Origin of the sequence: Streptomyces sp. NPDC093111, from assembly GCF_040683955.1 — a bacterium.
GTDB lineage: Bacteria > Actinomycetota > Actinomycetes > Streptomycetales > Streptomycetaceae > Streptomyces.
On record NZ_JBFBNW010000015.1, the window covers coordinates 1 to 57671 of the forward strand.

40 protein-coding genes, 1 tRNA gene and 1 pseudogene are annotated in these 57671 nt (G+C 73.9%); 25 read left to right on the forward strand and 17 right to left on the reverse strand.

The window, feature by feature from the left end; translation table 11 throughout:
• Window positions 1-1388 (reverse strand): annotated as a pseudogene (locus AB0Q96_RS25865) (sugar-binding protein); the annotation flags it as partial.
• 624 nt (window positions 1389-2012) lie between these two features.
• Between AB0Q96_RS25865 and AB0Q96_RS25870 the strand changes: the two are divergent.
• Complete coding sequence (locus tag AB0Q96_RS25870) at window positions 2013-5174, forward strand: DNRLRE domain-containing protein (protein ID WP_365329411.1); 3162 nt, start codon at window positions 2013-2015, stop codon at window positions 5172-5174.
• Window positions 5175-5293: 119 nt separating this feature from the next.
• Here the strand turns inward: AB0Q96_RS25870 and AB0Q96_RS25875 are convergent, their stop codons facing one another.
• Complete coding sequence (locus tag AB0Q96_RS25875; RefSeq protein ID WP_365329412.1) at window positions 5294-5902, reverse strand: carboxymuconolactone decarboxylase family protein; 609 nt, start codon at window positions 5900-5902, stop codon at window positions 5294-5296.
• A gap of 113 nt (window positions 5903-6015) precedes the next feature.
• Here AB0Q96_RS25875 and AB0Q96_RS25880 point away from each other — a divergent pair, with 113 nt between their 5' ends.
• From AB0Q96_RS25880 to AB0Q96_RS25955, 16 genes are all read left to right on the forward strand, one after another.
• Window positions 6016-6708: an HAD-IA family hydrolase gene (locus tag AB0Q96_RS25880; protein ID WP_365329820.1), complete on the forward strand. Its 693-nt coding sequence runs from the start codon at window positions 6016-6018 to the stop codon at window positions 6706-6708.
• A 323-nt stretch (window positions 6709-7031) separates the two neighbouring features.
• Complete coding sequence (locus tag AB0Q96_RS25885) at window positions 7032-7835, forward strand: hypothetical protein (RefSeq protein ID WP_365329414.1); 804 nt, start codon at window positions 7032-7034, stop codon at window positions 7833-7835.
• A gap of 147 nt (window positions 7836-7982) precedes the next feature.
• Window positions 7983-9119, forward strand: coding sequence for a hypothetical protein (locus AB0Q96_RS25890; protein WP_365329415.1), 1137 nt, complete (start codon window positions 7983-7985; stop codon window positions 9117-9119).
• A 21-nt stretch (window positions 9120-9140) separates the two neighbouring features.
• Complete coding sequence (locus tag AB0Q96_RS25895; protein WP_329426072.1) at window positions 9141-9533, forward strand: hypothetical protein; 393 nt, start codon at window positions 9141-9143, stop codon at window positions 9531-9533.
• Between the two features lie 2 nt (window positions 9534-9535).
• Entirely contained in the window at window positions 9536-9811 is a 276-nt protein-coding gene (locus AB0Q96_RS25900; RefSeq protein ID WP_365329417.1) for a hypothetical protein, read from the forward strand.
• A gap of 3 nt (window positions 9812-9814) precedes the next feature.
• Window positions 9815-10315: a hypothetical protein gene (locus AB0Q96_RS25905; protein ID WP_365329419.1), complete on the forward strand. Its 501-nt coding sequence runs from the start codon at window positions 9815-9817 to the stop codon at window positions 10313-10315.
• 136 nt (window positions 10316-10451) lie between these two features.
• Window positions 10452-10802 carry a hypothetical protein gene (locus AB0Q96_RS25910; protein WP_365329421.1) on the forward strand — a complete coding sequence of 117 codons (351 nt, stop codon included), beginning with the start codon at window positions 10452-10454 and terminating at the stop codon, window positions 10800-10802.
• Entirely contained in the window at window positions 10799-12502 is a 1704-nt protein-coding gene (locus AB0Q96_RS25915) for a hypothetical protein (protein WP_365329423.1), read from the forward strand. Before AB0Q96_RS25910 ends, AB0Q96_RS25915 begins: the two co-directional genes overlap by 4 nt.
• Window positions 12502-12846 carry a hypothetical protein gene (locus AB0Q96_RS25920; protein ID WP_365329425.1) on the forward strand — a complete coding sequence of 115 codons (345 nt, stop codon included), beginning with the start codon at window positions 12502-12504 and terminating at the stop codon, window positions 12844-12846. The genes AB0Q96_RS25915 and AB0Q96_RS25920 overlap by 1 nt, the downstream gene beginning before the upstream one ends.
• 14 nt (window positions 12847-12860) lie before the next feature.
• Entirely contained in the window at window positions 12861-13259 is a 399-nt protein-coding gene (locus AB0Q96_RS25925) for a hypothetical protein (RefSeq protein ID WP_365329427.1), read from the forward strand.
• A 3-nt stretch (window positions 13260-13262) separates the two neighbouring features.
• Window positions 13263-14573, forward strand: coding sequence for a baseplate J/gp47 family protein (locus AB0Q96_RS25930; protein ID WP_365329429.1), 1311 nt, complete (start codon window positions 13263-13265; stop codon window positions 14571-14573).
• Entirely contained in the window at window positions 14570-16792 is a 2223-nt protein-coding gene (locus tag AB0Q96_RS25935; RefSeq protein ID WP_365329430.1) for a hypothetical protein, read from the forward strand. Before AB0Q96_RS25930 ends, AB0Q96_RS25935 begins: the two co-directional genes overlap by 4 nt.
• Entirely contained in the window at window positions 16789-17406 is a 618-nt protein-coding gene (locus AB0Q96_RS25940; RefSeq protein ID WP_365329432.1) for a hypothetical protein, read from the forward strand. The genes AB0Q96_RS25935 and AB0Q96_RS25940 overlap by 4 nt, the downstream gene beginning before the upstream one ends.
• A gap of 11 nt (window positions 17407-17417) precedes the next feature.
• Entirely contained in the window at window positions 17418-18392 is a 975-nt protein-coding gene (locus AB0Q96_RS25945; protein ID WP_365329434.1) for a hypothetical protein, read from the forward strand.
• A gap of 16 nt (window positions 18393-18408) precedes the next feature.
• Window positions 18409-22326, forward strand: a complete 3918-nt coding sequence (locus AB0Q96_RS25950) for a hypothetical protein (protein ID WP_365329436.1) — start codon at window positions 18409-18411, stop codon at window positions 22324-22326.
• The gene (locus AB0Q96_RS25955) at window positions 22323-23996 is read left to right on the forward strand and encodes a hypothetical protein (RefSeq protein ID WP_365329438.1); all 1674 of its coding nucleotides are present in this window, start codon (window positions 22323-22325) and stop codon (window positions 23994-23996) included. Before AB0Q96_RS25950 ends, AB0Q96_RS25955 begins: the two co-directional genes overlap by 4 nt.
• Here AB0Q96_RS25955 and AB0Q96_RS25960 read toward each other — a convergent pair.
• The 3 genes from AB0Q96_RS25960 to AB0Q96_RS25970 all read right to left on the reverse strand — a co-directional run bounded on the left by AB0Q96_RS25960 (window position 23983) and on the right by AB0Q96_RS25970 (window position 31393).
• The gene (locus AB0Q96_RS25960; RefSeq protein ID WP_365329440.1) at window positions 23983-25086 is read right to left on the reverse strand and encodes a serine protease; all 1104 of its coding nucleotides are present in this window, start codon (window positions 25084-25086) and stop codon (window positions 23983-23985) included. The genes AB0Q96_RS25955 and AB0Q96_RS25960 overlap by 14 nt on opposite strands.
• A gap of 34 nt (window positions 25087-25120) precedes the next feature.
• Window positions 25121-30421: a trypsin-like peptidase domain-containing protein gene (locus AB0Q96_RS25965; protein WP_365329441.1), complete on the reverse strand. Its 5301-nt coding sequence runs from the start codon at window positions 30419-30421 to the stop codon at window positions 25121-25123.
• A gap of 111 nt (window positions 30422-30532) precedes the next feature.
• Window positions 30533-31393, reverse strand: coding sequence for a DNA/RNA non-specific endonuclease (locus AB0Q96_RS25970; RefSeq protein WP_365329443.1), 861 nt, complete (start codon window positions 31391-31393; stop codon window positions 30533-30535).
• A 106-nt stretch (window positions 31394-31499) separates the two neighbouring features.
• On the opposite strand from AB0Q96_RS25970, the gene AB0Q96_RS25975 reads away from it, so the two are divergent.
• Window positions 31500-32309, forward strand: a complete 810-nt coding sequence (locus AB0Q96_RS25975; RefSeq protein WP_365329445.1) for a caspase family protein — start codon at window positions 31500-31502, stop codon at window positions 32307-32309.
• Window positions 32310-32431: 122 nt separating this feature from the next.
• On the opposite strand, the gene AB0Q96_RS25980 is transcribed toward AB0Q96_RS25975, so the two are convergent.
• The 7 genes from AB0Q96_RS25980 to AB0Q96_RS26010 form a co-directional block, all read right to left on the reverse strand.
• A complete protein-coding gene (locus tag AB0Q96_RS25980) occupies window positions 32432-35485 on the reverse strand; it encodes a LuxR C-terminal-related transcriptional regulator (RefSeq protein ID WP_365329447.1) in 3054 nt (1017 codons plus the stop codon).
• Between the two features lie 227 nt (window positions 35486-35712).
• Window positions 35713-37407: a S8 family serine peptidase gene (locus tag AB0Q96_RS25985; protein WP_365329822.1), complete on the reverse strand. Its 1695-nt coding sequence runs from the start codon at window positions 37405-37407 to the stop codon at window positions 35713-35715.
• 943 nt (window positions 37408-38350) lie between these two features.
• A complete protein-coding gene (locus tag AB0Q96_RS25990) occupies window positions 38351-39199 on the reverse strand; it encodes a GNAT family N-acetyltransferase (protein WP_365329449.1) in 849 nt (282 codons plus the stop codon).
• Between the two features lie 217 nt (window positions 39200-39416).
• Window positions 39417-40310: a hypothetical protein gene (locus AB0Q96_RS25995; protein ID WP_365329451.1), complete on the reverse strand. Its 894-nt coding sequence runs from the start codon at window positions 40308-40310 to the stop codon at window positions 39417-39419.
• Window positions 40307-41311 (reverse strand): SPFH domain-containing protein, encoded by a 1005-nt coding sequence (locus AB0Q96_RS26000; protein ID WP_365329452.1) that lies wholly within the window; start codon window positions 41309-41311, stop codon window positions 40307-40309. Before AB0Q96_RS26000 ends, AB0Q96_RS25995 begins: the two co-directional genes overlap by 4 nt.
• A 175-nt stretch (window positions 41312-41486) precedes the next feature.
• Entirely contained in the window at window positions 41487-42599 is a 1113-nt protein-coding gene (locus tag AB0Q96_RS26005) for a DMT family transporter (RefSeq protein WP_365329454.1), read from the reverse strand.
• Entirely contained in the window at window positions 42596-43357 is a 762-nt protein-coding gene (locus AB0Q96_RS26010) for a phosphatase PAP2 family protein (protein WP_365329456.1), read from the reverse strand. The genes AB0Q96_RS26005 and AB0Q96_RS26010 overlap by 4 nt, the downstream gene beginning before the upstream one ends.
• 219 nt (window positions 43358-43576) lie before the next feature.
• On the opposite strand from AB0Q96_RS26010, the gene AB0Q96_RS26015 reads away from it, so the two are divergent.
• From AB0Q96_RS26015 to AB0Q96_RS26025, 3 genes are all read left to right on the forward strand, one after another.
• Window positions 43577-44209 (forward strand): TetR/AcrR family transcriptional regulator C-terminal ligand-binding domain-containing protein, encoded by a 633-nt coding sequence (locus tag AB0Q96_RS26015; RefSeq protein WP_365329458.1) that lies wholly within the window; start codon window positions 43577-43579, stop codon window positions 44207-44209.
• A gap of 250 nt (window positions 44210-44459) precedes the next feature.
• Window positions 44460-44876 (forward strand): DUF488 family protein, encoded by a 417-nt coding sequence (locus AB0Q96_RS26020; protein WP_365329460.1) that lies wholly within the window; start codon window positions 44460-44462, stop codon window positions 44874-44876.
• Between the two features lie 163 nt (window positions 44877-45039).
• Window positions 45040-46308, forward strand: coding sequence for a cytochrome P450 (locus tag AB0Q96_RS26025; protein WP_365329462.1), 1269 nt, complete (start codon window positions 45040-45042; stop codon window positions 46306-46308).
• On the opposite strand, the gene AB0Q96_RS26030 is transcribed toward AB0Q96_RS26025, so the two are convergent.
• On the reverse strand, window positions 46298-46789 hold the full coding sequence (locus AB0Q96_RS26030; RefSeq protein WP_365329463.1) for a DUF309 domain-containing protein: 492 nt from the start codon (window positions 46787-46789) through the stop codon (window positions 46298-46300). The genes AB0Q96_RS26025 and AB0Q96_RS26030 overlap by 11 nt on opposite strands.
• Window positions 46790-46905: 116 nt before the next feature.
• Between AB0Q96_RS26030 and AB0Q96_RS26035 the strand changes: the two genes are divergently transcribed.
• Window positions 46906-46979 (forward strand) — tRNA-Pro (locus AB0Q96_RS26035).
• 119 nt (window positions 46980-47098) lie between these two features.
• Here AB0Q96_RS26035 and AB0Q96_RS26040 read toward each other — a convergent pair.
• A complete protein-coding gene (locus AB0Q96_RS26040) occupies window positions 47099-47803 on the reverse strand; it encodes a response regulator transcription factor (RefSeq protein WP_365329464.1) in 705 nt (234 codons plus the stop codon).
• 299 nt (window positions 47804-48102) lie between these two features.
• The gene (locus tag AB0Q96_RS26045; protein WP_365329466.1) at window positions 48103-48582 is read right to left on the reverse strand and encodes a BlaI/MecI/CopY family transcriptional regulator; all 480 of its coding nucleotides are present in this window, start codon (window positions 48580-48582) and stop codon (window positions 48103-48105) included.
• A 587-nt stretch (window positions 48583-49169) separates the two neighbouring features.
• Here AB0Q96_RS26045 and AB0Q96_RS26050 point away from each other — a divergent pair.
• The 3 genes from AB0Q96_RS26050 to AB0Q96_RS26060 all read left to right on the forward strand — a co-directional run bounded on the left by AB0Q96_RS26050 (window position 49170) and on the right by AB0Q96_RS26060 (window position 55776).
• A complete protein-coding gene (locus AB0Q96_RS26050; RefSeq protein WP_365329468.1) occupies window positions 49170-50828 on the forward strand; it encodes a PAS domain S-box protein in 1659 nt (552 codons plus the stop codon).
• A gap of 512 nt (window positions 50829-51340) precedes the next feature.
• Window positions 51341-53074: a PAS domain-containing protein gene (locus AB0Q96_RS26055; RefSeq protein ID WP_365329470.1), complete on the forward strand. Its 1734-nt coding sequence runs from the start codon at window positions 51341-51343 to the stop codon at window positions 53072-53074.
• A gap of 155 nt (window positions 53075-53229) precedes the next feature.
• The gene (locus tag AB0Q96_RS26060) at window positions 53230-55776 is read left to right on the forward strand and encodes a discoidin domain-containing protein (RefSeq protein WP_365329472.1); all 2547 of its coding nucleotides are present in this window, start codon (window positions 53230-53232) and stop codon (window positions 55774-55776) included.
• A 65-nt stretch (window positions 55777-55841) separates the two neighbouring features.
• On the opposite strand, the gene AB0Q96_RS26065 is transcribed toward AB0Q96_RS26060, so the two are convergent.
• Both AB0Q96_RS26065 and AB0Q96_RS26070 read right to left on the reverse strand, forming a co-directional pair.
• Window positions 55842-56351: a GNAT family N-acetyltransferase gene (locus AB0Q96_RS26065; protein ID WP_365329474.1), complete on the reverse strand. Its 510-nt coding sequence runs from the start codon at window positions 56349-56351 to the stop codon at window positions 55842-55844.
• Window positions 56352-56373: 22 nt separating this feature from the next.
• A complete protein-coding gene (locus AB0Q96_RS26070; RefSeq protein ID WP_365329476.1) occupies window positions 56374-57417 on the reverse strand; it encodes a helix-turn-helix domain-containing protein in 1044 nt (347 codons plus the stop codon).
• Window positions 57418-57671 lie beyond the last annotated feature (254 nt).

The following is a 57671-nucleotide window of genomic DNA, read 5'->3' on the forward strand; positions in this document are numbered from 1 at the left end:
TAGACCGGGACCGTCAGGACGGAGTCCGTGGTCGGGTCGTCGGCCGCGGTGCCGTTGTCGGACCAGCCCGGCAGCTTGTTCAGGCCGAAGTGGTAGCGGATGCCGTCCTTCGTCGTGACGACCCAGTACTCACCGTCCTTGGCGCCGTTGCCCGTGGCCTGACCGGTGACCCGCTCGACCTTCGAGCCGTCGCCGTTCGCCGTGAACCACTTGCTCTTGGTGTCGTCCCAGACGAGCTCGGTGGTCATGCCGCCCAGGGAGAGGGTGGCGTTGTCCGAGCCCCAGCACAGGTCCGCGGTGCGGTGCGTCTTGTTGTTCGCACCGGCCTTCTTGGAGTCCTGGCGGCAGTTGGTGTACGTGCGGGTGATGGAGCCCGCGTTGTAGTCCCAGCCGTCGCCGATCCAGGAGGCCTGGTTGTTCGACGAGGACGTACGGCCGTCGACGGACTGCGAGGAGTAGGAGAGGTTGACCTTCGGCATCAGGCCGCCGGCCGTCTCCGGGGTCTGCACCTGGTAGCCGTAGGTGAAGGCACCCGAGGACGAACCCGCCGACCAGGAGCCGGAGGACAGCAGCGGCGAGGCGGTGAAGTCGCCCTGCGCCGAGGAGCCGGTGTCGAGCATGCCGACCGCGTTGCCGCCGGCCGCGTTCGCGACCGGCTGCACGCCGTCACGGTACGAGGCCTTCGTCTGCGAGGAGGCGAAGCCCTCGCCCAGCAGGCTGGAGACGGGGATGGTGCCCGTGATGATGCTGCGGGTCTTCGCGTCCGGCGCGGCCTTCGAGTGGGTCGGCGCGTCCTTCGCGGGGACGACCTCCGCCTCGGAGCTCAGCCGCTTGAAGGAGCCGGAGTCGTCCTTGCCGGACATCGGGGTCGCCCCCGCGTCGTCGGCGCAGTCGCCCGTGGTCGGGGACGAGTAGACGCACTCGGGGAGCAGCATCAGGCCGAAGCGCTCGGCGGCCTGCGGGCCGTAGAGGTCCTTGAAGCCGCTCGTGTCGACGGTGAGGGCCACTTCGGCGGCCGGGTCGACGGTCGCCGGCGGGGTCACCTTCATGACCAGACCGGAGACACCCGCGTCCTGCGAGGTGGTGGCCGGTGCGAGGCCGACGCTCCAGTCGCCCGCGAGCGCCGTCGGGTCGCCGCCCTCCGGCACGCCGATGGCGATCGGCAGGTTGTTCGTGACCGGGACGGTGTCACCCGGGGTGCTGGTCGGCGAGAGCGTGGCATTGCCCGTGCCGGAGGCCCAGGCGGCCGTGTCCTTCGCCGTGTACTGCGGGATCGCGGTCTGCGGCGCGAGGGTCAGATCCTTCTGCGCCGTCGCGTCGCCCTCGAGCTGCGTGCTCTTGGGCAGGTCCGGCAGGTCGACCTGAGAGATCGACTCCTCACGGCTCATGCCCGGGCCGGGGATGGCCAGGGCCTGCCCGCCCAGGCTCGTCACCGTCAGTGTCGAGGACAACAGCAGGACGGTCGCCGTGCGGCTTCGCCGCCGGCGCCGTCGTTGTGACTCCGTCATGGCTGGGCGTCCCCGCCCCAGCCAAGACAGCGGACCTGAAGCACGCATACGCGTCGACTCCCACCCAGCGCAAAGAAAAAGAAAAGGAAGAGAAAACTCGGTGCGGAAACACCAAAGAGCGCACCTCGGATCGAGGTGCGCGCGTCGGCACTCTCTGTCATTGCTGTCACGCAATCAAGGTCACGCATGGTGACGGAGGGTGATTTCCGGTGAAGTGGATCACGGTGCAGGGTGGGGCGGACCGGGGCGCTGGTGCTTAATCCGATGAGTCGTCAAATATGGGGCGGCCGGGATGATTTAGTAGGGGTGTATCGGGCGGGTCGGGTCAATACGGGCGTCACTATGGTGTGTTCATCCGAATAGATAACGCCTTTATAAAATCTTCATCTGTGGACTGGCGGGCCACGGCATGTGATTGTTTGCCCGCCTTCTGCCCCTCGGTCCGCCGTACGGGGCTGTTTGTGCTGTCCCTGATCCGCTTGGTCCACACGGGAGTAGACCGCCGTGACCGCGCCGCCTCGTTTTCTCAGCCCATTCGTGCGCACGCGCACCCGGCTGTCACTGACCCTCGGCCTCGTACTGGCCGCCCTCACCGCCGCCCTGCTGCCCTGGTGGCAGCCGGCCGGCACCACGCCCGCCGTGGCCGGCGGCGGTGCCGCCAAGGCCGAGCCCGCCTCGACCGGCCTCAAGGACGAGGCCACCGCGATGGCTCAGGCCATGCGCACCCGCAAGCAGGTGCTGATCGAGACCGCCACCACGGCCACCTCGCTCACCTGGGCCCTGCCCGACGGGAAGCTGCGCACGCGGATCACCGCCACGCCGACCCGGGCGAAGAACGCCGAGGGCCGGTGGGCCCCCATCGACAACAGGCTGAAGCGTTCCGCGAAGGCCCCGCGGGGCCTCGGCATCGCACCCGCGAACGCCGCCATCCCGGTGCGCTTCGCGAGCGGAAGCCCCGACAAGGACCGCGCCGACCGCTCCTTCGTCCGCGCCGAGGCGCCGGGCGAGACGCCGCTGGCCGAGATCGACCTCGGCGGCCACACCATCGCGTACACCTGGCCGGGCGCCCTGCCCGAGCCGGTGCTCGACGGTCCGCGCGCCCTGTACTCCGAGGTGTTCCCGGGCGTCGACCTGCTGGTCGTCGCGCGCGAGGAGGGCGGCTTCGCCCAGGTCCTCGTGGTGAAGAACGCGCAGGCCGCGCAGCGTCCGGAGCTGAAGACCGTGACGTACGGGCTGCGTTCCGACACGGCGACCTTCCGGCAGGACACCAAGGCCAGCCGCGTCCAGGTCCTCGACAAGGCGGGCAAGGAGGTCGGGTCCATCCCGACGCCGTTCGCCTGGGACTCCAGCGGCCGCGACCCCGAGCTCCCCGCGGGGACCCCGAACCGCACCGCCACGGGCACGCCCGCCGAGGTGCTCAAGCTGTCCGGTCTCACCGGCATCGAGCCCGGCGCCAAGGCCGCCCCGCTGCCCATCGCCCTGGCCGGCGAGAACACCGGATCCGTCCGCCTCGGCCTCGGCGTCGCCGAGTCCGGCCTCCTGGCCCGTCCCGGCGTGCGGTACCCCGTCTTCGTCGACCCGCCGATCAACGGTCCGTGGCAGGCGTGGACGGTCGCGTACAAGCCGTACCCGAACACGAGCTTCTTCAACGGCACCAACTTCTCCTCCGGCACCTCCGACGCCCGCGTGGGCCACGAGAGCGACACCGGCGGCACCGCCCGCTCGTTCTGGCGGATGCAGTTCCCCACCGGCATCTCGGGCGCCACGTTCACCCGCGCCACCTTCAAGGTGCTGAACAACCACTCGTGGTCCTGCACCGGCCGTACCTTCCAGTTCGCCCTGACCGGGTCCATCTCGTCCGGTACGACGTGGAACGCGCAGCCGAGCTGGTCGACCGTGCAGGACAGCAAGACCTTCGCGCACGGCTGGTCCTCGACCTCCTGCCCGGACGACTACGAGTCCTTCTCCGTGATGGACGCGGTCCAGAAGGGCGCGGCGGCCGGCTGGTCGAACATCACCCTCGGCATGAAGACGACCGCCGAGTCGGACACGCAGACCTGGCGCAAGTTCAAGGCCACCTCCGCCGTCCTGGAGGCCGACTACAACCGTGACCCGAGCGAGCCCACCGCCGGCACCACCACCCCGGGCGGCGCCTGCGTGCCCGGTCCGGGCGCGGGCCTCACGGTCGCCAAGACCAACATCACTCTGAAGGTCTCGGCCAAGGACCCCGACGACAACCTGAAGCAGGTCCGCTTCCGCTTCTGGAAGACCGGCGGCACCGTCCCGGCCGGCTGGCTCGTCGCCGTCCCGGCGGCCGGCGGCACCGCCTCGTACACCGTCCCGGTGACCTTCCCGCTGGACGACAAGGCGACCTACTCGTGGGACGCCCAGGCGCAGGACTCCGCGGGGGCGGTGTCGACCAACTACCCGCCGGGCGACGAGCCCTGCCGGGTCACCATCGACGGCTCGGCCCCGCCGGCGCCGACGGTGGACGAGTCCACGACCCCGTTCAAGCGGGCCACGCCCGACGGGGCCACCTGGGCGAGCGTCAAGTTCGGCCAGACCGGCGCCATCACCTTCAGCTCGGCGGGCGCCGCCAAGTTCCGCTACGGCTTCGAGGGCTTCTACGGCCCCGACGTGAACGCCGTCAACGGCTCGTACACGGTGCCGAACCTGACGCCGCCGCACGCGGGCCCGAACTGGCTGCACCTCTTCGCCCTGGACGCGCTCGGCAACGTCAGCGCCCGCACCGACTACGCCTTCTACGTCCCGCCGCGTGACACCGGCGACGGCCCGGGCGACGTCGGCGGCGACGGCATCGCCGACCTGCTGGTCGTCGACGCCAACGGCAAGCTCGTCTCGTACGCCGGCGGCCCCGGCGGCGAGCTGTACGGCGGCATGGCCGGCTCGTACACGAGCGACAACAAGCTCAACCCGTCCGGTCACTGGTTCGATCCGACGACCGGCAAGGCCGCGCTGATCTCCCACTACCAGGACGTCTACCCCGGCGACGGCTCGACCGACGTCTTCGCCCGGACCCCGGACGGCGGCTTCTGGCTCTACCCCGGTGACGGCTACGGCACGTTCAACGTGGACAAGCGGATGAAGATCCGACTGCCCGCGAACACGCCCGACCCGAAGGACTGGATCCAGATGAAGGCCGTCGGTGACATCACCGGCGACAAGCTGCAGGACGTGGTCGTACGCGTCGGCACGGCCTTCTGGTTCCTCTCCGGCTACACCGGCGCGACCTTCCAGACCGCCACCCTGATGGAGGGCACCGTCTGGGCCCGCCGCGAGATCGTCAACGTCGGCGACATCAACCTCGACGGCGCCCCCGACATGCTCTGGCGCAGCCTGGACAGCGGCACCATCTACATCCGCCACGGCAAGCCGGGCCCGGTCGCGGGCAGCGTCGACATCAACTCGCTGATGCTGTCGGCCAGCTCCCTCAACGGCGACCAGACGTACGGCACCAACTGGACCGAGGCCCACGTGACCGCGATCGTCGGCATCCCCGACGTCAACGGCGACCGGATCCCGGACCTCTGGGCCCGTTTCGAGGACGGGCAGATGCGCGTCTACTACCCGTCCAGCACCAACACCAACGGGGCCGTGAAGGTCGTCCTTTCGGTGGACTGGAACGCCATCAAGTCCTTCGGCTGATGCCGTAGGAGGCAACGCACGCGGAACCACAGGAGGGGCCGCCCCGGAACGATCCGGGGCGGCCCCTCCGCCGTATCCGTATCCGTATCCGAATCCGTATACGCCGGGCCGCGGCCCGCTCAGCCGGCGGCGCCGTCCGGACCGTCCTCCTCGGGCTGGATCCCCGCGAGCAGGTTGAACGCCCCCGTCAGCAGGTTGAGCGTCACCACCCCGACGACCTCCGCGATGATCCGATCGCTCCACCCGTGCGTCCGCAGCTCGGCCACGTCCTCGTCGCCCAGGGAGCTCGGCTCGACGAGCACGCGCAGCGCGACCGCGATCAGCGCGGCCTCGCGGGCGTCCGTGGACGTGCCCTGGCGGGCCAGCTCGATGTCGCCCTCGCTCAGCCCGGCGGCCCGGGCGGCCTCCACGTGGGCCTCACGGCAGGTGCCGCAGCCGATCCACTCCTGGACGGCGAGGGAGAGCTTCTCGCTCAGCGCCCGGGGGATCTTCACCCGCTTCATGGCCCGGGACAGACTGAGATAGCCCTCGATGAGCGCGGGCGAGTGGGCCATCGTCGAGACCATCTCGCCGGCCGCGCCGTGCCGCTCGACGATGTCGGTGAGCAGCTCGCGCGCCTTCCCGGTGGCCTGCTCGGGCCGGAGCGCGGCCAGCCGCCGTGCCGGGCCCGGGGTCCCGGCCCGCGCCGCGCCCGGGGTCGCCTTCTGGGTCTCGTCTTCCGTTCGCACCTTGCCTCCTCCTCGGCACACCGTCTCGGCATACCCCTTGGGGGTATAACGCGGACGGGCTTCCCCGAGTTCCCGGCCGGGCGCTCTACGATCGGGGGGTGATCAAAGGCGTGATGTTCGACTTCTCCGGCACGCTGCTGCGTGTCGAGTCCACCGCGCACTGGCTGGACGCGGTCCTGTCCGAGTCGGGCGCGCGGCTGTCCGGCGACGAGTTCGGCCACGCCGTGGAGCGGCTGACCCGGTACGGGGCGCTGCCCGGCGGTCCGTCGCCGCGCGAGGTGCCGGCCCGGCTGCGGAAGGTGTGGGGCGAGCGCGACCTCGACGCCGAACGGCACCGCGCGGCGTACTCCGGGCTGATCCGGGAGGCCGGGGTCACCGAGCCGGAGCTGGTCCGCGCCCTGTACGACCGGCACATGGAGCCGGCGGCCTGGCATCCGTACCCCGACACCGCGCGGACGCTCGGCGAGCTGAGCCGCGGCGGGGTGCTCGTCGCCGTCGTCAGCAACATCGCCTGGGACCTCCGGCCGGTGTTCCGCGCGCACGGCCTCGACGAGTGGATCGACCTGTACGCGCTCTCCTACGAGGTCGGCGTCCAGAAGCCCGACCCGGCGATCTTCCGGTACGCCTGCGAAGGGCTCGGGCTCGCCCCCGCCGAGACCCTGATGGTCGGCGACGACCGCACCGCCGACGGCGGCGCGCTGGCGCTCGGAGCCCGGGTGCACTTCGTCGACCACCTCCCCGTCGACCGGCGCCCCGACGGCCTCCGCCCGGTCTTCGGGCTCCTGGGTGACCCCGGCCCCGCCTGAGGGGAGCCGTGTTGACGACGGGGTGAGCCCGCCCTGAGGTGACGCACCCTCAGCACGCCCTCAGCGCAAGGGAGTTGCGCGAGGGGCGGACGCCCGTGCGCTCCGGCGCACAACCCCTCGCCCCGCTCGCGCGCTCGCCCGAAGGGGCGGGGGCGCCTTCGAAAACGCCGGGCGGAGCGCAATCGCTCGTTCGGTGTCTCTTCTCCTCCGCACGGAGTAGAAGCCCTTGTCGAACGGTGTGCGGGCATGCGTCCCTATGTCCTGCCGCACGCCGGAGCCGCGTTCTCGCTCCGCGGTCCGCCGCGGCGCGAAAGGACGCGTGCATGGGTGTCATCCAGGACCGGGCCATGGCCCGGCTCGCCGACCCGGCCTCACTCGGCGCGCTCCTCGAACCCCGGGCCCGGTTCCTCGTCGAGCGGACCCACGAGCTGGAGTACGAGCGGATCGACTCGGTGGCGGCGCTGCGGGTCCGCAAGGTCGCGGCCCAGTGGCCGCTGTTCCCGCCGGACTCCCGACGGGGCAACTGGAGCCAGGTCGTGCCCGGCACGACCCTCGCGGACTTCTCCTGGTCGGGGGAGGCCGCCGAGCCCGTCTGGATCGACGTCCTCGCCGAGCTGGAGATCGACGTGGTCGCCGAGACCGACCCCGGCGGCCTCGACTCGCTCGTGGTGAAGGCCGTCGACGAGTACGCCACCCTGGACGAGTTCCGCGCCCAGTTCCGCTTCCTGGACCTGGACGCCTTCATGCGCGGCCACGGCCTCGTCACCGTGGAGGACCTGCGCGAGTCCGGCGAGTACCTCCGTACCGAGGTGCGGCTGCGCCGGCCGCCGGTCTTCGACCCGGGGCATCCCGCCAACCGGCGGACCGTCGCCGTGGACGCCGCCGTGGTCGTGGGGGCCGTCGACGACGTCGCCGGCGCGGTACGGGCGGCCCGCCTGGTCGCCGCGGCGGCACGTGACCGCCCCCTGTCGCCCGGGGGCTTCGGGGCGCGCGTCGCGCCGTACGCGCTCGTGGCCGCCTTCCCCGCCCCCGTACCCCCGCCGCCGCCCGCCCCGCCCGGACTCACCCAGGCGCAGATCGAGAGCCTCCTCGACGGCGCGGGCATCGCGGCACTCTTCCTGACCTGACCTGACCTGACCTGACCTGACCTGACCTGACCCGACGCGGCCACCGCCCGCGTACCGCCGCCGCCGCCCCCCCCCCGCACGGCCGCCCCCGCCGTCCAGCCTTCCCTGCCGTCCAGACCCTCCCCGTTCCGGAAGGAAGCAGGCCCCATGCCCGACAGTCCCGTCCGCTACGTCCGCGTCAAGACCGAGGGCGTCCCCTTCGCCCCCGCCGTCCGCGCCTACGGGAACATCGCCGTCATCGGCGTCGCGACCCCGCCGACGGCCAACCCGCCCGCGGACTTCCTCCCGCCCAACACCCCCCACCTCTTCACCGACGTCAACGAGGCCCGCAGGATCGCCTCCGGCCCCCTCGGTGATGCCATCGCCACCGCGCTGATCCAGGAGCCGGGACCCAGCGAGGTCTGGGGCGTGCGGCTCGCCCAGTCCAACGCCCATGACGACGCGTTCACCAAGGTGGGCCCGCTCAACGTGCAGTTGGTCGTCGTCGCCGACACCGACCTGGCCCTCGTCACCCCGACGGGCGGCCAGCCGACGCCCACCCCCGGGATCGTGAAGCTGGCCGAGCACGTCTCCGCCCCCGCCGCCGACGGCATGGAACGCATCGGTGTCGCGATGCTCGCCAAGGGCGCCGCCGACCCCGCCGTGGTGACCGGCAGCCTCGTCACCGAGCGCATGGTCTACGTGGCGCACAAGAGCGACGAGGACGTCGCCGCCGCCGTCGCTGGGACCATCGCGGGGTACGAGCCGCACGTCTCCCTGCTCCTGAAGAAGGTCAAGGTGAGCTCCGCCGCGTTCTCCGCCGCGGACCTCATCAAGCTGAACGGCTCCGAGGGCGCGACCAGCGGGGGACCGGCCGGCAAGGGCGTCAACTGGCTGGTCGACCCGCCGCTCATCCCCGGCGCGGGCGTCTACCTCGGCGAGGGCTACACCGGCGACCCCGGCGGCAAGAAGTACATCGACATCGTCCGCACCGTCGACGACATCACCTTCCGGCTCAAGGCCCGGCTCATCGGCACCATCGGAAACCTCCGGATCAGCCGCTCCGGCCTGCGCGGGCTCGTCGCCGAGATGGAGACCGTCCTCGAACCCCTGCGCCGGGCCGAGGTCGTCGAGGAGTACGAGATCGTCGTCCCCATCCTCTCCCTGCTCGACAAGCCGCAGCGCACCCCGGCCGAGGACGCCCTCATCCAGGCCGCCCAGACCGATCGCGCCGCCGAGGCCATGGTCCGGGTCGACTACGCGGGCGCGATCCACCGCATCAACATCACGCTCAAGTTCGACTGATCCGACCAAGGAGCCGTCCCCATGTCCGACTGGAACACCCGGCTGGAAGTGAAACTCGCCGGCCGGACGATCTCGCCGATCACCAACTTCTCCCCGTCGTTCAACGTGCCGCACACGGTGATCCACAGCCTGGAGGCGGACGGCGTCGGCTATGTGCGCCAGCCCTTCACCTTCACCTTCACGCTCACCATCCCGGCCATCGCGTCGGCCGTCGCCGACCTCACCGAACTCGCCGTCAACGGCGGCGAGTTCGCCATCGCGGTGGCCGAGAAGAAGGGCACCGACTGGGCGTTCTCCTCGCTCAAGTTCAGCCGGTGCGTGGTCAGCGCCGCCCAGCCCAGCAACATCACCGTCGACGGCGTCCCGCAGGCCACCTTCACCTGCATGGCCCTCAACGTCGGCGTGGAGGACTGACCATGACGTCCGACGACGCCCCCGGCCCCGGACCGGCGGACCGCGCCGGCGACCGGGTGGAGCGCACCGGCATCGCCCTCGTCCACGAGGGCGAGTACATCGTGCCCGCCCCCGGCAGCGAGGCCGTGGTGTCCCACCGGAGCGACGCCGGCCAGGTGGTCCACTACCACTTCCCCGTGGAGGTGGAGGTGGTCGGCGCCCTCCAGGACCACCACGTGCGGCGGATCGCCGCGCACGTCTTCGAGGAACTCGACCGTGAACTCGGCAGCCGGGGATAGCCCGTGGCGGACCAGGTGCTCGTCGGCACGATCCCCCTGCTGTACGTGCAGAGCATCACCATGACCGAGGGGTACCGGGTCGAGCGGATCCTGGGCAGCAGGTTCTCCCAGGCCACCCAGCCGTCCACGAAGACCCTGACCGTCGAGGCGGTGCTGCTCGGCCCGGACCGGTTCGCGACGAAGAAGGCCCTGGAGGTGCTCGCGCTCACCTCGCGCGCGCTGCTCTCCGCCGCGGGCCCGACGCTCGCCGCCACCGGCATCCCCGTCGTCTGCGGGCTCACGCTCAGCCTCGACATGCAGATCACCGACCTGCGGTTCGCGCAGAGCGTGCAGAAACGGGACGCCTTCGACCTGTCCATGACCCTCCAGTACGTGCCCCGCTCCAGTCTGAGCGCGCTGATCGGCGAAGCGGCCGACCTGGCGCTCGCCGCCGGGAGCGCGGCCGTCCCCTCCGTACCCGTCCCCGGCGCCGTACCCCGCTCACCCGGCCCCCCGCTCCTCTGACCCCGGCCACCCCCGACCCGACCCGGGCCGCAGAGCTCCGCCACCGCCGACCCGGCCCCGGTCGCAGAGCCGGCCACCCCCACCCCCGACTTCCCGACCCCACGAGAACGCCGCCCCGTCCCGAGAGGAGGCCCCGATGCAGGCGAGTCTGCCCGTCGACGCCGACGAAGGATTCCCGCAGTCCTTCCGGCTGCGCTTCGGCGAGCACGTCTACCGGATCGAGCTGTACGTCAACGCCGCCGAGGCGACGGTGGCCGAAGGCGGTGTGCTCGACCTGCTCGGCGGCGGCCCGTTCCTTGTGGTCGCCGTGGACCGCGAGGAACCAGGCGGACTCGTCCCGCTGCTGCGCCGCAAGGCCGTCCGCGACCTGCCCTGCCCGGCCGGCGAGCTCCGGCTCGTCTTCCGGGAGGCCCGCGTCGACGTCCGCAACCTCAACGGCACCGGCAGCTACGGCTCGAAGGTCCTCGCGGGGGTGTCCGCCCGATGAGCTTCGCCATCCGCTACAGCCTCACCGTCGCCGAGGAGAAGTCCACCGACGTCGCCGCCGCGGGCCGCCTCGCCGAGGAGGCCGCCACCGCGGCCGGCCCGCTCACGGGCCTCGGCGGCCTCACCACCCTGCCGCTGACCGTCTCCAACGACGTCTTCGGCGGCTCCCTCGTCCTCGACGCCGACATCACCGTCACCATGGCGGAAGGCGCCGTCGCGGGCACCTTCGAGGCGGTCCTCGTCAACCTCCCCGCCGAGACCGTCGGCACGCTCCGCGACAGCCTCGCCCGCCGCCCGCTCGCCGCCACCGTCCGGCTCGGCTACTTCGACGACCCCGGCGTCGGCCGCCACCCCGTCATGACCGGCCGGATCGTCAAGCTGACCTCGTGGGTCGCCGAGGACGGCCTCAGCCGGGTCAAGCTCACCGGCCAGGACGTCGGCGGCTACGCCCTGCGCATGACCTCCGCGGCCGTCCACCGGGCCGAGTCCGCCGACGCCCTGGACTTCGCCGACAAGGTCGTCCACGCCGCCGGCCTCACCCTCGCCAAGGGCTCCGCCCTCCCGACCCCGCTCACCGACCACACCGTGCGCAACCCCACCGCGCTCGATGCCCTCCGCGAACTCGCCGGCACCGCCCGCGCCCCCGTCGTCATCCGCGACCGGCTCGTCCTCATCGGCCCCGCCGTCGGCAACGACGACCCCGCGCCGGTCGCCTTCGACCCCCAGGTCAACCTCGTCTCGTACGGCGACGCGCAGGGCGAGGAGACCCTCGTCGTCGCGCCCGGCGAGGAGCGCCCGCCGGTCCGCAACTCCTTCGACCTGGTCGTCCTCGGCCACCCCGACCTGCGCGTCGGCCAGGTCGCCGCCTTCCACCGCTTCCCCGACGCCCCCACCGGAACGCTCCGCGTCAACCGGCTCGTGCACCGCTTCGGCGTCCGCACCGGGTACGTGTGCGAGGTACAGCTCGTCGCCGCGCGCGCCGGGCAGTTCGTCGAGGCCGTCGACGGGGTCCGCGCCGTCACCGACCGCCTCGACGCCGGCGCCGAACGCGCCCTGCTCGCCCGCCCCGCCGTCGATGTCGGCGAGGTCAGCGCCTACAAGGCCGCCGGCCACCAGGTGTCCCTCCGCTACGGGCAGTCCCCGCCGCCCTCCATGACCATGCCCAGCGTCACCGGGCCGGTCGGCGACGACGCCCTGCTCGACAAACCCGTCGCCGCGCCCTTCGCGTTCGGCCCCTGCGGACTCATGACGCCCGTCTACCCCGGCATGCGGGCCCTGCTCGCCCACAACCGCAACCTCGTCAACGACGCCGCCGTCGTCGGCTACCTCTGGCCCCGCACCCCCGGCGCCCGCGCCCCCGCGCCCGAACCCGGCGACTACTGGCTCGCCCTGCCCACCGGCACCGGCTCCGACGGGCAGCCCACCGGCCCCGGCGTCAACGACCTCACCGACGCCAAGGGCGGCCGGATCGTCCAGGCCCGCGGCCTGCACATCCTCGTCGGCACACCGAAACTGCCGCAGGTCGGCACCCGCCCCACCCCGCCCGAGGACGACTCGATCACCATCGAGCACCACACCGGCACCACCATCGCGATCGACGCCGACGGCGCCGTCACCGTCCGCACCGGGGGCGGCGGGATCACCCTCACCAACGGGACCGTCAGCCTGTCCCTCGACGGCGCATCGGTCCAGGTGACGTGATGCCCGAAGTCCTCACCACCGCCTCCGTCCTCAAGTGCGCCCACGGCGCCCCCGTCCTCACCACCGCCTCGCAGCACGCCCTCACCGTCGACGGCGCCCCCGCCCTCCTCGTCACCGACCTGCTCGGCGCCACCGTCCCCGCCTGCCCCAACCTCGACGCGAGCAAGGGCCAGGCGCCCTGCGTGCGGATCACCGCCGTCAGCATCGGCGCCAGCCGCCTGCTCAAGGTCGACGGCACCCCCGTCGCCCTCGCCACCGCCAAGGGCACCACCCAGGCCACCCCCGTCCTCCCCTTCGCCTGGCAGGTCGAGGACCCGGGCCAGACCCTGCTGCGTACGGACTGAGGAGCCGCCAGCCCATGCCACCCCAAGCGCCGCTCGACCCCCTCGGCCACAGCCTCCTCCTCGACGACGGCGACCTCGTCGTCCGCGGCGGCGGCCTCGCCGAGGTGCGCGGCCTCGCCAACCTCGTCCAGGCGCTCACCCTGCGCCTGCTCACCCCGTACGGCAGCGACCCCTGCGACCACCGCTACGGGCTCAGCGCCGGGGAGGCCTTCACCCACCCCGGCGGCACCCGCGTCCTCAAGGACCTGCTGCGCCTGGAGATCGTCCGCACCCTGGCCGCCGACCCACGGGTGCGGGAGGTCGCCGACGTCACCTTCACCGAGGACCCCGCCCTCCGGGTCCTGACCGTCCGGGTCCTCGTCGAGGCCCTCGACGGCCGGACCACCGCCCTGACCGCCGAAGTGGAGGTGTGAACCATGACGTACGGCGTGACCCCCGACGGCTTCGTCCTCAAGGGCCTCGACGTGATCCTCGCCGAGAGCAAGGCCCGCACCCGGGCCGCCCTCGGCGCCGATGTCGACCTGTCGCCCACCAGCCCCCTCGGCAAGATCCTGGAAGTGGTCGCCCAGGAGGACGCCGAACTGTGGAAGCGGATGGAGGCCCTCTACTACGGGCAGTTCACCGCCACCGCCGACGGCGCCGCCCTCGAACTCCTCGGCGACGACGCGGGACTCGCCCGCCACGCCGCCCGCCGCGCCGGAACCGTCGTGCTCACCCTGACCGGCGGCGTCCCCGGCCGGACCTACGTGGTGCCCGAGGCGACCGTCCTGCTCGGCGACGGCGACCCCGCCCGGGCCTTCGCCACCACCGCCCCCGCCGAACTGACCGCCGCCGCCCCCGCCCGTACCGTACGCGTCCTCGCCGTCGACCCCGGGGAGGCCCCGGTCGCCGCCGGGACCGTCGACGACGTGCACCCCGCGCACCGCGCCCAGTACCTCGCCGACTGGCCGCCCGCCGCGCTCGTCGTCACCAACCCCGCGCCCTTCGACGAGCTGATCCCCGAGGACGACGACGCCTACCGCGCCCGGATCATCGCCCTGCCGCGCGCCCTGTGGACCGTGGAGAGCGTCCGGCAGGCCGCCCTGGGCGTGCCCGACGTCATCGACGCCCGCGTCACCGACCCGCTCGGCGGCATCGACGTCTCCCAGGCGTACTTCGGCGGCTTCGACTTCGGCGGGCGCACCTTCAGCGACGAACGCCGCGTCGGCGAACCGTACTTCGCGGAGGTCGCGGTCGCCCACCGCGGCCTGCGCCCCTGGCGCACCCTGCCCGCCCCCGGCTCCGTGACCGGCGTGTACGAGCTCGTCGAGGCGGCCGTGGACCGGGTCCGGCCGCTCGGCGTCCACGTGAACATCGTCGAGGCCGACCACATCGACGTCGCCGTCCGCGCCGAGATCGTCCTCGCCGCCGGCTTCGACGGCCCCACCGTCATCGACCGCATCAGGGCCCGGCTCACCGCCGACATCGGCCGGCTCCGCCTCGGCGACGACGTCCTCTACGCCCGCGTGATGTGCGCCCTCGCCGAACAGCCCGGCGTCGACGACGTCCGCCGGCTCCATCTGCGGCGCTGCCCGCCCGCGTTCGGGCGCTTCGGCTTCGGCGGCGTCCTCTACCAGCTCGGCACCGCCGAGGCCGCCGTCGGCGAGTCCCTCGCCATGGGCCCCACCGAGATGGCCGTCTTCGCCGCCGACCCGGCCCTCAGCAGCATCGAGGTGGTCGGCCGATGAGCGGCGCCCTCGACACGGCCGCCCCCGCCGTCGCACCCGAGCCGCCCCGGCTCGCCGCCGCCGACATGGCCGCGCGCCTCACCGTGCCGTTCGCGCGCGGCGCCGACCGGCTGCCGCTCGTGGTGCGGGGCACGGCCGTCGACCCGTACGACTTCCAGCTGCACACCGCCCAGTTCGGCGTCACCCCCCGGCCGCTCCACATCCTCCAGGCCCGTCAGGACATCCCCACCGGCACCACCGTCACCCTCGGCGTACGCGGCGCCCCGGCACTGCCGGTGCCGCTGCCCGACGGGCTCACCGCCGGCACCTCCGTCGCGCTTCCCGACGGCACCGGCATCCTCACCGGCATCCAGTCCGGCCTCCCGGGACCCCAGGAGGACTGGTGGCAGCTCACCGCCCTCCTCGGCACCATGGGCCGGCTGCTGTGGGCCGTCGGCTGGGAACGCGACCACCTGCGCCGCCAGCTCGCCCGCACCACCGCCCAGCGCTCCGTCGCCCACGCCGAAGGCGTCCACCTCGACCGCAACGGCGCCGGACTCGGCGTCGTCCGCGCCCCCGGCGAGACCGACGCCGCCTACCGGCGCCGCCTGACCGTCGCCCGCCGCTGGACCCTGCCCACCCCCGCCGGGCTGCTCGCCGCCCTCAACGACGCCGTCGGCCCCGTCGACGGCGTCGCCGACCCCCTCGTCCTCGACGACACCGACGCCGAACTCCGCCGCGGCCTGCTGCCGCTCCGCGTCGCCCCCCTCGACCTGCCGCCCGGACAGAGCGTCGACCTCCTCGGCACCATCGGCACCGACCTGCCCCGGCCCCCCGTCGACGAGGTCTTCCACCCGGGCCTCCTGGTCGCCCTGTCGCCGCACGCCGCCGAGTCCCGCCCCCTCCCCGGCACCCCCGACCCGCCGCTCGTCCAGTCCGTCGTCGTCGCGGCCATCGTCCGGCTGAACCTCTTCGCCTCCCGGTCCGTCGTGCACGCCGGATACGACCCGAAGGCCACCGACGCCCGCGCCACCGGCCGTGCCGTCCTCCTCAGCCACGACACCATCCCCAGCAGGCGGATCGCCGCCCTCGCCCACTGGTCCGGATTCGACCTGGTCACCCACCGCCCGGACGGACTCGTCTACGCCGAGTGCGCCCCCGGCGAACTCCTCGGCATGGAGACCGGCGACGGAACCATCCCCATCGACGGCGGCCTCCCCGTCGACGCGACGACCACCCTCTCCGTACGCCCCCTCGTGCCGCCGCCCGGCTCCCTCGTCCGCTGGTACCTGCTGCGCGACGGCGCGGGCCGCGGCGAATTCGTCGGGCCCGCCGAAGGGGCCTCCGTCGTCCTGCGCGGCAAGGCCCCCGGGCGGCTCGTCGTCGTCGCCGAACTCCGCCTCGCCGACCTCACGGCCTCCGCCACCCGCGAGCTCGTGATCCGTCCCGTCACCGTCGCCGACAACACGGCGATCGGCGCCGACGGCACCCCCGACCCGGACCCGCCCCCGCCCATGCCGCCCGGCGAGGGCCTCCACCCCGCCTTCCTCGTACGCCACGACGACCCCGCCCACGCCGAGTACGGCACCGACGCGGAGACCCACCGGATGCGCCGCGAGGTCGCCGAACACCTCGACGCCCTGATCGCCCTCGTGCCTCCGGCCACCACCGGGAAGCTGGCCGTCCGCAGGGACCTGACCGCGACGGCGTCCCCGCTCGCCAAGGAGGCACGGGAACTGCGCCTCAGCCACCCGGGCCTGCCCCTGGGAACGCTCGGCGCGCTCGCCCACCGGGCCGGGTTCAGCTACGTCCGCGTCGCCGGGGGAGTCGTGACAGTCTCCCAGGAACACCAGGACCCCGTCCGGGTCACCACCGGGCTCTTCCGCGACGTCCTGCCGATCGGCACCACCGTGCCGCTGACCGTGACCCCCTCGCCCGCCGAGATCGGCGCCGCCGGAGTCCTCGGCTGGTCCACCGGCGACGGCGCCGCCACCCTCCTGACCACCGCCCCCGGCGCGATGTCCGTACGCGGCGAACACGGCGGCCCCGCCTGGGTGCAGGCCTCCTACCGGATGGGCGACAAGACCGGCGCCTACCAGTTCACGGTCCGGCTGCGCCCCGAACTCACCGGCCACACCCTGCCGCCCGCCACCCGATCCCTGATCATCCAGCTCCTCGACGGCCTGCGCCCGCTGGGCGTCGAGGTCGTCACCCGTCTCCTGCCCGGAGGAACCCCGTGACCGACATCGTCTTCAGCCCCACCTTCAAACACGTGGCCTGGGTCGACAACCGCGACCGCGTGGCGGCGAGCGGCCAGAACGGCTTCAACGTGCGCTTCGACTCGATCCAGCGGGACCTGGAGGCCCTGTCGGCGGTGGTGAGGCAGATCGACCTGGGGCTCAAGCAGGCGGGGCAGCACCCGACGGTGGAGCGCAAGCTGACGCTGGCGCCGACGTTCTCGCCCGTCGAGAACAAGACGCCGTTCGTGATCGACTCGGAGGGGGTGGCGGGCCGGTCGGACACGACCAACACGTCCCTCTCCGGAATCCTCACCGTCGCGCTCCCCGACGGCGTCCGGCTGCTCACGCTCCGGGCCACCGGCCAGAACACCGGCAACGGCACCCTGAACGTGAGGCTGTACCGCAACTCGCTCGTCACCGTCGGCCCGCCCGAGCAGATCGCCCAGGTGACGTGCTCCGGCGGCCCCTTCGGCGAACCCCAGGTGATCCCGTCCGGAAGGGACCGGGTCGACATGGCCCGCTTCGGTTACTTCGTCGTCGCGAGCCTCGAAGGCGCCACCCCCGGCGGCAGCGTCTACATCACCAGCGTCCAACTCTCCTACAACGTCGACTGAACGGAGCTCCCATGCCCGGGAACGACCTCTACATCCCCATCGATGACGTCGCCGACGACGGCACGCAACGCCCGTACCCCTCCGACAGGGCCACGAAGCCGTGGGAGAACGCCAACATCCGGATCAAGCCCGAGGGGGGGATGGAGGGCACGTCGGCATACGCCGGCAAGCTGAACACCGTCATCGTCCGCGTGAAGAACAGGGGACAGACGGAGATGGTGGGCGTCCAGGCCCAAGCCTGGGTGTTCGACCCGGGCTTCGGCGAGATGACCAAGGAGAGCGCGAAGGGCACGTTCGGCAACGCCGGAAACGCGCAGTCGATCAAGCCGGGCGAGAAGGCCACGTTCCTCATGACACCGTGGAACGCCCCGGAGCTCGACGGCGGCGTGGCCTCGAAGCACTACTGCCTGATGGCCAACACCTACCAGGAGGGCGGGGCGAACGAGGGAACGAAGATCACGAGGTTGACGGGCACGCTGCACCCCGACGACGACGCGCACCAAGGTCAGTGCAACATCACTCTGGTGCCCGCTCCGGGCGGTCCGGGCACCTACAACAAGGTGCCCACGACGACCTTCCCGCCCCGGGGCGGGACACAGGCAGAGTTCGTCCTCCGTGCCGACCACGTCACGACGAAGCCCGACACCGGTGAGCTCGACGTCCTCAGGGCCCACGGGGGCATCGTTCCGAACGGCCAAGGGTCGTCCGTGGGAGGCCTGAGCCTGATGACCTCCCGAGGACCCGTCCCGCTCACGATCAGCAGTGTGGCGCCCGGCCTCGACGTGCGGTCCGAGTTCATCCCCGGATTCGACACGCCCTTCACCTTCGCCGAGGACCGCCCCGACAAGATCCCGACCGACATCGTGATCCACATCCCCGAGGACGCCGCCCTCGGCAGCCTGCACATCGTCGACGTCGGCCTGTGGACCGAGCGGGGCGACATGGTCGGTTCGGGGCTGCGGGTCCTGACGCTGGTCACCGAGTAGCCGGAGCGGTATCCCGTTGGAGACCCACGTCCACGTGCCGGTGAGGATCACCCTCACCGGCGAGCCCGGCCCCGACGAACTCGCCGCGCTCACCCGGCGGCTGACCGCGCTCGTCGCCGGGCGGCTCGCGCTGGCCGAGCGGGAACTCGGGCGTGGGCGGCGGACGGCGGAGTGGGCGGTGGGCGGCGGCGGGGCGCGGGAGGTCCACGAGCCGGGGCGGGACGTGGCGGGCGGCTACACGCTGCCCTCCTACGCCGGCGCCGGCCGCCCCACCACCGTCCCGGTGAACGCCCCGGCGCCCTGGACCGTCGTCGGGACCGCGCGGGCGCGGATCGAGGTCGGGCGGTTCATCGGCTTCGTGGAGGGCGAACTGCGGCAGCCGTTCCCGCAGGGCGCCCTCTACCGCTCGATCGCCGGATCGGTCCGCGCGGCGGACGTCTGGCTGGTGCGCGTCGACAAGGACTACGAGCCGGACGAGCTGGGGCGGGAACTGGTGGCGCGCGGCTCCGCCGAGGAGGGGAGCGGGGCGACCGAACCGGCCTGGTTCTTCTCCGGCTCCGCGGCCGTCCTGCAACGGCTCGCCCAGGCCGACGCGAGCGGGACGGTCGCCGCCCGCCTCCCGTACCTGCCTCAACGGCACGTCGTCTTCGCCGCCATGCGGCTGCCGCGCGTCGAACTCGCGGACGTCGCCTTCCTCGGCCCCGCCCTCCGGGTCACCGTCACCGTCCGCGAGGCCGGATTCTGCGTGGACCCGGTGGTGTTCGAGCGGGCCACCGGCCTGCCGTGGCGCCGGTACGCGGAGGAGTACGCGGGTGAGAAGACCGTCGTGTGGACCCAGCCGGTCGTGCTGCGCTCCGCCTCGAACGCGGTGCGTACCCCGGCCGGCATCGAACGCGACGCCCTGCGCCTGCTGTTCCAACGGCACCTGGGCGCCGGCCCCCCGCACCACGAACCGGCCGCCCGTCTCTTCGTCGCCGACGGCGAGATCCTGCACGGCGTGCCCGAGCCCGTCCGGCGGGCCGCCGTGTGGCCGGGCGAGGCGGGCGAGCGGGTGCTCTACTGCCGGGCCGGGCTCGACCTCAGGACCGAGACCCTCGGCGCGGCCCTCTTCCGGCCGGAGGCCCGGCGGCTGGCCGGCGAGCTGATCGCGCTCTTCGACGAGGACGGGTTCGCCGCCGCCCTCGACGCGCTGCTCACCAGGAGCGTCTCCCAGGACCGCGGCCGGTCCGGCACCCTCCTCCAGTACGTGCTGGAGAGCCTCGAACAACGCGGGAAACTGGGCGAGTTCTTCGCCTCCGCCGACGCCACCCGCCGGTTCGCCCTGAGGCTGCGCCTGCTCCAGCAGTGCGAGGCCGGTCCGTACGCGCACCACGAGAAGGTGGCCGCCCTGCGCGCCGCCCTCGCCCGGGAGCGGGCCGCCACCACCGCCCACGCCTACACCGTCGGCGGCCCGGGGAAGGGGGCCGTGCGGCTCGACCGGCGGCCGGACGGCACGGTGCTCGCCGGAGAGCTCCTCGGGAAGGCCGATCCGCTCTACCGCAAGCGCCGCGACATCACGCGCCCGAAGCCGGGCCGGGCCGACGCCCTGCGCGCCGCGCTCCTCGCCGAACGCGGACACATGGTGGGGAACATCCTCGCGGGGGACGACCGACGCGACTACTCCGAAGAGGAGTTCCGTACCGTCGCGGTGGACCGGGCCGCGCGGGCGGTGCGGTTCACCGCCGACGACTTCGAGGAGAAGGAGGTCGAGTACGGCATCGCCCTCCTGGAGGTGTTCGACGCCCAGGAGCAGGGACTGCCCTCCTACGAGATCGGGTTCTCGATCGTCTCGCGCGTCGTGGGCGAGCAGAAGTGGGAGACGGCCGCCGGACCCCTGCGCGAACCCGTCGGCGCGTTCGAGGCGCGGCTCGTCCAGTGGCGGCTCGGCCGCGCCGGGGACGCCTACCGGATCGCGGGCCTCGCCGTCGCCGTCGTCGGCGGCGCCGCCCTCGCCTGGGAGGCGGGCGTCGTCGCCTCCCTCATCCGGCTCGGTGGCTCCCTCGTCCGGCTCGGCGGCGGCATCGGCGCGGTGAGTGTGAACATCGGCATCACCGAAGCCGCCTATCTGATCAAAGTCCTGCTCGGCCCCGAGGAGTTCAGGGTCGGCGGGTTCCTCATGGCCGCCGTCGACGGCTACCTCGACGCCCTCGGCTACCGGATCGGCAGCGGGATCGGCGGCTGGACCGGGAGCCGGATCGGCACCGGCACGCTGCGCGGCCGGATCGCCGCCTGGATCGCCGGGAAGCTGGTCACCGGCGCGGTGGGCGGTGCCACCGCCGCCGCCCTGCGGACCTTCGCGCACGACGTCGCCGCCGGCAGCTGGTCGGGCGTCGACACGTACGTCGCCGAGATGGAGTACCACGCCGTCGTCGGCGTGATCCTGGCCTTCACCGCCGACCCCTTTCTGCGGGCACTCCTCGTCCGGGCCGGGCCCACGCTCATCAAGGCCGCGCTGGTGACCCGCCTCCTGAACGCCGAGGGCGTCACTGCCGAACGCTGGGCCGAAGCCATGGCCCTGACCGGGCAACGGATGGAGTACTCCCTGGGCCGGAGCCTCTCGGCGGCGGAGGCGCGGGCGTGGGCGCGGGCGATCGGCAGGCGCGCCGACGAGGCGGGCCAGGGGCTCGCCCACGCGCGCCCCACGGGCACGACGTCGCGCGTTCCCGCCCGGATCACACCGGCGCACGAGGCATCCGCGCACGGGGCATTGGTCCATGAGGCACCCGCGCGCGGGGCATTGGTCCATGAGGCATCCGCGCGCGGGGGATTGGCCCACGAAGTGCTCTCCCACGAAGCGACCACGCACGGGGCGACCACACACGAGGTACCCACCCATGCGGCACCGGCGCACCAGACGTCCGTGTCCGCGTCCGCGCCCGGGTCCATGCCCTCCACGCTCGGCCCGGCCGCCGGGGCCGCGCGCGCCGTCGCCTCCGTGCAAGCCGGGGAGGGCGCGGAGGGCGCGGAGAGCGCGCGCCCCGGCGCGGACGCCGCATCCCAGGCCGAGGACGCGCCCCCCGGCGCGCAGACCCCGCCCCCCGTCACCGAGACCCCTCGCCCGCGCCCCCAGCCCACCACCGTGTGGCCGAGCTGGGCGCGGCTCAAGGAGGCCTCGCTCACCGACCGGGAAGCCGCCCTGGACCGCCGCTGGTACGAGACGGCCCGCATCGAGGAACTGCGCGCCCGCGAGGCCCACGACCCCGTGGCCAAGGAGCTCCTGAACAAGGAGTGGGGCGGTGTCAGGCGCCCGTACCAGCCCGACCGCCCCACCGACCCCGCCATCCAGGAAAAGCTGCGCGCCGACCTGCGCGAGGTGCGCGCCGCCGTCGAGGCGGAGCGGAGCCGGCGGGAGACGGAGCGGCTCCGGCGGGAGGGGCCAGGGGGGCCCAAACCGTCCACCCCCGAGCCCGCGGGATACAAGCGGCTCACCACCCGGGCCGGAGTGTTCTGGGTGCAGCCGACCGCGAAGGCCGCCGCCGCGTACCAGGGCACGATCGGCGTCGCCCGTTCCGACATCCCCGCCCTCGCCGGGGAACTGTTCGCCGGCGGCTCGCCGAAGGCCTTCGGCTCGTACGACCCCGCCCATGAGATCCGGCCGGCGGACAACGTGGTCGTCCCACAGGCCCACGGGCACGCCGAGCAGGACCTCGGCCAGCAGATCGACGCCCGTCTCGCCCGCCTGACCGAGGCCGAACGGGCCGCCGCGCGCGGCCGCACCGTCTACATCCGGGTCGACCAGGAGGTCTGCGGGCCCTGCGCCGCCGGACTCGGCTCCGGGACACGCCTCGGGGTGCTCGCCCGGCTCAGCGCCCTCCACCCCGACATCGTCTTCGAGGTCACCGCCGACGACACCAGCACGGTCTACCGGATCGTCGCCGGAAAGAGGGTGCGATGACCACCGGCCGCCACCAGCGCCGCTTCCACCCGCCCGAACTGCCCGCCCGGCCCGAGGGCCTCGCCCCGGAGACGGCGCGGCTCCTGGAACTCGCCGTCCGGCAGGCCGTCGCGGACGCGGTACGGACGGTCGACGGCGGCCGGCCCGGCGGGCCGACCACACGGACGGCCGCTCCCGGCGGGACCCGCCCCATCGCCGGGCCGTCCCCGGCACCCGCGCCACGCGCCTCCGGGGACGGCTACCAGGTGCCCAGCTACGCCGACGCGGGCCGCCCGGTCACCCTCCCCCTGCTCGACGGCCCCGGACTGCCGGCCGTCGGCCCCGTCGGACGGCCCGCGGGCGGCCTCGGCCTCGCCGTCCACACCGGGAGCGGCGTACGCGACCTCGGCGCCGGCGCACGCCCCTGGGACGCGCCCACGCCGCCGCCCGCGCACGCGGGGGAGTGGACGCCCGGGCGGCTCGCCGCCCTGCGGACCCGCATGGGCGACGGATTCCGGCACGCGCCGCTCGGCAGCATCACCGTCGACCGGCTCACCGTCGGCTCCACCGAACTCCCGCTGCTGCCCGCGCTCGGCGGCACCGGCCCGGACCGGACGGTGGCCGACCGGCTCGGCGCCGGGGCCTTCTACCTCGACCCGATCGCCCGCGAACGCCTCGGCCCGGCCGCCACGCCGGTGCCCGGCGCGGGCTACGCCGTGCAGCGGGTCACCGACGACGGGTACCGCCACGACACCGGGCTCCGCGTCGTCACCCCGGACACGGGCACGGTCCCGACGGGCATCCTCGCGTACACCCTCCCGTACCCGGGCGAGCTCGGCATCGGGCCGGAGGCCCGCCCGTACGACCTCGAAGGCGCCGACGGGGCCTGTCTGTTCAGCGGCCTCCTGTGGGGCGCGGACGAGCACCTGGACCAGGTCGTCGAGTGCGTCGCCGCGCTCGCCGCGGCGGTGCGTCCGGACGGGCCCGCCGGGGACGGGCACTGGTTCTGGGGCGCGGTCGCCGACTGCGTCGAGCATCCGCTGGTCCTCGCCGAACCGGGCCCGAGGGAGCTGCGCGAGCTCTACCGGGAGAAGCTGGAGCAGGGCGAGTTCTTCGACGCCGGGCGCGTCCTGTGCCACCTGGTCCTGACGCTGCTCAGCCTGCCCGGCCGCCTCCCGTTCCCGGGCACGCTCACCCTGCCGCGCGTCGGCGTGGCGGAACTCGGTGGCCTCGCACCCCGGCCCCTGGACGTGATCTGCTTCCTGCTCGCCGGGCGGTCCGCCGTGCTCACCACCGAGGGCGCCCTGCTCGGCCTGGCCGGGGACGACGACGTCCTCGTGGCCGTGACGGAGGAGAAGGGCACCCGGGCACTCTCCCGTTCCGAGCTCGCCACGGCGCTGGAGGACGGTGCGGTGCCGCTCACCGCCGCCGGGACGGAGGAGCTGGCGCGGGCCCTCGGCATGAGCCCGGGGACCGTGCCGCACGAGGACCGCGTCCGGCACGAGGGCGCGCGCAGGCTCAAGAAGCGGCAGCCGGGACCGCCCGGCCCGGCGGGACCACCGGGATCGCCCGGACCACCGGGATCGCCCGGACCACCGGGATCGCCCGGACCTGCCGGCCCACCCGCCCCGCCCGCACCCCCTCCCGACACTCCACCCTCCGACACCACCCCACCCCTCACACCCAGTTGATCTTCGCCTTCGCCAGCAGCGGATCGTCCACCATCTCCCACAGCGGCACCGCCACGTTGCCGATCCGGTACCGGCCGCCGAAGTGGAGGCCGAGGACCCGGTGGTCGGTGAGGTCGAAGACCGGGGAGCCGCTGTTGCCGCCGAGGGTCGAGCAGTCGTGCTTCATCACCCGTCCGCCGGGCGTGAACTCCGTGGTCATGCCCGGCTGGAGCCGCTTCACGTTGTAGATGTCCATGAAGATCCTGCGCATCGACTCCGGTTCGTTGCGACGCCCGTCCCAGGCCGGGTAGCCCACGACGTACACCGGCCGCCCGGGGACGCTCGCCGGGGCGGCCCCCGCGACCGCCAGCGGGGTGGGCAGCCGCTCGCCGTCGGGCGGGGCGATCCGCAGCAGCGCCATGTCGACCTCGGGGTGGATGCCGATCACCTCGGTGATCTCGTACGGGAGGGAGCCCGGGGTCGGCACCGGTCCCGGGGCCTCGGCGGGGGGCAGTTCCTCGGCGGGGTCGATCCGGGCCGACATGCCCTGCTGGAAGGCCCAGCCGGCGCCCTCGGCGCGGCTGAACTCGGCGGCCACGTGCCGGTTGGTCATCACCGCGTCCGGACCCACCAGGAACGCCGTGCCGATCCAGGCGAGGCTCGGGTGTCCGGTGACCTCGACCCGCCCGACCCGGGCGATCGACTCGTCGATCGCCGGCCGGCTCGCGTCGAGGACCGCCCAGTCGCCCGGCTGGGAGGGGAAGTCCTGCCCCTGGACGAGGATCGCGGGCCGGCCCTCCAGGAGGACGATCGCCTCCACGCCGAAGTACTCGTCGTCGTCGATCTCGTCGGCCCGGTCGTCGGCCAGCTTCTCCAGGCCGGAGACGCCCGCCTCCAGGACCCGGGACCGTTCCTCCTGCGCGAACTTGCCGATCTGCGAGGCCGAGGCGACGCCGGGCGGCAGTTCCTCGGCCGACTCCTCGTACTCGATCTGCGCCTCCAGGCCCGCCCGGACCCGGGCGGCCACCTCGCGCAGATCGCCGAAGACCCGCTCGGGTCCGGTCGCGACCGGCGAGCCGCCGTGCGACCCGCCGTGTGTTCCGTAGCCCATCTCCCGTCACCTCCGCCTGTCCCGCCCGCGTGTGTCACGCCTGCTCGAAGAGGACGGCCTGGGCCGCCATGATCTCCTCGTACACGTCCGGCCGGCTCTCCCGCAGATGGGCGAGGACCCGGCTCATCTGGGTGCCGACGTTCACGAACGCCGTCGCCCTGCCCTGGAAGTCGACCTCCTCGATCCGTTTGGTGCCCCGGTGCAGCGCGACCACCGTCCAGCCGTCGTCGAGGACGGGCGAGCCGGAGGAGCCGCCGCGGGTGTCGGTGAAGTAGACGACGTCCTTCTCGTCGGCCTGGTAGACCAGGTTGTTGCGCAGCGCGACCCGCTTCGGCCGGCCGCCGGGGTGCTGGATGATGTTGACCGCGACCGGTTCGCTCGCGGCGGGGGCCAGCGGCACGGTCGACACCCGCAGGACCGGCCGCTTCGGCTGATCCGACGACAGCCGCATGATCGCGTAGTCCAGGGCCTCGTCCCAGGCGACCAGCGCGCCCGCGGTCGCCTCCTCGGTCTCCGTCTCGTCGGAGCCGTAGTCGAAGCGCGAGCGCGAGTTGCGCACCTGGAGCTGGAGGTCGTCGTCGGTGACCCGGGCCCGGGGGGTGCCGGGGGTGCGGGTGCGGGCGTTGACCACGTGGTGGTTGGTGACGAGCAGGCCGGGCGCGATGAGCCAGCCGGTGCCGGCATGCGGGTAGGCGGGCTGGAGCGGTGCCCCCGACTCGTACGGCGGGACGCTGATCCGGGCGACGGCGGCCCCGGCCTGGAAGCCGCCCTGGAGGAACTCGAAGGGGACCGTGTCGTCGCGGAAGACGATCTCCTCCTTGACCTCTCCGAACAGGTAGTCCCCGAGGAGTTCGGGTTCGCCGGACGCGTCGCGGGACACGTCGTCGAGGGCGCGCTGGAAGACGGCGACGGGTCCCGGCTGGGTGGTCAGGGTGAGGGCGTTGCGCAGCCAGACCTCCAGCGGGACCGTGCCGTCGATCAGGCGCTCCACCCGGTTGACGGTCCGCAGGTCGGAGCGGATCTGCTCGAACGGGGTCTTCCGCAGTGGCAGTCCGGCCCGGAAGTGCCGGGTGGTGCCGGCGAACAGCCGGGGCCGCAGCTCGGCGTCGGCCAGCCCGGCCTCGACGGCCGCGCTCTGCACCCGCAGCAGTTCGTCGTCGGTCAGGTACGGCACCGTCCGCCAGGCCGCCTGGGCGGAGTCGGGCGGCGGCGCGAGCCCGGCCTGGCCGCCGACTCCGGGACCGAAGCCGTGGGCGTGGCCCGGGGCGGGCACCGGGGTGCCGGCGTCCATGGCGGCGGCCACGCCGAGCAGCAGGTCGCCGCTGTGGTCGCGGAGGGCCAGCGCCCGCCGGGCGACGCTGTCCAGGCTGCCGTGGCGCAGGGCCTCGCGCAGGGCCTCCTCGATCCGGGCGTACGGCAGGGCGTGGACGGCGGAGGAGGCGCCGGGCACGGTGTGGACGCCGCTGACCCGCGCGGCGCGGGAGGGATCCGTGGCCGCGAGGTCCGCCCCGTCGTCCGCCCCGGCTCCGGCGGCGGCCGAGTCCAGGATGCGGGTGAGGGGTTCGCGCAGCTGCGGCTCGTCGGCCATCGCGGTGTCGATCCAGCGGGCCAGCGCGGCCACCACCGCCTCGTCGTCGCCGGGCAGCCCGACCAGCCGCAGGGTGTGCTCCAGGACGTGCGGGTCGACCCGCCCGGCGGAGGCGGCGGCGGCCCGGGCCAGGGCGGGCTGCTGGGCGAGCGCCTCGTCCGGGATCCCGCGCAGGGTGCGGGCGAGGCGCCGGTCGGTCTCGTCGGAGCCCTCGTCGGCGGCGACCGCGAGCCGGGAGCGGGCGACGAGGACGCCCATCGACTCGTACGGCAGGCCGAGGCCGGCCGCGAGGGACTCGGCCTCCTGGAGGGACCGGTCGGCGTCGACGAAGTCGCCGGTGTCCTGGGCGAGCCGGGCGGACAGCTGGAGCAGTTCGAGCCGGGTCTCCGCGCAGCCGGCCTCCTCCGCCCGGTCCACGGCCCGGTCGGCGCTGTCCCGGGCGTCCGCCGAGCGGCCCGAGCGGGCCAGCGTCTCGACGAGGAGGGCGTGCAGCCTGCTGCACGGGGTCCACGGCTGCCGCTCGGCGAGCCGTTCGGCGGCGGCCTCCACGTACCCCTGGGTGAGCAGGTCCTCGACCTCGCGGGCGGCGATCCGCTCCCAGTCCTCCTGGTCGGCCTCGGCCATGATCTGGTCGGGGACGTGGCCGCCGATCCGGGCCAGCAGGAAGGCCGCGGAGCGGGGCGACATGTCGTGGTCCGCGTCCACCAGGTAGCTCTCGACGCCGGGCTCCCAGCGCAGCTCGACGGTGCGCGGGTTCTCGCCGAGGCGCAGCCGGTGGTAGATCTCCTCGGCGCGCGCCGACGGTCCCTCGCGGGCCGCGTAGTAGGCGACGGCGCGGGTGTCGACGGCCCGCATCAGGTCGGTGCGGGCGCTGTCGGAGAGCCGCAGCATGATGGTGCGCAGGTCGGCGCGGTGCCGGATGGCCTGCGGTCCGGCCGACTCCATGAGGTCCAGCCGGGAGACGAGCCGGCCGAAGAGCAGGCCCGCCTCGGAGGCCGTGGCGACGGTGAGCCCGGCCGGTTCGGCGAGGACCTCGCGGACCAGCTCGGGGGTGATGACCCGCAGCGCGAGGCCGGCCTGCACCAGGGACCGGACGGAGTCGTCGGAGATGTGCTTGAGGATCCGGTCGTACAGGGTGCCCTGGATGAGCATCTGGTCGACCTTGTGGTGGAAGTACCTGCGCCTGGACGGCAGGGTGGTGAGCAGCTCGCCCAGGGACTCGGACTCCTCGCCGAGGACGACGGCCGTCCGGGCGGCCAGCTTCAGGCTGAGGGGATGGCCGCCGACGCGGTCGTACAGGTTCCTGGCGACGTCCTCGTCGTCGACGCCCGAGGACATCAGCAGCTCCACGGCGGCCGGTTCGTCGAGTTCGCCGAGGGCCATGGTGCGCGGCGTCATCACCTTGGCGGGGTGGTCGATGGGGGCCCGCCCGGCGACGACGAAGCGCAGCCGGGGGTAGGCGGCGCGCAGCGCGGTCCACACCGCCCACATGCGGGACATCACCGGGGAGCCGCGGTACTGGGCCTGCTCGAAGGAGTCCAGCGCGACCAGCAGCGGCGGGGCCATCGCCCCGGCCGGGGTGGCGACGGCCCGTGCGACGAGCTCGGCGAGCTCGCGGGCCAGCTCCTGCTCGTGGGCGGAGGCGCGGGCGTGGAATCCGGCCGAGTAGTCGCGGCCGAGGGTGGCCCGGGTCGCGGAGAGCTGGTACAGCTCGTCGAGCTGGTCGCGTTCGCCGCGCTGCGCGGCGGCCGTCTCGCCGCACCGGTCGGCGAGCGCGTCGAACGCCTCCCGGTGGGCGGGGTACTGGATGCCGAGCTGCCGGGCGGCCTCGGCGATCACCGTGGCCGGCTCGTGGATGGAGAGCGTGGGGCGTTCGAAGTCGATGTAGGCGAAGGGGAATCCCTCGGGCGCGGACTCGCGCAGGCTGTCCAGGAGGAACTTGGCGAGCAGGGTGCTCTTGCCGATGCCGCCGATGCCGTGGATGAGTACGGGGGGCTCGGCCGGCTCGGCGGGCAGCGCGAGATAGGAGCGGAGCGCGTCGAGTTCGCGGATCCGGCCGTGGAAGGTGCCCTCGGCCAGGAGCCGCATCGGCTGGAGCAGCCGGGCCCGTTCGAGCCGCCGCTGGACGTCCTCGGCGTCCGGCAGCAGGCCCTCCGTGCCGGGCACGTGGCGCAGCCACAGCACGGCCTGCAGCAGGTCGGACAGCTCCTCGACGGTGGGCTCGACGGCGGCCGGCGGGGCGCCCGACAGCAGGGCGGCGGCGGCGCGTTCGACGCGCGGGCCCTCGGGGAGCGCGTCCAGGTCGGCGGCGTCGAGGGCGGCCCGTGCCGCGGCGGGACCGGTGAAGCCCTTCAGGGTCGCCTCCCGGACCTCCGGGGTGAGCACCCAGCGCAGGGCGTGCTGGGAGGCGGCGAGGGCGGTGCAGTCGTCGACGAGTTCGGCGACGGCCCGGCCGGTGGCCCGCTCCTCGCCGGGCAGCCGCAGCCGCGCGGGGTCGAAGTCGTCCAGCAGACAGGCCGCCTCGCGGTAGGCGCGGCGCGGCTCGGACAGGGTGGGGACGGCCGGTGCGGCGGGGGTGCGCAGCGCGCGGCGGAGCGGGCCCGTGGCCTCACGGCCGGGGGCGAGCGCCAGATAGGTCCGCACGGTCTCCTCGACGGCCGTGCAGACCCGGCGCATGTAGCTGTCGACGGGGTCGGCGGCCTCGACGGCCCGCAGCACCTCGGCGACGGTGCTCTCCACCAGACCCGGCCGCAGCCCCTCGTCCGGCGGGGTCGGCGACTCCCGGAAGAACTGCTCGAAGAACGCGCGCAGATCGTCCGCGTCGGCCGCCCGCGAGGTGTCCCGGACCTCGTTCTTGCGGATGTCGTACGGGAGCTGGCGCATCGCGGAGGAGTAGCCGAGCAGGACGAGCCGGGGCACGGTCTGGGCGCGGACCGGGGTGTGCTCGTAGATCGCGAGGGCCAGTTTGCCGATGCAGTCCCAGACGTCGGAGTTCGGGTCGAGCGCGTCGCACTCGTCGAGGACCAGCCAGTAGCGTTCCTCGGCGGCGGTGGCGCGGCTGACGATGCGGTGCACTGCGTCGTCGATCGAGGGCAGTGGATCGTTCAACTGTGTGGGGTTCAACGGAACTCCGTCGGCGCCCGGCTCCGCCACGAACTCGTCGAGCCGCCCCACCAGCCGCGCCGCCGTGGTGGTCCGCGACAGCGTCACCCGCACCGGACGGAACCCGCAGTGCTGCCCCAGGTGGCGGATCAGGTGGTACGTGTACGAGCGCCCGGTGTCCGGCTCGCCGTCCACCACCAGGACCGTCTGCTCGGGATCGGCGACGAACTGGCGCAGCGTCTCGCGCAGCTCGGCCCGGTCGATGAAGACCGCCGTGCCGTCCCGCAGCACCACCGTCGAGAACGGGTCGCGCTCGGAGTGCGCGACCTCCTCGTCCTCCCGCAGCCGCCCCAGCAGCGACCGCAGCTCGGTACCCCGCCCCGCCGCGTCCTTGGCGTCGAGACGGTCCAGCGAGTCGAGCCGCGCCAGCGTGGCCAGCAGCCTCCGCTGGTGCCCGATGTCCTTGCGCGCGGCCCCCACGATCCGGCGCGCGTTCTCGTCCCGGTCGGGGGTGAGCGGCAGGTCGGATACGAAGATCCTGCTCAGGGCGGAGCGCAGCAGCCCTCTCCGCGGGTCCGGGTTGTCGAGAAGGTGGTCCCGCACCCAGCTGGTGACGAGGCCCCACTCCGTCTCGGTGAGAGGCATGGCCCACCCGTCCGCCGTCCTTGCGCCGAATGAGGACGGACTTCCCTGCCATCCTCTCCCCGGGCCCGCAGCGCCGCAATCGCTGCCGGACCCGGGGCGCGCGCGGCGCGCTCAGCCCTGCATCGCGATGTCCTCGAAGCTCTCCAGCCGGCGCCAGCGCTCCTCCGGCGCCCGCGTCGGCGGCATCAGGTCCACGTCCGGCAGCGGCCCGAACTCCAGCTCCGTGATCTCCGCGACGTCCGAGACCGGGACCTGGTACGTGCGGTACGGCCCCAGCGGCGGCGGCGCGCCCGCCGTCGCCCCGGCCAGCGCCCGCTCGGCGTCCTTGCTGAGGTCGGGGCTCTGGTCGAGCACGTACGCCGTCGACGCCAGCGCCCCGTCCTGCATGAAGGCGACCACCTTCCAGAACCGCAGCGGCACCTGGATGCCCCGGTAGGGCGGGTCCGCGTCCTGCAGCACCGGCCCGGTGAGCACCACCAGCTTCCGGTCGTACTCGGCCGCGTGCTCCAGGAGGTAGTTCTCCAGGCCCTGCCACAGCTGCTTGCCCTGGTTGAAGACGTCGACCTGCGGGGCCGCGTTGGTGAAGTGGAAGGTGTCGGCGTTCGCCGTGTCCGCCACGCCCGCCGCGCCCCACACCGGGTCGAGCCGCCGCACCAGGTGTCCGCGGTCCAGGCTGTTGTTGCGGTAGACGTCGTCGCCGGTCTGCTCGTCGTGCGGCAGCCGCGGGTCGAAGTTCCAGACGTCCTCGCGTGGCACGTCCTCCAGCAGCTGGGCGCCCTCGATGCAGACGCCGGTCGACGCGGCGAGCCGCCGGTCGGGCCGGAAGACGACGGTGAAGTGCGTGTACGGCAGGAGCACGGTCCGCACGGACTCGCGCACCGGCAGGGGCAGGGGCACCACGGGACCGAGGAAGGTCTCGTCGTACCCGGCGCGGTCGGAGAACTGGTCGTGCCGGGAATCGCTCGGGTTCATACGATGTAAGTACCGCGCGGGAGAGGGCCGCCCACGGCACCGGACCCGCAGGCACTCGAACAGACGCCCCCGGTGCCCCCCTCACCCCGCCCAAGGAGGCACCACCATGCCCACCGGCCTTTCACTGCACGTCGGACTGAACAGTGTCGACCCCGACCGCTACGACGGCTGGGACGGCACCCTCGTGGCCTGTGAGAACGACGCCCGCGACATGGCGAGGATCGCCACCGCCGCCGGCTTCGCCCCCACCGTGCTGCTCACCAAGGAAGGCACCGTCGACGGCATCACCGCCGCACTGCGCGACGCGGCGGGCAAGCTGTCGGACGGCGACGTCCTGCTCTTCAGCTACTCCGGCCACGGCGGCCAGGTCCCGGACGTGACCGGCGGGGACCACGAACCCGACCGGCGCGACGAGACCCTGGTCTTCTACGACCGCCAGTTCCTCGACGACGAGGTCCACCAGGAGTTCCTGCGCTTCGACGAGGGCGTACGCATCGTCACCTTCTTCGACTGCTGCCACAGCGGCAGCAGCATCGAACTGCCGGGCGCCGCCGAGGTCGCGGGGCGCTACGTCCCCGAGCCCCAGCAGATCGCGCTCTACGAACGCGACCGGGACTTCTACGACGGCCTCCAGCGCTCGCTCGCCGCCTCCGCGGCGGCCGAGGGCGACGGACAGGGACCCCCGGTGATCCTCGTCTCCGCCTGCCAGGACAACCAGGTCGCCGCCGACGGAGACGTCAACGGCGCCTTCACCGAGGCACTCCTCGACGTCTGGCACGACGGCGCCTTCCACGGCGACTACCGCACCTTCCACAAGGCGATCCAGGCCAAGCTGCCGCCCACCCAGAGCCCCAACCTGTACACGACCGGCGCACCCACGGAGGCATTCCTCGGTCAGAAACCCCTCACGGTCTGAACACGTCCCCGACGCCGGTCCGGCGGTCCGACGCTCCCCGGCCGGTCCGCCCGACCGGCGTCCCGACGCCCGTCCGCCGTCCGGGCGCCCGCCGTCCGGGTGCCCGGCGCTCCGCCCAGGGCTCAGGGCCTGAGCGCGGTCGCCAACTGGGCGCGCGAGCGCACGTCCAGCTTCTGGTAGATGCGGGTCAGCCGCGCCTCGACCGTCTTCACGCTCAGATACAGCTTCGCCGCCGCCTCCTGGTTGCTGGCCCCCTGCCCGACCAGCCGGGCCAGCCGCAGCTCCGCCTCGGTCAGCACGGACAGCGCGGGCAGCGCCTCCTCACCCACCGGACCCTCACCCGCCGGTCCGGCCGGCGTCTCGCTCGTCAGCACCAGCCACGGCACCGCCCCGGCCCGCTCGAACACCACCGCGGCCTCCTGCAGCGCGCTCGCCGCCGCGGACCTGCGCCGGCGCTTGCGCTCGACCCGGGCCAGGGCGACCAGCGCCCGGCCCCGCTCCAACGGCAGCCCCGCCCGCGCGAAGCGCCCCGCCGTACCGGCGAGCAGCTCCGCCGCCTCGTCGGTGCGGCCCTCCGCCGCCAGGCACAGCGCGTACGCCCGGTCGCAGCCGAGCAGCACCGAGGTGCGCCCCAGCCGCTGCGCCACCGGCCGCACCTCCGCGAGGACCGCGGTGGCCTCGTCGACGGCGTCGTGCGCGAGCAGCGCCTCCGCCAGCTCCTCGTGCCAGCGCAGCATCGACGGGTCGACCGTGGACTGCGCGCGCTCGTTCGCCTCGACCCGGCGCAGCGTCTCCAGCGCGGCGGCGACGTCCCCGTTGACCAGCTGGACCCGGCCCAGCGCGTACAGACTGCGGGACAGGAAGACCCGGTCGCCCTCCTCCTCCGAGGCCTGCACGCTGCGCCGGGCGTAGCTCGCCGCCCGGCCGAAGCTGCCGCCCGCGGTCTCCGCGAGCGCGAGGGCGTACCACGCGGGCCCGGGGGACAGACCCGCCTCCAGGGTGAGCCCGAGCGACTGGCCCGCGTGCGCCAGGGCCGCCGAGCAGGGCCCCAGCCGGGACTCGATCTCGGCGAGGGTGCTCAACAGCTCGATGGCGTCCTCGACGGAACCCCGCCGCTGCACCAGCGGCAGCAGCGCGTTCAACTGGTCGCGGGCGTCCACCAGACGCCCGTCGAACAGGGCGTGACGGATCGTCAGGATCTGGGCGGCGTTGCGGATCCCGGACGGCCGCTCGGCCGTCTCCAGGGCCCTGGCCTGCGCGAGCACCGCGTCCGCGTCCGAGGAGCCGAGCGCCCGCTCCATCCGGGCCTGTACGGTCAGGGCCTGCGCCGCCGTGCGCGGATCGCCCATCGAGGCGGCCAGCGCGGCCGACTCCACCGCCGCCGCCCGCGAACGCAGCGGATCGCCGTCCGCCAGCACGTACTTGACGGCCAGGCGCAGCTGCACCGCCGCCCGCAGCGCGGTGTCGCCCTCGGAGTCCTCCATGGCGTGGACGTACATCTCGTCGAGCCCGGTCAGGCCCTGTCCCGCCGTGTCCAGGACGGCGAGCCGGGCCCGCACCCGGTCGGCGGGCACCGCGTCGCGGGCCAGCAGGTCCGTCGCGGCCCGCATGGCCAGATCGGCGCGGGCCGCCCGGGCGGCCTCCTCGGCGGCGTCGACGAGCCGGGCGATCCGCCGCGGACCGTACTGGCCGGGCGTCGACTCGGCCGCCAGCAGGGCGAGTTCGGCGGCCAGCGCCCGGTTGCCGCGCCCCCGGGCCAGGTCCGCCGCCGCGCCGACCTCGGCGGCCAGCTCCTCGTCCGGCGCGTCGGTGGCGAGCGCCCGGTGCCGTACCGCCTCGACGGGATCGTCCACGACCTGCGCCAACGCCGCGTGCCCCGCGCTGCGTTCGGCCCAGCAGGCGTCGTGCACCAGCGTCGACGGCAGCAGCCCCGCCGTGAACGCGACGGTGCCGTCCTCGGCGAGCGACACCAGCCCGGCCCGCTCGGCCGCCGCGAGGTCGGCCTCCGCGTTGGGCCGTCCCGCCCGGCGGACCAGCGCCGCCGAGGGGCGCAGCGCGAGCGCCGCCAGGAGCAGGGTCTCGCGCACGTCCTGCGGCGCGGTGCCGAGGAGTTGCCGGGCCAGGTCACGGGCCCGGCCGGACAGGGTCAGCGCCTCGGCGTGGTGCACCGGGGTGCGGGCGTCGGCGAGCGAGCGGCCCACGGCGAGCGCGAGGCGCGGATTGCCGCCGCTGGCCTTGTGGATGCGCCCGGCCATCCGGGACGGCAGCCGGTGGTGGATGAGGAGCTCGGCGATCTCGTCGGCGTGCAGCGGCGGCACGAGCAGCACGTCCGCCTCGGACGGCACCCACAGATGCGTGTCGTGCGGGTCCTGCGTGCCGTACGCCTCGTACGCCTCCGGCGTCTCCACGGAGACCACCCGCAGCGCGGGCGGGGCCAGGTGCAGGGCGAAGCGGAGCAGGTCGGCGCTGTCGGGGTCGATGTGCTGCACACCGTCGACGACGAGCAGCGCGGGGCCGCACGCGGTGAGCGCCCGCAGGATCCGGGCGATCCCGAGCCGCAGGGCGATCGGGTCCCAGCCGCCCTCGTGCAGCGGGGCCTCGCGGCAGAGCATGGCCACCGCGGTCCGCTGCGGACCCGGCAGCGCGTCGAAGACCCCGGCGGCGGAGACGCCGAACGGACCGGGCGCGGCGGCCGGGGGGCCGGACGGCGCGGTGTCGTACGCGGGCGTGGAGCGGTACGCGGGGACGGCGGCGTCGAGGGCCGGACGCCGGGGCTCCGGGAACGCCGGGTCCTCGTCCTTGGCGCCCGGCGCGCGGTGCGGGATTCCGGACGCGCCGTGCGCGGCGCCCGCCGGTGCGGCCGGGGGCGTACCCGGGGGCGCACCCGTCGGGGTGTCCGGTACGGGCGGGGCGGCGGGCCAGGTGACGGTGGCCGCGACCGAGGCCAGCAGGGCGGCCGCGGTCGCGCCGGGTATGTCCCGGTCGGCGGGGAGCGTGGCCAGCCACAGCACGGTCTCGCCGCGCGCCGCCGCGCGCGCCGCCGCGGCCAGGGCGACCTCGGTCTTGCCGACCCCGGCCGGCCCGGTGAGCAGTGCGCGGCCCCGCGACTGCAGCACGCGTTCGAGGCGGGCGAGGAGTTCCTCCCGGCCGACGGGCGCCGGGGGCGCTGTCGTCATGCTTCCACCACCCTCCGGCCCTCGGGGCCCGGCCCATGAGCCCCATGGGGCAGAGAATACGGAGCCTGTCGCCCCAGTCCAGGCCCTGTGTCCGGCATACGGACGGCGGGCGTCGGCCGACGGTCCGTCACGGGCACCAGGAAGCGCCCGTGGTGTAGACCACGAGCGCTTCGCTGACCAGCGGTGATGCTGATGTGGGGGGTGGTTCTGACGGGAAGCCGGCCGATCTAGAAGGTCAGGCTCCACGAGTCGATGTAGCCGGTGTCACCCGAGGCCACATCCCGGACCTGCAGCTTCCAGGTGCCGTTGGCGACCTCGCTGGACGCGTCGACCGTGTAGGTCGCGAGCACGTTGTCCGCGCTGTCGGACGAGGAGGACGCCTTCAGGTTGCGCACCGTGCCGTCGGGGGCGACCAGGTCGACGACCAGGTCCCCGCGCCAGGTGTGCTTGATGTCCACGCCGACCTTGAGGGCGGCCGGCGCGTTGCCGGTGCGGCCGGTGACGGCGATCGAGGAGGACACGGTGGCGTTGTCCACGATGGTGACGTCGGTCGCGTTGGTGAAGACGGTGCCGGCGGGCGGGGTGGTGGTGACCGCGTCGACCGTCTTGGCGGCGTCGGCGATGCCGGTGCCGCAGCCGCCGGTGCAGGTGCCGGGCAGCGGGCGGGCGTTGGCCTTGATCGCGGACTCGATGTCGGCCGGCGTCAGGGTCGACTTGGCGGACTTCAGGAGCGCGGCGAGACCGGCGATGTGCGGGGCCGCCATCGAGGTGCCCTGGTAGGGCTTGTAGGTCTCGGCCGACTGGACGGTGGCGCCGGAGTTCAGCGTGGAGTAGATGCCGTTCTCGGGCGTGGTGACGGTGCCGGGGGTGTCGGTCGCGCGACGGGTCTCGCCGCCCGGGGCCGCCACGTCCACGATCGTGCCGAAGTTGGAGTAGAAGGACCGGTTGCCCTCACGGCTGGTCGCCGCCACGGTGATGACGTTCGAGCAGTTCGCCGGGGTGAAGCCGGACGCGTTGGCGTTGCTGTTGCCCGCGGCGACGACGACGGTGGTGCCGCGCGAGACGGCGCCGTTGATCGCGTTCTGGTAGACGCTCGGGCAGGTGGCGCTGGCGCCGCCCAGGCTCATGTTGATGACCTTGGCCGGGGTCGGGTTGGCCGGGACGCCCGGCACGGTGCCGCCGGAGGCCCAGGTGATCGCGTCGGCGATGTCGGAGGACGAGCCGCCGCACTTGCCGAGCACACGCACGGGCTGGATCTTCGCGTTGTACGCGATGCCCGCGATGCCCTTGGTGTTGTTGGTGACCGCGGCGATGGTGCCGGCCACGTGGGTGCCGTGCCAGGAGGAGTTGGATGCCTTGGAGCCGGTGCCGCACTCGCCGTCCGTGGCGTTCCAGTCGCCCTCGTCCTTCGAGTCCGCGTCACGGCCGTTGCCGTCGCGGGCGTCGGCGGAGGTCGAGATGAAGTCGTAGCCGGGGACGACGTTGGACGCCACGTCCGAGTGGGCGGCGTAGCCGGTGTCGATGACGGCGACGGTGACGCCCGAACCGGTCGTCTTGTCCCAGGCGGTCGGCACGTTCATGCCGCCGGTGGGCTCGAAGAGGTCCCACTGCTTGGCGTAGTCGGTGTCGTCGGGGGTGACCGCCATGGCGTACGCGCGGATGTCCGGCTCCACGGAGGCGACCTGCGGGTCGGCGCGGAACGCGTCCATGACCTCGGCGACGTCCTGCTTGGAGGCGGAACCGCCCAGGTCGACCAGGGCCGCGCCGCCGGCCAGGCGGCGCTCGAAGGAGAGCTTCTCGCCGGTCTTGGCGGCCTTGTCGGCCGTGTCGCTCTTGGCGGCGGTGTTGGAACCCGCCTCGGCGGACGAGGACTTGTAGGTCACGATGACCTTGTCGACCGGGGCGCTGGGCAGCGCGGCCATCGACTGGGAGGCCGGGACGGGCTTCGGGGTGGCAGCGGCCGGGACGGCGGCGAACGCCCCGGTGGTGGTGGCAGCGGCGCCGAGGATCGCGGCGCTCGCGACGACCACGGATATGACTCTCCGCCTGGAACCGTTCAAGGTGTGGCCCTTTCGAGTACGACGTGAGTGGAGCAGTGGCGGCGGCGCGGGATCCGCGGGGCGAAGTGGGGTCGCGTCCGTCGTCTCCCTGGGCGTGGGGGCCCGTGCGCCGCCACCGACGCGACGGCCCGGGTCAAGGCCGTCCCCGGTGGACATCACTGAGCCCTTCTCATGCACCTGACAGGTGGAGAGGGGTGGAGGGGATCCGCCGGTGCGGCAGACAGTAGGGAAATCCGAGGTGAACCCGATACGGGGAAAACCCTTGTCACCCCTCGGGGGAGGGAGGGGGAGGGGTGGGGAAACCGCCCCATGAGAAAAGGGGACCCACGAGGTTTACGACGCGAGGGCGCCGGAGGAGGGGGGAAGGGGCCGGGCTCGTGGGGCAGGCCCGAGGGACCGCCGGGCGCGGGGCCGGCCGAGCAGCGGCCGATACGGCGCGGATCGGGTGGGCCTGGGGGCGGCCGAAGCGTGCTCGGGGTCGGGGAAGGCCCGGGGGGAGTCCGGAGTGCGGCCGAGGCTGGGACGGCCGTGGAGCCCGGGGCGCCGTCAGAGCTGGGGGAGTCCGGAGTGTGTTCGAGGCTGGGGTGGCCGGGTGAGCCCGGGGCGCGGTCGGGGCTGGGGGAGTCCGGAGTGTGTTCGAGGCTGGGGTGGCCGGGTGAGCCCGGGGCGCGGTCGGGGCTGGGGGAGTCCGGAGCGCTTTGGGGCTGGGGGTGGCCGCGGAGGGGCGTCGGCGGGTGGTGTGTCGGGGTGGACCGGTGGCGGGGCGGGGTGGGGGCGTTAGGCTGCCGCCCACCCCGCCTTCGGGTCAGCCGAGTTCGAGGGTGGTGACTCCGAAGACGCGGTCCGTCGCGATCGGGCGGATCGGTCCGGTGTACATCCGGGCCGTCTCGAAGGTCGGCTCCAGGCCCCGTTCCTCGGCGAGCCGGGCAGCGGCCGGGTTGGCCTCCGGCATGTCGACGGCGATCCGCTCCGACCCGAACGCGCGGGCCTCCGCGGCGAGCGCGTCCAGGACGGCCGCCGCGTCGGCGGGGGTGTCGGCGAAGAGCGGCCCGACGCGGGCCTCCTGCTCGGCCGGCCGGACCACGCCGTAGCCGGTGACCCGCCCGTCGGTCAGCCGGACCAGCGCGCGGTGGCCGGGAGTCGCGAGCCAGGACGTCAGGAAGCGCGGACGCTCGGCGGGGTGACAGCCGGCGTCGTACGCGGCGAGGGCGGCCTGATCCACCCGTTCCGCGGGCACCACCCCGGCCACCGCTCCTCCGGTCACCGGGACTTCTCCGACGAAACGGGCGGTGCGGTAGGCCGGCGCGAACCCGGACCTGCGGTAGTTGTCCTGCTGCGCCGGCACCCCGTCGAGCCCCACGGTCCGCTCGCCCGCGTGCGCGAGCGCCGCCCGCCAGGTCGCGAGACCGTGGCCGAGACCGCGCTGGTCGGGGCGGACGAGATAGAACCCCAGGAAGGAATACGCGTCGCCGTAGTTGACGACCGAGATCGCCGAGACCGGCTCCCCGTCGAGCCGCCCCAGGAAGAAGCCCTCGGGGTCCTGCGCGAAGAACGCCGGGGCGTCCGAGACGCCGGGGTTCCACCCCTCGTCGGCCGCCCAGTCGCGCACCAGCGCCCAGTCCTGGAGGGAGGCACGGGTGATCTGCAGGGTCATGGGGGTCCCTTCGGCGGATGACGGATGACGGATGACGGATGACGGAGGGGAGATCAGGGGCGACGGGCGACGGATCGCGGCACGCGCGGGAGGCGGGGAGCCGCCGAGCATAGCGGCGGCGCCCCGCCCCCATGACGTGGCGCCGTCGCTTTCCGGCCGACCTCGGAGGGCCGTCCGCCGCCCCGTACCGGCGGCCCCTTCTCCGGCGAGCCGGCCGTCACCCCACCAGCCGCAGCGCCGTCTCCGCGATCCCCACCCGTACGGACTGACCCCAGGTCAGCTCCAGGGCGTCGGACTCCATCCCGTCGCCGAACGCCACCAGCCGGTCCGACTCGACCGTGAGCCGGAGCGCGTCCCCGGCCCCGAGCAGGCCCTCCACGCGGCCGGTGCCGGAGGCCGGCGAGGGCCAGGCCTCGCGGACCGACCAGGCGAGCCGCGGGGCCGTCGGCGCGGGCAGCGGGACGGCGCTGGAGCGCTGGTGCCAGAGCGAGCGCAGCCAGCCGGTCGCGCCCGTGCCGGTGCCGACGAGGACGCCCGAGGAAGCCTGCCGCTCCGCCGGCCCCGACGGTGCCTGGAGGGTGTAGCGGGCGGTCTGGTGGCCGGGCGCGCCGACGTAGACCTCGTTGAGCGCGAGCAGTCTCTGCCCGTCGTCGGTGACGGCCTCGGCCATGGTGAGGCTGTCCACCGCCGTCCGCACCCCCGTGGCGGACGGCAGCAGCCGGTGGGCGTCGGCCGGCCGGTGGCGGACCAGGACGCCCGGGTTGCGCCCCGGTTCGACGTCGATGCCGACGACCGCCTGACCCGTCAGGTACTTGGCCGCGTTGGCCACCAGGCCGTCCTGGCCGACCACCACGACCACGTCCTCGGGGCCGAAGAGGAAACGGTCCAGGTCGGCCCGCTCGACCTGGGCCCGCCGCCACCGCAGCGGCACCGCGGCCGCCACCTCGGCGAGCGCCCGCGCGGACCGCTCGTGGCGCTCCCGGACCTCGTCGGCCGAACGCCCCCGCGCGGCCAGGAAGAACGCGGCCTGCCCGTGCGTCCCGTGCCGGGCGAGCAGTTCCTGGTACTCGGTCGTGCGGTGGACGAGCACCGCGCGCGGGGCCAGGCTCACGAGCCCGTACCGCCGCCCAGCCGCGCGAGCAGCCCGGTGAGGACGTCCGGCGAGAGGGTGAGGTGCTCGATCCTCGGCAACTGCTCGGCCGCCCGGGTCGCGGCGAGGGCGTGCAGCGTCGCCGCCGGCACGTCCGCGTGCGCCCGCAGCCAGGCGGTCTGCGCCTCGGCGCGCGCAGCGCCGACCTCGCGTGCCGCCTCCGCCTCCGCGCGCGCCAGCCGTACCGTGCGCGTGGCCTCGGCCTCGGCCCGTACGGCGTCGGCGGCGGCACTCTCCTCGGCCTCGCGCCGGGCGTTGATGCCCCGCTGGTCGACGAGCCGTTCCTCCTGCCGGGCCAGCTCGATCTTGCTGGCCAGCTCGTTCTCGGCGATGGCGCGTTCGCGTTCCACCGCGACCGCCCGCCGCTCGTACGTGGCCCGGTCGGCCTCCTGCTGGATCTGTTCGCGGGCCGGGGTGCGCAGGGCCCGCTCGACCTCGGGCTCGGGGCGCAGCGCCACCACCCGTACGGCCACCACCTCGATGCCCGTGTCCGGCAGGCGTGGTTCGGCGGCGAGACCGGCCGCCATCCGGTCCCGTACGGCCGCGACCCCGTCGACGAGAGCTTCGGCCAACGGGATGCGGGCCAGCACGTCGAGGGCGTGCTGCTGGGCGCTCTCGGTGAGGAGACCGGCGATCTGCTCCAGCGGGGTGCCGCGCCAGACCCCGGTGTCGGGGTCGACGGAGAAGTCGAGCCGGGTGGCGGCGGCGCCGGGGTCGGCGATCCGGTAGGTGACGGTGGACTGGACGCTCACGTCCTGGAAGTCGGCGGTGCGGGCGTGGAAGGCCATCGCCAGCTCGCGGTCGTCGACGGGCACCTCGGAGAGGGCGGCGGACAGGGCCCGGAACCAGAAGCTGAGCCCGGCGCCGTCGTGGACGATCCGGCCGCCGCGGTGGTAGCGGATGTGGGCGGTGGGCGCGGAGCGCAGATGGCGCCAGCCGGCCCGCCGGGTGATGTCGGCCATGTGGGACCTCCCCTTGTCGTCAGGATGACGATAGGAGGGGATTCCGGTTGTCGTCAAGATGACGAGATGGAGAGGTGGGAGGGGTGGGGCGTGAGGGGTGGTGGGGGTGGGGATGGAGGTCGGGGTGCCGGCTCAGGTGAGCCTGCACCCCGGCGGAAGCCGCCAGGCGGCGGGCTCAGCGCGCGGGCTCGGGCACGGGAGGCACGACGGTCAGGGGAGCGGGACCGGGACCGGGAACGGTGAGGGGCAGGGGCAGGCCCGACAGGAGGCCGGCCGACGGTGCCTCGGCCGACGGTCCGGGCTCGATGCCCGTGGCGCGCCCGGCCGGTTCCGGGATGCCGTCGAGCAGGGTCCCGCGCGCGGGCTCCGGGATGCCGTCGAGCAGGTTCTCGCGCGCGGGCTCCGGTCCGGCCGCGGTGTCCTCCGTTCCCAGGCCGGTCGTCAGCAGGACCACTCCTCGGGCCGCCACCAGGGAGGCGACGGCAGCGACCGCCCAGCCCCAGGCGCCCGCGCGGAAGGTCTCGCCGAGTAGCGCCACGCCGATGACGGCGGCGGCGGCCGGGTTGGAGAGGTTGACGACGGCGAGCGGCGCGGCGAGCCCGCCCCGGTAGGCGGCCTGGGAGAGCAGCAGCCCGCCCACCGCGAAGGTCGCGATCAGCACGGCGAGCAGCGCGGTCTGCCACCACCCGGTCGGGCCGCCGGGCAGGTCGCGGGCGAGCGCCGTGGTCAGGGTCTGGGTCAGCGCCGAGCCGACCCCGGAGGCCATGCCGGACGCGGTGGCGTGGCCGAGCCCGCGCCCCCGGGAGGCGGTCCCCGCGCGGGCGCGCGAGCGGGAGGCGAGCAGTCCGATGAGGAACAGCGTGGCCACCGTGACGATCAGGGCCTCGCGCAGGTCCAGGGCCTCGCCGGGGGCGGCGGGTCCGGTGACCGCCACCAGGCCCACCAGGCCCACCAGGGTCCACAGCGCGCCGCGCCACTCGGCGCGGGTGACCCGCCGGCGCGCGCCGTACGCGCCGATCGGCAGGGCCGCGACCAGGGTCAGCGCGCCCAGCGGCTGGACGAGGGTGAGCGGCCCGTAGTGCAGGGCGGCCACGTGGGCGAGGGCGCCGGCGGCGTTCAGGCCGACCGCCCACCACCACTGGGGGCGGGCGAGCAGCCGGCGCAGCGCCCCGGGACCGCCGGCGGAGGCGGAGGCGAGCCGTGACTGGGCGACGGCGGCCAGGGCGTACCCGGCGGCCGACACGAGGGAGAGGAGGATCGCGACGGCGGTCCCGGTGGCGGGGCTCATCGCAGCGCTCCGACGGTGGCAGGGGTGGGGGCGGGGGCGGGTGGCGCGAGGGCGCCGGCTCCGGTCGTCCGGTCCGCGGCGGGCACGACGAGCAGGGCGAGCCCGAGCAGGACGGCGGCGGCGAGCGCGTCGGACCAGTAGTGGTTGGCGGTGCCGACGACGACCAGCAGCGTGAGCAGCGGGTGCAGCAGCCACAGGAAGCGCCAGCGCGAGGAGGTCGCGGCGATCAGCCCGATCGCGACCATCAGGGCCCAGCCGAAGTGCAGGGAGGGCATGGCGGCGAACTGGTTCGCCATCGAGTCGGTCTCGGGCGTCGCGCCGTACACGGAGGGTCCGTACACCTGGGCGGTGTCGATCAGACCGGTCGCGGCGAGCATCCGCGGCGGCGCCAGCGGCAGGAGCAGGTGCAGGGCGAGCGCGGCGCCGGTCAGCAGCGCGAGGACCCGGCGCGACCAGACGTAGTGCGCGGGCCGGCGCCAGTAGAGCCAGGCCAGGAAGGCGAGGGTCGCGGGGAAGTGCACGGCCGCGTAGTACGTGTTGGCGGCCCGGATCAGGCCCTCGCCGTGCAGGAGCAGCTGCTGGATCGTTCCCTCGTCCGGGAGGTGCAGGGCCCGCTCGAAGTCCCACACGCGGTCGGCGTTGTGGAAGGCGCGGGTCTCGTGTCCGTTGGCGAAGAGCCGGCCGAACTTGTAGACGAGGAAGAGCGCCGTCACGAGCAGCAGCTCACGCACGAGGGGCGGTCTGGGGGTAGCCGCCATCCCCGGTCCTGCAGGACGTGATGTCCGTATCCCGCGTATCCCGGCAGCCATGGGTCGGCCCCTTTTTCCGTCAATTCGGACAGCAAACGGAGGAACTCTAGATCCGAATTCATCGAGACGCAAGCGTCTCGATACGTTTGCGTCTCGATTGTGCACCCCCTACTCTCGTATGTGCAGAGACAGCTGTCCGCTGGGTACGGGGTGTCCGGGAGGAAATCGATGTCCACGCAGGCCGCGACCGCCGCCGCGAAGCGCGGCAAGCTCACCCCCGAGCGGGAGACGGAGCTGTACGAGGCCGTGATCTGCCTGCTCCGTGAGGGCGGCTACGACTCGGTCACCATGGAGGGCGTCGCGGCCCGCACCAAGTGCGGCAAGGCCACGCTCTACCGTCAGTGGGGCACCAAACCCCGCCTCGTCACCGCCGCCCTCGACAAGCGCCGCTGCGCCGTCTTCACCGGCATCGACACCGGCTCCCTCGTGGGCGACCTGCGCGCCGCCGCCGGCGTCGCCGCCTCCAGCCGCGACCGGGACGCTGAGCTGATGGAAGCCGTCAGCCAGGCGTACATCCAGCACCCCGACCTGCGCGCGGCGCTGCGCGAGACCGTCATCGCCCCCGAGGTCGCGGCCCTCGACGCGATGCTGCGGCGCGCCGTCGAACGCGGCGAGATCGACGCCGGCAATCCCGCCATCGGCTTCGTCGCCCCCAGCTTCCTCGGCATGCTCCGCATCGAGCGCCTCTTCGAGGACCGCTTCGCCGACCCGGACACCCTGCGCACCTTCGTGGACGCCGTCCTGCTGCCCGCCCTGCGCGTACGGGACACGACGGCCACCGACACCCCGCACACCCCTTAGGCCCCGCGCACCCCTTAGGCCCCGCGCACCCCTTAGGCCCCGCGCACCCCGCCAGGTCTCGCGCACCCCCAGGCCCCGCGCATCCCCAGGCCCCGCACACCCCTTAGGCCCCCGCACCCCCCAGGCCCCGCCCCCCCCAGGGCCTCGCACACCCCTCAGGGCCTCGCACACCCCCCAGGGCCCCGCACACCCTCCAGGCCCCGCGCACCCCCGAGATGTGAACCGCCCACCCCTCCGGCACCCTGATCCCATGCCCGAGCCCACGCCCCCGACCTCCCCGACCTCCCCGGCCTCCCCCGCCTCCCCCTCCGGAGTCCGCGTGCGGCGGATCTACGAGCCGCCCGAGCCGGACGACGGACTGCGGGTGCTCGTCGACCGTCTCTGGCCCCGCGGCCTGGCCAAGGCCGACGCCCACATCGACGAGTGGCCCAAGGCCCTGACCCCCTCCACCGAACTGCGCCGCTGGTACCACGGCCCGGACGGGGCCTTCGAGGAGTTCCGCCGCCGCTACGAGCGGGAACTCGCCGAACCGCCCGCCGCCGAGGCCCTGGCGTCCCTGCGCGCCCGCGTGGCCGAGGGCCCGGTGACCCTGCTGACGGCGGCGAAGGACCCGGCGGTGAGCCATACGGCGGTGCTGACCGAGGTGTTGGGGCAGAGCGGGACCTGAACCGCGACCGGCGGGCCGGGACGCCGTCACGGGCGGGGCCCTTTCAGGCCGCCCGGGCTCCCGCCCCCTGTTCACCGGCCGGCACCCTCGGCACCATGGGCGGCGGGACCCGGCGCGGCGGCGCACTGCCCCGTCCCTCTCGGCGCTCGCGAGGAGGCACCCCGTGGACCCGGACCAGGCCCGACGGCAACGGCACACCGTGCTCGACGCGCTCCAGCGCGACCCGTACCCCCTCTACGCCCGTGCCCGCCGCGCGGAGGGCCTGACCTTCGTCCCCGCCCTCGACGCCTGGCTGGTGGCGCGCGACGCCGACATCCGCGAGGTGCTCCTGCGCCCGGAGGACTTCTCCTCCGCGCAGGCCCTGCGCCCGGACGTCCTGCCCGGCCCCGCCGCGCTCGCCGTCCTCGCGCGGGGCTTCGCGGCCCGGCCGACCGTCGTCTCCACGGACGGCCCGGCCCACAGCCGCCACCGGGCCCCGCTCGACAGCGGCCTGTCGGCCACCCGTACCGCCGCCCTCACCCCGTACGTCCGCCGGCAGGCGGAGAGCCTGGCGGACGCCTTCGCCGACACGCTCGCCGCGCGGGGCCGGGCCGACCTCATGGCGCACTACGCGGGCCGCCTGCCCGGCGCCGTCGTCGGCCGGCTGCTCGGCCTCGACCCGGCCGACGTGCCCGCGGCCGTCCACGGCTCGTACAGCGCCGAACGCCTCCTGTTCCGCCCCCTGTCCGAGGAGGAACAGATCGAGGCCGCCGAGGACGTCCTCGCCCTCCAGCGGCTCCTCGACCGCTACGCCCGCGACCGGCGGGCACGGCCCCGGGACGACCTGATCAGCACCATGGTCGGCGCGCTCGCCCCCGACGCGGGACCGGGCCGGGGACCGCGAGACCTCACCGGCGACCAGCGCTGCGAGCTGGTCGCCGACCTCCAGAACCTGCTGATAGCCGGCCACCTCACCACCACCGCCCTGATCGGCGGGACGGTACTGCACCTGCTGCGCCACCCCGACCAGTGGCGGCTGCTGTGCCACAGGCCGGAACTGATACCCGCCGCCGTCGAGGAAGCGGCCCGCTACGACCCGGCCGTCCAGGGCTTCCGCCGCACGACCACCCGCCCCGTCGTCCTCGCCGGCACCGAACTGCCCGCCGGGGCGACCCTCTTCCTCGCGTACGGTTCGGGCAACCGCGACCCGGCCCGGCACCGCGACCCCGACGTCTTCGACATCACCCGCCCCCGGCCACACGCCAGCCACCTGGCCTTCGGCCACGGCCGGCACGGCTGCCCGGGCTCCCGGCTCGCGCGCGTCCAACTGCGCACCACCCTGGAGGTGTTGACCGCCCGCCTCCCCGACCTCCGCCTCGCGAACGGACCCGCCCCGGTCATGCGCCCGACCCTCATCCACCGCTCGCCGGAGGAACTGCTCCTCACCCGCTGAGCAGCAGCCGCGGCGCCTCCGCCGCCGCGTCCGGCACGGCGGCGCCGGCCGTCTCCACCCGGGCGGCCAGCCCCCGCGCCCACGCCACCACCCCGGCGACATCGACCCCGTACGTCGCGGCCCCGGGCCCCGCCGCGTACCCGGCGACCCGCTCCGCCCCCCGCCGCAGCAGCCGCGCACCCCCCGGCGCGTTCCCGCGCGCCGCGTGCGTGAGGCCCACGGCCAGCTGGGCGAGCCCCTGCCACAGGTCGCGCTCCCGCCCGGGCCCCGACTTCCAGGCGTCCTCGAACACCTCGTGCGCGTGGAACGGCATCCCCGCGTCCAGCAGGCGCTGCGCCTCCCGCACCGTCTCGCCCGGCGCCCGCACCAGCCCCTCAGGCTGCCGCGGCACCCCCTCGGCCCCGTACGGCAACGGCCGCCCGAGCCCGTCCCTCGGCCGCGCACTCCGCGCCCGCCCGTCCCGGTCCCGATCCCTGTCCATCCCCCCATTGTCCGCCGCCCCACCCGGTGACACCCCGTGTGGTGATCCACCCCGTGAAGTGAGGTAATGTTCTCTTGCACGCAGCCGCCGGGGACACACCGGAGGCAGACGGGCACCGGGACGTGGCGCAGCTTGGTAGCGCACTTGACTGGGGGTCAAGGGGTCGCAGGTTCAAATCCTGTCGTCCCGACTCGAAAGAGTCGTCGGTCAGAGGCCGTTTCAGAGTGATCTGAAGCGGCCTCTGACCGTTTTCGCGAGCAGGTGCGGCGGCCAGCCGTGAACGCGCGAGCGGCCCGTCGCGGCCCTTCCTCAGAGCGACGCCTCCGACGCCTCCGGGGCCTCCAGCTTGATGCCGACGCGGTGGACCGTGTGCAGATACCGGGGCCGGGCCGCCGATTCCCCCAGCTTCCGGCGCAGCCAGCAGAGATGGACGTCCACGGTGTGCTCACCGCGGTACGTCTGCAACCAGACCCGCCGGAACAGTTCGTCGCGCGCCACGACGACCCCGGGGCGCCGTGCCAGGAACTCCAGGAGGTCGAACTCCTTGCGCTTCAGGTCGATCGGGGTGCCGTCGAGGGAGGCCCGGCGGCGCGGCGCGTCGACGACGAGCCCGCCCACCCGCACGACGTCGGAGGACAGGCCCCCGGTGCCGGCGGCCGCCCGGCGCAGCACCGTGGTCATCCTCGCGATGAGCTGCTCCAGGGAGAACGGCTTGACGAGGAGGTCGGCGGCCCGGTGGCCCCGTACCCGCGCCTTCTCGCGGTCGTCGTGCCGGGCCGTCATGACGACGACGGGGACCTCCGAGAAGGCGCGGAGCATCCCGAGCATCTCCAGGCCGTCGAGGTCGGGCAGGTCCCGGTCGAGCAGCACCAGGTCGAACGGCTCGTCCAGCACGGCGCGCAGGGCGCCCAGAGCCGTCCCGCGGTCCCGCACGCTGTACGCGGCCTCCGAGAGGCAGCCGCGCAGGGCGGAGCGGAAGGACGGGTCGCCCGCGACGAGAAGAACCTTTGCCATGCCGAGCACGCTACGGGACACATATGTCTCCCAATGTGTCGGGGTATGTGTCGCGCCGAGTGGGTGTTACGTGGCATATGCTGGCATGTTGGCCACGGGGCGGGGATGGCACGCCATGGGCGGGGTCGCGGGCCCGCCCGGTTAATGATCTTTAAGGCATCGGAAAGCCCGTGTTAATCCCTCCCGCACACGTCGGCGTCCTAGGATGACATGTGTCTCGGGCATCCCGGGCATCCCGGGTGTCTCGGGTGTCCCGGACGGCCCTGAAGGGCGGGAGGGTCGGCGGCGGTTCCGGTCCGCTACGGCGACGGGACGGCCGCGGTGTACAGGACGGAGGAGCCCTGCTTGGTGCGGTGCGCGTGCCCCTTGGCGACGAGGTTCTCCAGGGAGGTGCGCACGACGGTGGTCTGGATGCGCCGGTCGCGGTGCTGCTCGCTGAGGGTGGTCGTCACCTCGGAAGCGGAGCAGGGAGCGCTGCTCGCGGCGAGGTGATGGCGGATCAGCTCGACGAGCGTGACCTTTCCGGCTCCGGAACCCTTTCCGTCCTTTCCGCCCTTCCCGTTCTTCTGCCGGGGGAGCGGGCGGCCGGACGCCTGGGAACCGGCCTGGAGCGCCTGCTGAAGATTGAGCAGAACGCCGTGGTCGTGCATCAGCCCGTCGAGCTCGGCCGTCAGGCGCGCCAGTTCGGCGCGGATGCGTTCCTGTTCCGCCACATTGTGTTCGAGATCGTCGGCGACCTTGCTGCTGTACGCGGACGTGAGTTCCGTTTCTCCCGGCATGTTTCTCTCTTCGTCGAATGGAGTCGGAGGCGTGTGGCACCGCCTCGTCGCTTTTCCGTTATCGCCTTCCGCTTTTCCGCTTGTCCGGAGAAGGCCCACGTCAGTGGTGCCGCGCGGCGGCGAACCCGCCCCGGGCCCTTCCGGGCCTCGTTGCCCGCGGCCCGTCGCCCATAGCCCACTGCGTAAGCCGACGACCACTGTAAGGCATCGCTTTCACATGTCCGGATTTCGTCCCTCGGCATGCCATGACGGCACTCCTATTGGTCGTGCGGCCAATTTGGGACTAAGAAATTGCGAGGTAAACGAAGATGGCGACGGATGTCTCCGCCGGGGCCGCCGAGTCGCCTGTGGCGCAGGCCGGGCGCGCTCGGACATATGCCTCCCCGGAGACGCGTGGCCGTGACATCGACGGTGCTGACCGATGTGCGCCTTAAGCGAGTCATAAGTCTGGGCATAAAGACATATGAGGCCACTCCTCCTGTGTTTCGATGTGCCGGTGGCGCAGGGCACATGACCGGCGGTGGACACGCGACGGCTCGGCTCGGCCGGAGTCCATGGGCGGCCCGACAGGCAGGAAGAAATCAGCGGTGAACTTCGAGAACAGCCATGCGGTGCTCTCCTCCGAGAGGCCGGCGCCTCGCGGGCAGGTCCTGGACCTCCTCCCGGACGCCGTGCTGATCGTCGACGACAACGGAACCGTGGTCAGGGCCAACCTGGCCGCGGCCGCCCTGCTCGGGCACGAACGACACACCGTCGAGGGGCGGGGCGTACTGGATTTCCTGCCGTCCTTCGACTGGAACCTGACCCGCCTTCCGGCGGCCACCGAGCCCTCCGGAACCCCGCACGGGGCCCGGCTCCGGACGACCGCCCTGGCGGCCGGCGGCCGGAGCTTCGCCGCCGAGATCGGCACCGCACGGCTGGACCGGCACGCGGTCCACGAGGGCCTCCCCTACGGTTCCTCCCTGGTCGTCTCCCTGAGGGACATGACGCCGGACGAGGACGCCCGGGCGACGCTGGCGCGCTCCCTCCTCCAGGCCGAGGCCGTGCTCCGTACCGCCGACGAGGCGCTGATCGGGACCGACGCGGAGGGGAGGATCGACCTGGTCAACCCCGCGGCGGCCCGTCTGCTCGGCGGAAAGGCGTCCGAACTCGGCGGACGTGAGCTCCTCGCCCTGCTCACCTCCCTCGGGTACGACGGCGAGCCCATGGACGACGAGGACGCCCCGCTGGCCCGGGCGTTGCGGACCGGGCGCGCGAGCAGGATCCCCGCGCAGGAGCTGAGGACCGGCGACGGCACCCGCCTGACGGCGGACGTCTCCGTCCGCCCCGTCACCCAGGAGGGCCGGAACGTCGGCGCCGTCGTCGCGCTGACCGACCGCGGCCCCTACGAGAAGCTCGCCGACGAGTACGTCGCCGCGCAGATCCGCTGCGGCGACCACAAGGCGGAGCTCGAACAGCAGCGGAAGCGCACCGACCGGGCCGTGGACCGCACCCGCGAGCTCACCGAGTTCCTCGCCGGACCGGTGATGGGGGCGCTGCACCACCTCCACGCCGAGATGGGCCGGCTCGCCGACGACGGCTCCCGCCCGCTGTGGCCCGAGGCGACCGTCAGCCTCGAAGCCCTGGTCGCCGACGTGCGCATGACGATGGCCCTCGTGGACACCCGGTCCCGGCCGCACCCCCACGACAGCGCACCGGCCGGACCGCGGCGGCGCACGGTGCCCATCGACGACGTCGTGCAGGCGGGAGTGCGGGCCGCCGCGGCTCTCGCGGGACCGAACCGTGTACAGGTCTCCGTCCACGCGCCGAGGTTCTTCGTCCACGTGGACCCCGACGACATGACGACCGCCGTCGGCCGGCTGATAGCCGACGTCGTGCACGGTGATGCCGTCCACGCCGACGCCGTCCACGCCGATGTCGATGTCGATGCCGTCCACGCCGACGGCGAACCGGCCGACCCCGGCCCGCACCACGTGTTCGTCGCGGCGCTCCACCAGCGCGGTCTCCTGCGCATCGAGGTGCGCGGCCCCTACAACGGCGGCGCGCGGGAGCACTTCGACATCGTCCAGGGCATCGCCACCGCCCACGGCGGAACGCTCCGCACGCACCGGGCGCCGGGCGTCAGCGGCAGCACCTACGTCCTGGAACTGCCCTCGGCCGTCCACGACGAGGGCGTGGCCGGTGCCGACGGGACGCCCGCGGACGCGCTCCGGCCCACGGGACGGCACCGCTCCCTGACGGCGTAGCCGCTGCGGGGGAGCCGGAAGGAGTGGGGAAGGAGCGGAGAAGGGGCGGAGGGGGGCGGAGAAGGTGCACGGCGCGGACGACCGGACGGGGGAGACCGGACCATCCGCGCCGTGCGGAGTGCGTGCGGGTGGGCCCTTGTCCACTGGCGGGGGCCGGACAGGGCGGAGGTGTTCCAGGGAGACCGGAAGACCTCTCGCACGCAAGAGAAGTATGGCATAGGGGTTCTTCTGATGTGGCATGCACAGCAAGGGGATTGGTGTTTTCTCATGCCATGAACGGGTGGCCTTCCCGCTGTCTCATCCCCGCCTGATCTCGACCTCAAGTGTCCCTTAAGGATCACCTGCCGACGCCCCTGTGCCTCGTATATGGCATCAACGAATGGTTGGGTTCCAGCAGCTCGCCGCATCACCGTCGGGCCTCCCCCTCGGCACCGCGCAGGTTCGGGCGTCCCGGCCGTCCCGGCATCGCACGGACCCCTGCCGGCTCCCAGGCCCGGAAAGGAAACGTCGCCATGGTCCCGCCCCTCTCCCGAGACACCGCTCGCCTCTCCGCCCTCCTCGACGCCCTCCCGGACGGCCTCGTGCTCGTCGATCGCGACGGCACGGTCGTCCACGCCAACACGATCGCCCTCGGCATGTTCGAGACGCCCGGCACCCCGCTCGTCGGGTGCCGGCTGCTCGACCTCCTGCCGTCCTTCGCGCCGCGGCCGCTCCCCGGCCTGGCGCTTGGCCCGGATCCGGCGGGCGAGCGGGGCCGCACCCAGCCGACGCGGACGACCGCGCGCCGCACCGACGGCGCCGAGTTCCCGGTGGAGGTGACCGGCACCGTCCTGGAGGACGGGCGCGAGGCCCACGACTCGTACGGCGGCCACTCCGGCGGCGAGCTGCTCATGCTGGTCGTCCGGGACCTCGCCGCCACCCTCGACACCGAGGCCGAACTCGCCCGCTGCCGACGCCAGACCGAGATGATCCTGCGCGCCGCGGCCGAGGGCGTCGTCGGCACCGACACCGACGGGCGCGTCGTCCTCGTCAACCCGGCCGTCGGGGAGATCCTCGGCTACCGCGCCGCCGAACTCGACGGCGCCGAGCTGCACCCGCTGATCCTCGCGAGGCGAGCCGACGGCACCCCCTTCCCGTACGCCGAGTCGCCGCTCGCGGACACCCTCAGGTCCGGCCGCAAGCACCGCGTCCGCGGCCAGGTGCTCTGGTCGAAGGCCGGCGAACCGGTGCTGGTCGACCTGACCACCGCGCCGGTACGGGACGGGGACCAGCTCGTCGGCGCCGTCATGACCTTCACCGACCGCAGGCCCTACGAGGAGCTGATCGCGCGGCACGCGGCGGAGCGCGAGGAACTGCTGGAGCGGTACGCGACCCTCGCCGCCCGCCACGCCGAACTGACCGCCGCACTCGCCGAGTTCCGCCCGGACCGCCCGGACCGCCCGGACCGCCCGGACGGCCCGGACCTCTCCGACCTCTCCCACGGGTCCCACCGATCCGGCCGATCCGACCGCTCCGACCGACCCGCCACGAGCGCCCCGGAGGCCCGGCGGCGGGAAGTGGTGGCGGTCGCCGTCACCCGGCACCCCACCACACTCGGCACCCTCGTGACCGCGGCCATCGACAAGGCGTCCGCGCTCACCGGCGCGCACGGGACGCGGTTCGCCGTGCATGCCCCGCCCGTCGTCGTCGCACTCGATCCCGGGCGCGCGGCGACCGCCCTGGCCCACCTGATCGCCGACGCCTCCGGAGTCACCTCCGCGGGTTCGGCCCGCCCGCACGTCCAAGCCGTGCCCCAGGCCGACCACACCGTCGTCATCACGGCGGGGCTGCGCGGCGACCACCTGCGCATCGAGATCTCCGGCCCCCGCGCCGTCAACGACCCCGCCCACGTGCTCGTCGCGCGCCGGATCATCGACGCCCACGGCGGAGACCTCACCACGCACGAGCACCCGCAGGGTCGCGCCCTCAGCCACGTCGTCCGGATCCCCGTCGCCCCCACGCCCCCTCCGGCACCCGCCGTCCCGTACCTCGCGCACTCCCGTCCCCCGCAGGCCGACCGGGCCCCGGTCGGCGGCTCCTGGATCATCGGCGCGGCGGTCGACGCGCACCGCGACCGGAAGGCCGCCCGCTCCCGCCCGTACGCCCTCTCCGCCGAGCCCGCCCCGCCCGTCCGGTACGGGGGCGAGGAAGCCGCACAGCAGCGCATCGTCCATCTCCTCGCCAGGCTCAGGAGTCACTCCGCCTGACCGGTGTCCCGGAGTTCGGGGGCGGGAACGCCCCCCGACCGTCCACAGGCCCACCGGTTCGCGTCAACTCCAGCGAACCACGGTTGATTTGAACCATGGCGCCCGTATCTTCTAGGGATCCGCAGCTCTGTTCACGGTCAGCCCAGGAGGTCCGATTGCTGCCCAGACGCGTCCACGCCCGTGCCCGAGCGCTGCGCCGCTCCCACGTGCTCATCGCCTTCGGTCTCGGCTCGCTGCTCGTCGGAGGCACCCCGTGGCTCGGCGTCGCCGCGGGGCCGGCCGGTCGGGGCCCGACGCCTCCGCCGACCCGCTTCAGCCAGCAGACCGCGCAGCAGTCGCCGCACCACGGCGTCGCCCCGGCGAACGCCATGGAGCCGATGGCCCCCGTCCTCGACCGGACCGGGTGGACGGCCACGGCGAGCGACGAGGAGACCGCCAAGGAGAACGGGCGCGCCGCCAACGTCCTCGACGGCAAGGCGGCCACCCTCTGGCACAGCAGGTGGTCCGGCACCCCGGCCCGGCTGCCGCACACCATCACGATCGACATGCACCGCACGACCGTGGTCTCGGCGCTCGTCTACCAGCCCCGCACCGACAACAAGGCCAACGGGCGCGTCGGCGAGTACAGCATCAGTGTGAGCACCGACGGCCGCGCCTGGGGCAGCCCGGTCGCCACCGGCACCCTCGCCGACGACGCCAGCGCCAAGACCCTCGGATTCGCCCCGCAGGGCGCCCGGTTCGTCCGGCTCACCGCCGCCACCGAGGCCGGCAAGCGCGGCCCGTGGACCTCCGCCGCCGAACTCAACCTGCTCGGCGACCCCGGCACCCCGGCGGCCACCGTCGACCTGCCGCGCACCGGCTGGACGGCCACGGCGAGCGACGAGGAGACCGCCAAGGAGAACGGGCGCGCGGCCAACGTCCTCGACGGCGACGCGGCCACCCTCTGGCACAGCAGGTGGTCCGGCACCCCGGCCCCGCTGCCGCACACCCTCACCATCGACACCCACCGCACGACCGCCGTCTCCGCCCTGGTCTACCAGCCCCGCAAGGACAGCCCCAACGGGCGCGCGGGCACGTACACCGTCACCACCAGCACCGACGGCACCACCTTCGGCGCGGCGGTCGCCTCGGGCACCTGGCGCGACGACGACACCGTCAAGACCGCCACGTTCACCCGCACCGTCAACGCCCGCTACCTGCGCCTCACCGTGACCCGCGAAGCCGGCAGCCGCGGACCCTGGGCCTCCGCCGCCGAGATACGCCTGAGCGGACCGGCGTCCCCGGGCGTCCACGGCTCCTGGAGCCGGGTCACCGGCTTCCCCCTGGTGCCGGTGGCCACGGCCGTCCTGCCCGGCGACAAACTCCTCGCCTGGTCGGCGTACGCGATCGACCGCTTCGGCGGCAGCAACGGCTACACCCAGACCGCGATCCTGGACCTCAAGACCGGCAAGGTCACCCAGCGCCGCATCGACAACACCGGCCACGACATGTTCTGCCCCGGCATCGCCATGCTCGCCGACGGCAGGGTCCTGGTCACCGGCGGCAGCAACGCCGACAAGGCGAGCATCTACGACCCGGCCACCGACACCTGGTCCTCGACGGCCAGCATGAACATCGCCCGCGGCTACCAGGCCATGACCCTGCTCTCCACCGGCGAGGCCTTCGTCCTCGGCGGATCCTGGAGCGGAACCGCCGGGGACAAGGCCGGCGAGGTCTGGTCCCCGGACACCCGCACCTGGCGCAAGCTGCCCGGCGTCTCCGCCGTCCCGGCGATGACCGCCGACCCCGCCGGCGCCTACCGCGCCGACAACCACATGTGGCTGTACGCCACCTCGGGTGGCAAGGTGCTCCAGCTGGGCCCGAGCAAGCGGATGAACTGGATCACGACCAGCGGGAACGGCACCCTCACCTCCGCCGGCACCCGGGCCGACAGCCCGGACGCCATGACCGGCAACGCCGTCGCGTACGACATCGGCAAACTGCTCACCCTGGGCGGCTCGCCCGGCTACCAGAACACGCCCGCCACCCGGCGCGCGTACACCGTGAGTGTCGACGGCACCCAGGTCCGGGCCGCCCGCACCGGCGACATGGACCACGCCCGCGCCTTCGGCAACAGCGTCGTCCTGCCCGACGGGAAGGTCGCCGTGTTCGGCGGGCAGGCGTTCCCCGTCCCGTTCAGCGACGCCACGTCCGTACTGACCCCCGAGCTGTGGGACCCGGCGACCGGACGCTTCACCCCGCTCGCCAGCATGGCGATCCCGCGCAACTACCACAGCGTGGCCAACCTGCTGCCCGACGGCCGGGTCTTCTCCGGCGGCGGCGGACTGTGCGGCGACTGCGCCACCAACCACTCCGACGGCGCCGTGTTCACCCCGCCGTACCTGCTCAACGCCGACGGGTCGGCCAAGCCGCGACCCGTCATCACCGGCGGCGTGCCGCCCCGGGCCGCCGCAGGCAGCACGCTCACCGTCGGCACAGAGGGGACGGTGTCCTCCTTCGTCCTGGTACGGGCCGCCGCGGCGACCCACTCCACGGACAACGACCAGCGGCGGGTCCCGTTGACCTCCACGGCCGCCGGCACCGGCACGTACACGGTGTCCATCCCGGCCGACAAGGGCGTGGTCCTGCCGGGCACCTACATGCTCTTCGCCCTGGACACCCACGGGGTGCCGAGCATCGCCCGCTTCATCACCGTCTCCTGACGGTACGGCGACGGCGTCCGCCCCCGGCCGGGTTCACCCCGCCGGGGCCGGGCGCCGCCGCCCCGTCACAGCTCCTTCTCCAGGAGCGTGAAGGACTTCGCCGCACCGCCGGGCTGCGGCTTGCGCTCCAGGTGGCCCACGACCCGGAATCCGGCCCGCCGGTAGTAGGCGCTCAGCGGCCCGTTGGTCGCCAGGCAGTCGAGGCGCACGTGGCTCCGTCCGGCCTCGGCCACCCGTGCCTCCGCGGCCTCCAGGAGGCGGCGGCCCGTTCCCGGCGCGGCGGTGTCCCGGTCCACCATGAGCCGGTGCACGTACCCGGCCACGGGCGGCTGGGGTCCCCAGGCGGCCTCGTCCGTCCACCACAGCTCCCAGGCACCGACGATCCGCCCCGCGTCCTCCGCGAGCCACACCTCGTCCCGGTCGATGACCCGGCGGAAGTGGTCCTCGTCGAGCTCCCCGGGCCGCCACTGCCCGGTGACGGCCGTGGTCGCCATCCAGCGGGCCGCGCCGTCGCGCAGGCGGACGAGGGTGGTCAGGTCGGCCTCGGTGGCCGGGCGTACGCGCAGATCACTCACGCGGGGATCCTCGCACGCCGGGTCAGGTGACCGGAGGGGTGGTCAGCCGGCGCAGGGCGGCGGGGGTGTGGCCGGTCCAGCGGTGCACCGCGCGGCGGAGGGCGCGGGCGTCGGCGTACCCGTTGCGTGCGGCGATCACGTCGATCGGCAGGTCCGTGGAACCGAGCAGCCGGGTGACGTCCGCACGGCGCATGGCCTCGATCTCCGCCGTCCAGGTCGTGCCGTGCTCGTCGAGGCGGCGCTGCAGGGTGCGGGGGCTGACACCCATGCGCGCCGCGGTCGCGGGAAGCGTCGCACCGTCGCCGCAGGCCGCGTCCTTGAGGGCGGTGCGGAACAGATCGAGCCAGCTGCGCAGGGGGATCGCCGCGGCGATGGTCAGTTCGGCGTGTCTGCGCAGCACGGTGGAAAGGCCCGGCTGGAAATGCGGCATCGGGCTCCGCAGGTCACCGGCCTGGAAGGTGATGGAGCTGACCGGGCGCTCGAAGTCGATGTTCCGGGTGCCGTACAGGGCGTGCAGGGCGTCATGGTGACGAGGCGCCTCCGTGGCGAGGGCGATCCGGACGGGAACCAGGTCCTTCCGCAGGGCCGCACTGAGCCGTTGGCGGATGAGAGCGAGCGCGTACGCGCGGATGGCCGAGGCGGCGGTGTAGCTCAGGTCGGCGGCGTTCACATGGCTGAGAGTGATCTCCCTGTCGTCCTCGCTCACGAACAAGGTCTCGCTGCCGGCGTCCGCGACGCCGGCGAGGAACTCCGCGGCGTCGCGGAGCCCTTCGATCGGGGTGGGCGCGGAGGTGAGGAGGTAGTCCCACACTCCGAGCTGCCCGAAGGCCGTCTGCCCCATCATCAGCTGGGTGACCTCGGTCCAGGGGGCCTTGGTGACCATCAGCTCCCAGAGGCGGATGTTCGTGGACGCCGGGGGCCGGTACTGGTCGCCTTCCAGGTGCTCGGGATCCATGCCCAGCAGGTGGGCGTAACGGTCCTTGGGGATGCCGAGCAGGTCAGCGGCCCTGGCGTTGATGCGGGTGAAGGCGGCGGACGTGGTCCCCGGATGCGTATGCGATGCCACGAGCGGTGACTGTATGGCAGTGGGGTGACCGCTTTTTCCCGGGGCCGGTCATTCGTCCGTGTGCGTGGCGCGAGGTGTCCCGTGCGTGGCGCGCTCGGACCTGTGCTGGTGATCCAGAGCCATCTAACGTCGCGTTCGGTGCCGGGGTGGTGACGCAGTGGAGCGGAGATTCGGCGGCTGGGCGCGACTGCTGTCGACAGCCGGCTCTCCGCCGTGTCCTTCCCCGGCACGTGACCTGAACACGCTTTCCCAGG

Coding starts and splice junctions, on each gene's coding strand:
- AB0Q96_RS25880 (WP_365329820.1), top strand. CDS start 6,016: ATGTTCGACTTCTCCGGCACGCTGCTGCGTGTCGAGTCCACCGCGCAC.
- AB0Q96_RS25885 (WP_365329414.1), top strand. CDS start 7,032: ATGGGTGTCATCCAGGACCGGGCCATGGCCCGGCTCGCCGACCCGGCC.
- AB0Q96_RS25890 (WP_365329415.1), top strand. CDS start 7,983: ATGCCCGACAGTCCCGTCCGCTACGTCCGCGTCAAGACCGAGGGCGTC.
- AB0Q96_RS25895 (WP_329426072.1), top strand. CDS start 9,141: ATGTCCGACTGGAACACCCGGCTGGAAGTGAAACTCGCCGGCCGGACG.
- AB0Q96_RS25900 (WP_365329417.1), top strand. CDS start 9,536: ATGACGTCCGACGACGCCCCCGGCCCCGGACCGGCGGACCGCGCCGGC.
- AB0Q96_RS25910 (WP_365329421.1), top strand. CDS start 10,452: ATGCAGGCGAGTCTGCCCGTCGACGCCGACGAAGGATTCCCGCAGTCC.
- AB0Q96_RS25915 (WP_365329423.1), top strand. CDS start 10,799: ATGAGCTTCGCCATCCGCTACAGCCTCACCGTCGCCGAGGAGAAGTCC.
- AB0Q96_RS25920 (WP_365329425.1), top strand. CDS start 12,502: ATGCCCGAAGTCCTCACCACCGCCTCCGTCCTCAAGTGCGCCCACGGC.
- AB0Q96_RS25925 (WP_365329427.1), top strand. CDS start 12,861: ATGCCACCCCAAGCGCCGCTCGACCCCCTCGGCCACAGCCTCCTCCTC.
- AB0Q96_RS25930 (WP_365329429.1), top strand. CDS start 13,263: ATGACGTACGGCGTGACCCCCGACGGCTTCGTCCTCAAGGGCCTCGAC.
- AB0Q96_RS25935 (WP_365329430.1), top strand. CDS start 14,570: ATGAGCGGCGCCCTCGACACGGCCGCCCCCGCCGTCGCACCCGAGCCG.
- AB0Q96_RS25945 (WP_365329434.1), top strand. CDS start 17,418: ATGCCCGGGAACGACCTCTACATCCCCATCGATGACGTCGCCGACGAC.
- AB0Q96_RS25955 (WP_365329438.1), top strand. CDS start 22,323: ATGACCACCGGCCGCCACCAGCGCCGCTTCCACCCGCCCGAACTGCCC.
- AB0Q96_RS25960 (WP_365329440.1), bottom strand. CDS start 25,086: ATGGGCTACGGAACACACGGCGGGTCGCACGGCGGCTCGCCGGTCGCG.
- AB0Q96_RS25965 (WP_365329441.1), bottom strand. CDS start 30,421: ATGCCTCTCACCGAGACGGAGTGGGGCCTCGTCACCAGCTGGGTGCGG.
- AB0Q96_RS25970 (WP_365329443.1), bottom strand. CDS start 31,393: ATGAACCCGAGCGATTCCCGGCACGACCAGTTCTCCGACCGCGCCGGG.
- AB0Q96_RS25975 (WP_365329445.1), top strand. CDS start 31,500: ATGCCCACCGGCCTTTCACTGCACGTCGGACTGAACAGTGTCGACCCC.
- AB0Q96_RS25980 (WP_365329447.1), bottom strand. CDS start 35,485: ATGACGACAGCGCCCCCGGCGCCCGTCGGCCGGGAGGAACTCCTCGCC.
- AB0Q96_RS25985 (WP_365329822.1), bottom strand. CDS start 37,407: ATGGCCGCGCTGCCCAGCGCCCCGGTCGACAAGGTCATCGTGACCTAC.
- AB0Q96_RS25990 (WP_365329449.1), bottom strand. CDS start 39,199: ATGACCCTGCAGATCACCCGTGCCTCCCTCCAGGACTGGGCGCTGGTG.
- AB0Q96_RS26000 (WP_365329452.1), bottom strand. CDS start 41,311: ATGGCCGACATCACCCGGCGGGCCGGCTGGCGCCATCTGCGCTCCGCG.
- AB0Q96_RS26005 (WP_365329454.1), bottom strand. CDS start 42,599: ATGAGCCCCGCCACCGGGACCGCCGTCGCGATCCTCCTCTCCCTCGTG.
- AB0Q96_RS26010 (WP_365329456.1), bottom strand. CDS start 43,357: ATGGCGGCTACCCCCAGACCGCCCCTCGTGCGTGAGCTGCTGCTCGTG.
- AB0Q96_RS26015 (WP_365329458.1), top strand. CDS start 43,577: ATGTCCACGCAGGCCGCGACCGCCGCCGCGAAGCGCGGCAAGCTCACC.
- AB0Q96_RS26020 (WP_365329460.1), top strand. CDS start 44,460: ATGCCCGAGCCCACGCCCCCGACCTCCCCGACCTCCCCGGCCTCCCCC.
- AB0Q96_RS26030 (WP_365329463.1), bottom strand. CDS start 46,789: ATGGACAGGGATCGGGACCGGGACGGGCGGGCGCGGAGTGCGCGGCCG.
- AB0Q96_RS26040 (WP_365329464.1), bottom strand. CDS start 47,803: ATGGCAAAGGTTCTTCTCGTCGCGGGCGACCCGTCCTTCCGCTCCGCC.
- AB0Q96_RS26045 (WP_365329466.1), bottom strand. CDS start 48,582: ATGCCGGGAGAAACGGAACTCACGTCCGCGTACAGCAGCAAGGTCGCC.
- AB0Q96_RS26055 (WP_365329470.1), top strand. CDS start 51,341: ATGGTCCCGCCCCTCTCCCGAGACACCGCTCGCCTCTCCGCCCTCCTC.